This window comes from Chlamydiota bacterium (genome assembly GCA_016178055.1).
Lineage (GTDB): Bacteria > Auribacterota > JACPWU01 > JACPWU01 > JACPWU01 > JACOUC01.
Map to the genome: position 1 here is coordinate 1 of JACOUC010000015.1, position 55,421 is coordinate 55,421.

Genomic DNA, 55,421 nt, shown 5'->3' on the forward strand with positions numbered 1-55,421 from the left:
GAAAAAGGCAATCTCTCCTCAGAAGAATTTGATCAATGGGAAAAATCAGTTCCCCATTTAAAACCGGTGATTCAATCCCTAAGGGAAAAACATAAGGGCGTTCGGAATTCAGGTTTCGATCCAGAATTGATGAATCATTTAGAGGAGATTCATCAGCTTTTGAATTCAGGAGGAACAATTCAAAAGCTCACCCGAGCTTATTTAAAAGAATCTTTGGGTGAGGGCTATGAAGAGTTTCAAACTTTACTTAAAAAATATGTTGGAAGTGATAAGAAAAATGTAAAAAAAGGTCCGATGAATTTTTTAGGTTACAGAACTCTTCAGCTGATGGGTGAGATGGTTGGGGTAAGGCCCATGGTGCAAGATGGACATGGAGAGGGATCAAGTGTAGGAGTAGTGTCACGACCTGCCGAATTTTCTAATTCCGGGAATTCCGGGGACACGAATTCCGGGGACACAATACTTAATTCAGATGAAGGAGATCAAGCCAGCCCCAGTAAAAATAATGGTTCTGATAATTCTCAACTTGTTCTCCCCCTCTGGAACTGGGTTTTTGCCGGGGTTCTGCGGCTTGGTGGAATGGAGAAAGATAAGGCCCAGGCCAAGGCAGATGAGGTTTTAAAGAAGCGCTGGGTGAGGGTGGGGGTAATTCCAGCGTTGGAGCTTTTAGGTTTGCCGGGGTTTGCGCATTTTTTGGCCCCGGTATTGGGTGTATGGGCCATTCCGTCGGGGGCTTTTATTTTTGCGTTGATTCATTTGATTCATGCACCACCGGGTTCTAAAAAAGAAAAACTAAAGCAATTTGCTGTTCGATTCATCGCTGCAACCCTTATCAGTAGCTTGCTTCCCGTAGCACTTGCTTCTTTTGATCCCGAGAGTTTGAGTTTCTTCGACAAATTTGCTGAATATTTTAAAGGGAGTTCGGGGCAAGATCAATTTTTATGGGGGTATATTGGGCATGCGATTTATAACGTTTTTGCGCCGAAGTCTTATCAATTGGTGTTGGCAAAATCTGGGTCAAAAAAGGAAGGGTCGTCCAAGGCGCAACTTGTACTAAGTCTTGATTCTGCTTGGAAAATTCTAGGAGTAGATGGAGCGGCCCAATTATTTCCACCAGGGGCTTTAGATCAACTGAAAAATCTTCTTCAGAAAGAAAGTCTCTTTTGGCCGGGGATTAGATTTAAAGAAATTGTTTTTGAAGATGAGCCAGGTGATTTTTTAGGTGCGGATGCTTCAGGAAGGATTCGATTGGGACGTGGAGTGTGGGTCTCCCCTTTGCTCCTACGATTTTCACTTTTGAGAGGACTTGAGAGTTTACAGGTGGATCAGGTTCTGATAGACAGGAATTTAGACGAAGAATTGCATCATTGGTTGGATATCCGATCGAAGAATTTAAGAAAAGTTATGGAGTTAAACTCCCCTCTCATTATTATTTATAACGAATTTAAACTTTTTTATAAAACAAATACATTATGTCATTCGACCACGCGGACCTTGGTTGTTTTATGCCGTTGGGCAAGGCTTTTTTCAGAATTAGCCCCAACTCAAGAAGAGAAAGCCCTCTTGCTTGGGCAATTGAAAGATCGATCGTTAGCAACTTATTTAGGAAAATCTATCAATGCATCTTCCGAACTTCAAATTCTTGAAGCTTTTGAGAGCTTACCAGCGAAGGTTGAAGTTCCCAGAATGATTGATCCAAAACTTCTTTTTGGAGATCTGACATCTCTTCCCAGGCCACTTTCTCCCGACCGTTATCAAGAGATTTTGGTTGAACCTGAGAAGTATTTAGGAGTGATGAATAATGACGTTGGGTTTAGAGACGCTCTTGCAAAAAGGGACTCCCTAAATTTGATGTCGATGCGGGAAAAGGGATCATCTTTTTTAAGTTCAGCGAGGCCCGAATGGGATCAGCTTCTTTGTAGCATGGATTTGGTCTTGCAAGTGGAGATAGAAGAAAGAAGAATCCCTCGAACATCTCGAAAAATGATTGAGCGCCTTGGAAATTTAGTTGGAGAGGATATCTTGAGAGCCTTGTCCCAATGGTATGGACCTCAGTATGCAGAGTTTCTTCGCCAATTAGAAAAAGGCCCTGCTTTTTTTGAGTTCCTTGAAACATTGGGATCTCAAGCCAGTCAGCATCTTTTGACAGGGGGGTTGCCTGCCTTGGTATATGAACAATTTTCTCTTCGACCTTGGGAGTTTAAAAAAGGATGGGAGATTCTCGGAACATTGGTAGGACCTGAGGCTCTTCAAGAGATTCTGTTGCAAGATCCATGGGCTGTGATCAATGCAGTGCCTTGTTTCATAGCCAGTAAAATGGAACAGGAAGAAGATGTAGAGGAAGATGAGGGAAACATCCTCGAGCATGTGATTCCATGGATCAAGGAATTTGAAGGATTAACTCAATCTCCTCCAGGAAAAATGGTGGCTTTATTCAGAGAGAATCCGGTGGTTTTTGTAAAAAGAATGCTTGGGTTAAGTCGTTTTATTTTTCCTCCTGAAAAGGAAGAGGGATTGGATGTGGAGACTAGAAGAATAATAGGTAGAAGCTTGCGTTCATTGGAGCCAAGTGTTGAAGAGGGGTTTGGAACATTTGACAAGTTGTTTGAAGCTTTAGATTTCTCCGAGGACAAAGATACTAGAGGCGATGAAGGTGATGAATGGAGTCTGGGTGAAAACGAATCTGCTGCCGAGAGAAGACCTAATCCTACCTCTTTGGAAGAGGCTACTGGCTATCAAGAGATGTATACAGCCTTGTCAAGTCGTCTGGGTGTTGAAACGGTGGAGGCTGTTAGAGTTCAGGATCCTCTGGCCCTGATTGAATGGATGGTATTCCTTAGATCCGAAATCTTTTCCATGGCAAATTTTGATGACCTTTTGGCTGTTTATGGAAGGGATCGTTTGGCGAGACTGGGACGTGCTGAACCCAATTTTTTTCCAAGGCTTTTGATTCTTCTTAGAAATGTTGATCCTGGTTTTTTGGAACGTTTAAGTCCTCCAATTTTCTTCGACGCGATTGCGCGAGATGTTGGGGGCTTTGTGAAAACTTGGCATGTCTGGCTGATGCATTCGGTCCCGGGTAGTCAATTAATAACAAGATATCGGCAAGAGAGAAAAAGTCTCATTGAAATGGGATTAATAGATTTAACTTCTACTCGTTTTGAGTGGATGGAGGAAGAGGATGTCTTCAATAAAACTTTCGATGTCTTTGCAACGCTTTTTCAAGTTTTAGATCATTTACCGTGGATTTCTGATGAGACGCTCCGTAGCCTCTTTCTTGAGGATCCTCAGTTTTTAAATGGATTGATATTGAACATTTTTCAACTGGATGGGGTGAGCTTTAAAATTCTTGCGGATCAAGGAGTGGAGGTTGTAGGCAAATGGGTTGAGGTATCCGGCTCAAGAGTATGGGACAGGTTGTCGGACGCAATGACACAACCCGTGTTGACAGAACTTGTTCAAAACGATTCTCATTCGTTGGTGACATTTCTTGCTTCTCTGAACGCGCAGGGTGAAATATTTCTTAGAGGATTTTCATTTGAAGATGATTTGCGAATGAGTAGAGTTCGAACAGGAGATTCATTTTTTGTGGCTTTGATTGAAGCAGGGTTAGAGCTGCAATATTTGCTCAATCCTTCCCTTATTCGACGGGGAATCGCTTTGGCAAAAAAAGTGTGGGGGGCTAAAAATTTTGATCAGCATGCAGATTGGTTTTTCAGAATCATTCCAGTGGTAAGTCAAAGAGCTTTAGTCATACCTCATCAAACAAGGTTTCAAGGATTAAAAGTTTCCCCGGCGCTTAAACAAGGATTAAAGTCAGATCCAGAAGCAGTTGCAAAAATTCTTGAACAGCCTCAATGGACCGATGGTCTTTATTGGTTAACAGATCTCTTGGGTGCTCAAGATGCTTTAAATATGTTGGCTTCATCTCCAAATGTTTTTTTGAGGTATGTTTATTTGACCCCTTTGGAAAAGGTGGTTTTGAAAGATCATCTTCAAACCCTTTCTTCTTTCTTTCAATGGAATGATGAAGACTTCAGGAGATGCTTTACAGAAGATCCCTTGGGCTTTTACATGCTGACAAATCATTTTGTAACAGTTATGTCTCATGAGAATAAGAAGGTTGAAAAACTTTTTAAACAATGGGATTCCCAAGGCGAGGTTTTGAGGATATTGGCAGGAAAGCATGTGACGACTGCAAGGCTCTTGATAGAGAGTCTTCAAGATGCTTCTAGAGATGAAGATATGCCTCATTTTGTGCAAGAGGGTTTGTTAAAAAAAGCCCAGGGAGAAGTTTCAGGTATGGACTCTGTGAGAAGAGCGCAGATGTTTTCTCAGCTTTCTCTTTCTACTGGTTTTGGTGTGAGAGATGTGGATGTGCTTCAGTTTTGGAATGATTTTCTCAGTCGAGTGAGTCTCCCCATGGATCAGACAGATGCTCAAGTGACTCAGGCCATGAAAGAAGATGAATCGCTGGTAGATAGAATTAGAATTATTTTAAGGACAGTTGATCCTGATCAACCCGAGTTTGGGTTGGCTATGCGTCTTTTAGTTCGGATGCCGGATGTTTTTAGAGTGATTTTTGAAGAGATACCCGCTTCTCGTCAAAATCTCTTGAAAACTCATGCCCTCAATGCTTGTCTTTGGAATGATTTTGATGCTCTTCGATGTTCTCCCTCCAGTCAATGGGGTTTGAATGAGTTGATGATGATGTTTCTATCCGGTCTTTTAGAAGCACGAAAAGGAGTGTCTGAAAGACAGACTATGGAAGGGATCCCTGGATTAAGATTACATTTGAAGAGAGAAAGGAAGGCTTGGAAGCAAGGTCAAGAAAGAACTTCAATGGCTTCTCTATTAACCCAATTGAATGAGTTAGGTATCAATTTGGATGGGGCTCAGTCTTTATATCGGCAAGTAGAACCAGCTTTTCTGGCACATCTTTGTGTCTATACCCTGGATCTTCTTCATCTTTCTGACAATTTGAGAGATGGAATGATGAGCATGTTAGAAGAAGACGAGTTATTTCAGGGCTATCTTATGAATACTTTGCATCAAGGGTTCTTGAGAGGAGAAAGGACGGACTCTTCTTATCGGGAGGCCTTAAGATTGGTCATGCTCAATCCAAAAGTGGCGGTCAAAATTTTGGCGGATGATAGACTTAGAGGATTTACAAATGAACAGGCTCGATTACTTAAAGGAGACTTAGTGAATGCCCTTCTTGAAAATGAATTGAATCGTATTGTGGCAAGCCATGCCGATTTGGTATTGGGGCAAGAAGCTGGAAGAGGCTTGGTCAGTTTGTCTTCTAAACTTGGAAAACTTCCTCCTTTAACTTTGACGATGTTGGCGCAAATGCTTTTTGAAAGAGGTTTACATTTGAGTAGAGAAGAGATTGAGAGAGATTTGGATCCAGTCCTTTACCATACTTGGTATGGAATGATTTTGCCGCGATTGGCTGTTTTGGAGAGAGGGTATCGAGGCTCGAGATCCTTGGACGATGAAAGTGCCAGTTATGTCACTCGAGTAGCGACTGTGGCCATTCGCTACGCATGGAAAGGTGGAGAAAAGGCGAAAGGTCAAGGAAAGCGAGTCATCCACGAATGGAGTTTTCCCGTGCTTGCCGGAGAAATTGCGACTATTCCTTTGGAACAGGGAAAAAGACGGACGTTCAAGCTTTCTATTGCTGGCTCGAAGGGGATAGAGCAAAAAGACTTTCAGTTGGAGGTTAGAGAAGACCATCTTTTGATTTCCTTAACGGGGGAAAGCGCTCTTTTAGAGAATCTTGGTTTAAGAAAAGGGAACCGGTCTTTTCATCTCTCCATCGAGATTCCTCTTCCAGAAACCATTCAATTGGTGATGATCCCATCGGACACTGTGGGTGTTCTCCCTAGTTTATTTCAACTGGGTCGTGTGGGAGATCGACTTTATTTAAGCAAGATTGACCGCAATGTTGCCTTGGCAAATTATTTTGATCAATCCCCTGGAGATAAGGTGTATGTCAGAAAAATTTCGACAGAAGGTAAGCCCGATTTAGAAGTTGTGCGGGAACTGATTCGGACTCAAGTTTCTGAGAGAATGCTGACGAATGAACTCCTTGTTGCGGTTGATACCCTTCAACAAACTCAGGATGCTGATGAGGCCACGTGGGCTTTTCGAACCATTCGTTCTGTTCTTAATGATTTGGGCCCACAGGGGAGTTCAAAGAATGTTGAGGGCCAAGATGTAAGATTTGAAAAACCTTATTTCGACCATGTTTTTGGCTCTCTCCAGAGGATTATAACGCGTTTGGAGGGAGAGGCTTTTACCGAGACTGGACTTGTGGGGCCTCAAGAATTAAAACGTGTTCAAGATGAAATTACTTCATCGTCAACGGTTGAGTGGCTGCGTCAGGAAAAACGAACTTTGGCTGGAACGTTTGAGGAATCTGGCCTTAGATTTTTTTTAGATCGCTATCGGGGCCCGATGGAAAACCGTCGTACGGTGGTCAACCATTTTCTAGAGCAGTTAAGAATTCATCCCAACCCTGCTCGACTTGTTCGAGAATTGTATGAAAAGGGTGACCTCGATTATTTTCTACATGAATTTACGTCATTGCGGGGCCAAGGGCAGCCTAGTTTTCATCGAGGTGTGAATGCGGATGAACATACCTTGCGGGTTTTAGAGGAAATGGATGCTTTAATTGCCTCGGGTCGATTTCAAATTCATGAGCCGGTCTGGCTTCGGCTTCTTGCTTTATTCCATGATGTTGGAAAAGCTAGGCATGGGAGTCGTGGACATTCTAGAAGGAGTATTGAAGCTTTGGAGCAATTTCTTGCCAGCGTGGATGCTCCTGAACCTTTGATTCATCGGCTCACACGTTTGATTGAATTACATCAGTATTTAGGAAACATTGCAGCCTCAGAAGTGCGTAGGATTGCGACACCCGGTCGTCAAAAAGAGTTGAAAGATCCTAAATTTACTGCGAGACAGCAAGAACGTATCAATCAATTGGTTGAGAGTTTGAGACGTGATGGCACACAAGCTCAGGCATTGGAAGATCTTCAACTTCTTTATCTTTTAAACATTGCAGATTCTAGCGCCATTCCTTTTCCAGAAGGAGATACTGGAAACCGCTACACTACCCTTTTTGATGAAAGATTAGCCGATGTTCGGCAAAGGGTTGAAGACGGGATTCGGAATTCTGATAATTCTCAACTTGTTCTCCCCCTCTGGAACTGGGTTTTAGAAGGGGTTCTTCGTTTTGGCGGAATGGAGGAAAATAGAGCCAAGGTTAAAGTAGATGAGGTTTTAAAGAAGCGCTGGGTGAGGGTGGGGGTGATTCCAGCGTTAGAGCTTTTCGGCTTGCCGGGGTTTGCACGTCTTTTGGCGCTGGTATTGGGTGTGTGGGCGATTCCGGCGGGGTCTTTCATTTTTGCGTTGATTCATTTGATTCATGCGCCACCTCAGCCCTGGCAAGAACATCTGAAACAATTTTTGGTGCGTTTTATCGCTGCAACCCTTATCAGCAGTTTACTCCCTATGACACTTGCTTTTTTTGATTCCGAGAGTTTGAGTTTCTTCGAAAAATTTGCTGAATATTTTAAAGGAAGTTCGTGGTGGGATCAGGTTACATGGGGTTATGTCGGACATGTCGTCTACAATATGATAGATTTTCTAATCTTATTTGCGGTGAAGATGATGGAATCGGTCTTGTCTCCAGACCCAGAATCCAATAAACCAAACGAAAATCAGCATTCCACCCAACAGAATGTAAAAACCAGTCATGCGTTCTCCTCCAAATTCAGCTTTGTCGCAATAAGGTACACGCTAATAAAGAAAATGAGCCCTATCACAAAGGGCAACACCTTAAAGCCTCCAGTTCCTACAAACTGGCCAATCATAAGCGATGCTGCAACAATATTACCAAGACTATACAGTGCACTTGCCAATCCTTTACGCTGGTTTCTATCCAAGATCATCTCCCCCGTTATTCTCAAATTAAGGGTAGCACCACTTGCTATGCTTGTCAATGTTGATGCCAGAGCGACTCGAACCCTAAATCAACTTGTTTTTGCGCGAGAGACTTATGAGTTACAGGTTTTTAAATGGGTAAGAAAAATTCTAGGAGACATGATTCGAGTCTTTTCAACTTGGCCGAGTACGCGTAGCACGTTGGGTCTGTCGGACAGCGGCGATCTCGGCGTTGATTTCTTTCATCGTGAAGCGACGGCGCCCTTTCAGTTTTCGATCAATCGATTTGAAAAGCTCATTCCATCGAGTTTGAATATTTACTCCTCTTGGATTCGACATTTCAGTAAAGATGTCCTTGTCACGGGTACCAGGGATAGAGCGAACTACAACGTACCCACGGCTCTTCAGGAAGGACGCGGAGTCTCCAGAGATGTTTTCATCGAGCAAGAAGGAGGTTTGGAAGGTCAATCAATCACCACCGAAAAGAACGAACTCTCTATTTTTCAATTGCTCGGAGGCCAGGTGAAGAGCAGCACGAATATGATCGGGCGTCAATTGAGGAAAATATTTTTCACTGATAATTTCTTGATTCAAAACACCCGCCTCCAAAAGCTCGAGAATTTGCCAAACCATAATGCGGGTTCCCTTGAAGCAGGGTTTTCCATGACAAATATTTGGATCTACAGAAATAAATTGATCGATCAAGTTTTTCATCTCATCAAATCCTTTGCATCGCTATTGTCTCATGCTCTCAGGGGTAGGTCAAGTTTAAGTGGTCGTATCACACAATTATTGCGTGCCAGTGATGGGTTTGCAGGACCCGTTGATGTCATTGCCCATTTTGATGCTCAAAATAGACCGGATCTAGCATATCCACAAGAAGAAATGGCTCAGGTAAATACACTCTTGAGAGGCAACCCCATCACAATAACAGTTACGAATAAGCAGTTTAGCGTTCCTGATTCTGATGAGAAAAAAGCGCTCTATCGATTTTTGGGAATTGAAGCGGATCAAGAGCAAGAGTTTCTAAAGAAATGGGCTGAGTTTATTCAAGCAAGGGCTCAAGATTTAGGATTTGAAGAAACGACTTTGAAGAATGGCGCTTACATATTTTATTTTGGGGATGAAGAGCATCCCATAGAGGGCTATGGCTTCAGATCCCCTTACGGCAACTGTGTGGGCGATGGAAAATTTTTTGTTAATCTAAAACATTTCACCAACATTCCTCAAGAATATCGCATCGCCGACTGGATTTATGGCACTTCGCATGAGGCGATGCATGAGATCAGTGGGAGGGGAGATGAGTTGCATCGTATTCTTACGCCTCAGGATGTACGGATTCTGAGAACGGGGCAAATAGGGGGAGCGGTGCTCACCGAAGCTGTGATTCAATTTAGAAAAGCTTTCCTAGAAACTTTGGCGCCAGGGCCGATTTTGGAGACTGAGGAACGAAGCTCGTCCTTGCAAGTAGAGACGGCCTTTCCTTTTTTTCGCTTCAATAAGCCTGTTTTTCATGTTTTTGAAGACAATGTAATCTTGGCTCTTCAGGTGAATCCAGAGGCTTTTGACGATCTTGGGAAGAGTCGGGTATTTTTTAATCGTGTTGGAAATCAGATTTATTTGAATGGGGCTTTGCCTTCTCGTTGGGGAGATGTTGGTGAGGTGAGAAAGGATATGACCCATCTTACACATGAATTTGAACGAGCTTATCCGGAATACGAAGTTCTTGCCTGTCTTCCCAATGGGAATCTGGGCTACAACGATTGGTTTGTGGGAATAGTGAATGGAAAGGTGTATCGAGGGGCTTTTGAACCAATAGAATCGCGTGTTTATGACATGTTGGTGATAAAAAAAGATGGGCAAACAGCTGTCATGTCCTTGACCTTCCGGAATGTGGAAGGCAGGCTTTGCGTTTTTGAAGCAAATCGAAATGTTACGGATGAAATTCAATCGGCCACCTATGGACAGAGAATTGTAAAGGATGGTCAGGTGAATGTTGAGGGAATTTTAGATCAATTTGAGGATTTAAGACACCTTCTAAGGCTTCCTTTTTTTAAGTTGGATCCAAAGAAATTTCCAGGGGGGATGCTGACCTTTGGTTTTGGAGATGGACATGGCGAGCTCTATCAAAATAATAAAGAGAAGGCGAAAGAGGCTTTCAGAGGTCAGCCTGTGACGCTAGATTTGACGCCACTTACCGATGTCGATATTTCTTCTGAAGAGCGAGATCGGATTTTTACTCAGTGGGGATATCGACGGGTGAACTCTGCGGAAGATCTTCAACTGGGTGAGTATGCGATTGATGAACAATCTCATACGATTCGTATTAAATTCTTAATGGGGGTTCATCCTCATAGTGTGATAGGGAGAACAAAAGAAGGAAAAATTTTTACGGCTGCAGTTCATGGTGAAACCCATTATACAGGGACCACAATTTCAGATTTGGCTCAAGAATTGATTCAACGCGGTGCTCAAGATGCTTTTTTGTGGGCCAATGGCAAAGATGCTGTGGTGCAGCAGATTCAAGAAGGAAAGACAGTAGAGGCTACAGGGGCTAGGGCGAGTGCTGTAGAAGTATTGCTGATCGTTCGAAAACTTGAATCTCGAAATATTTTTAGAAGGGATTCTGTTGAGGGAGTAAGGAGGGCATTCGAACAGGCATTGGCTTCACTTTCTTCTCAATATATCAATCCCTCCTTACCCATTAAATTGTTGCTGATTTACAAAATGGCAAGGATGATTGAGAAGGGTCAACTTTCAGAAGGCGACTTACCACTTTCCATTCCTAGCATGTATCGGAAAACAATGGAATATCTTAAAAAAATGAGAGTCCCCAATAGAGTTGAGCAAATGGTGATTACCGAGGCCGTTCAAATTGTAAGGTTGTTTTTTCAAAAACAGGGTTGGCTTTTTAGAGACTTCTCAGAAAATATAGTTTTTTTTGCACCTGTGTCAGGAGAACCCCGAAGAGCAGCTCATTTTACTCTAGCTTCTACTATTTCTATCCCAGACAATCTGGCTCCAAATATGACTCAACATGTGGTTGTACATGAGGCATTCCATCATCTGGGAGGGGGATTCCCTATTGAGTGGTTAAATGAAGGCATGACAGATTATCTGGCGTTGAAGGCTCAAATGGAAGGGAATTCAGAGATTTCATTTTCTTCTAAGAAGGATCGCAGCGTTTTATGGAATTTTTTTAAAGAATATGTAAAGCATGGTCCTGTTTCAAAATTTCTTTTTCAGAAAATAGTTCGAATGAAACCGGGTGAAACTTGGGATGTATATTTTCACCTGGTATCACTGGTGGAGTATCTCCTAGATGAAATTCTACCTGTTTATGGAAAAGGAGCGCGTGAGATCTTTATTCAAGCTTATGTTAGCGGCAACTGGCCTTTGGTGGTATCGCTTTTAGGTGAAGATGCAATTGAGTTGTTTGAATTTTTGGATCTTCAGTATCAGCGAGTGGAAGGCCCTTATCAGCGAACGGAAGTCTCTTCTGGAAGCCCGTTATCTTTTCTGATGATCGGAAAAGCTACTCTGAGCTTCATGAAAGAAATCAAGCGAAAAGAGAATTCATTAGGTGATCTCACAGGTTATGTGAGTCGTTTTGAGGGAAGAGACACCGATCTTTTGAGAAATTTGGTTGAGACTTTAGAGGTTTATCGGGCTTCATTAAAATTGGACGGAATGAGTTTATCCGATGCTGAATTTGATACCCTCATTCAAGATGTGGGGCACGATTTGGCTGAAGTACGTAATTCCGGGGACACAATACTTAATTCAGATGAAAGAGATCAGGCTGGGCCCAGTGAAAATAATGGTTCTAATGATTCTCAACTCGTTCTTCCCCTCTGGAACTGGGTTCTGGCAGGAGTTCTTCGGCTTGGCGGAATGGAGAAAAAAAGGGCCAAGGTTAAAGCAAATGATATTTTAAAGAAGCGCTGGGTGAGGATGTGGGTGATTCCAGGGTTAGAGCTTTTAGGTTTGCCCGGGTTTGCACACTTTTTGGCCCCGGTATTGGGTGTGTGGGCGATTCCGGCGGGAGCTTTGCTTTTTACGTTGCTCCATTTGATTCATGCGCCACCTCAGCCCTGGCAAGAACATCTGAAACAATTTTTGGTTCGTTTTACTGCTGCGACCCTCATCAGTAGTTTACTCCCTATAGCGCTTGCTTCTTTTGATCCCGGGAGTTTGAGTTTCTTCGAAAAATTTGCTGAATATTTTAAAGGGAGTTCAGGGTGGGATCAGGCTTTGTGGGCGTATGTGGGGCACGTGATTTATAATAGTATGGGATTAAGCGATCCAATAGCTCGTTCAGGGGGACCAAACCGTGATTTTGGGGACACGCAAGAAGTCTTTATCGGCGCTGGCCAGGTGGCGGTGCCTGACCTCGGCCAAAACGGCAACGGAAGTGACGCCCTTGATTTCTCCCTCACTCAGTCTTTGGAAGAAGGACGTGCAAGAAATCTCACCCCTCAAAAAGTGTTCGAGGAAAATATTGGCGTCAATGAAGAGGGTTCCCCCACTGGGGAAATCGTTCAAGGAGGGCATTTAGGACTCGAGCAGGGAGTCGTTGTAAATGAGGACTTGCGCGGTTCTCTTGGGAACGTGAAACATCCCGCGCGTCCGACTGACAGGGTCGTTGGACTTTACGACCAAAGTGACTTCAGTGTGCTCCCTCCAAGGAAGTTTTCCCAAGGGGCGCAGGATTCCATGTTCATAGATGGCTCTAATGGCAGCGCTGGACATAACTCATCCTCCATTCAAGGACCACTATACCATTTTGGGAAAAAAGGGTCAAATATCTTGGCTGCTGCGATCGCTTCTAATGTGGCCCATTTCGATGCTCAGAATAGGCTCGACTTAGAATATCCTTCTCAAGAAATGGATCAGATCAATACATTAATGGATCAGATCAATACGTTGCTGAATGGCGGTCCCATCACAATAACAGTGAAGAATGGGCAGTTTAACGTTCCAGATTCTGATGAGAAAAAAGTGCTTTATCAACTTTTAAGGATTGAAGCTGGCGCTCCTCAAGAAGCTGAATTTTTAAAGAAATGGGCTGAGTTTATTCAAGCAAGGGCTCAAGACCTTCAAAGAAGAGACGCAAACCTTCATCTCGAAACAGAGACTCTCCAAAATGGAGCTTACACCTTTTATTTTGGGGACGAAGAACATCATAAACTAGGGGTTGACTTCAGCTCACCCTATGGAAACTGCGTAGGCGATGGAAAATTTTTTGTAAATCTAAAACATCTCACCAACATTCCTCAAGAATATCGCATCGCCGACTGGATTTATGGCACTTCGCATGAGGCGATGCATGAGATCAGTGGAATAGGAGATGAGTTGCATCAGGATCTCACGGTTCAGGATGCTCATATTCTAAGGACAGGGAAGGTTGGAGAACGCGGGCTGCTGCTTACAGAAGCGCCAAATCAATTTAGAGAAGCGTTTTTGAAGACTTTGACGGTTGACTCCCCCTTGGTTGTTAAAGTGGGGGAAAAAGATGTTAGGAAAAGAAGATTTTTTGTTCCCGATCGTTTAGACGAATTGCTGTCTTTAGATTTGAGGACGGCAAAGAGAAACAGAATGAAGAGTGCTTTGTTTAAACGTCTTAAAGATACTCGTATGACCCTTGTTTATTCTCAAGGGAAAACAACTATTAGCCCAGAAGGGATCTATTTTTATCTATTGAGAGAGCTCGTGGGCGGTGAAGAGGATGAGTTTTTAGAATTGCTTACTGATTGCATTGGTTTTTATCTGGCTAAAATTAGCGGCGAAGAATTTCTAGAACTTCAGGATAGTCCTTACACCGTTCGATTGAAGGATGTGGAAGGAGAGAATGAACCTTTGATGGGAAGAGATGCAGATGGGGATTTCATAAACTTGAATGCTCTTTTGAGTTTGAAAAGCAATAAACACCGAAGCGTTATTTTACTGGCCAGTTTGAGTCGGGCTTTTTTTATAAGAAGGGTACTTGTGGAATCTGGAAAATTGACTCAATTATCGTTGAAAGAAGGAAGTACCGGGTCCTTTGACTGGATCATTCAGGAACGTCAATACGACCGTATCGAGCTGATAGAGGCATTGAGGTCTTCATTTAATGGAGAGATGCTTGTAGAACTGGGAGAGAAGCATTTCAAACAAGTCGAACGAGACTCGGTTTCGGTTCAATTGGCGAGATCTTTTCTTACTGATGATACGGCTGTAGGACATGATGCTTTGAGAGTTGTCAGTAATGAGGATTTGATACGATTCTTGAGTCAAGTTGATTCTGTTATTACAGCATTTAGAAATATGGACAAGACGCCTGAAGAGATTTTGGATTTGGAACGTGTTATCCTGCGTATGGAGCGACTTAAATGGATTGGGCAGAAACTTTTTGAAGCTCAGCGTTCTGAAGAGTTTGGTCAATTCTTTGTCGGTTCTTTTGAAAAATTTGTTGGTTCTTTTCAAAGTCTTCTTGACGAAAATAATCCAAGAGAGCTCAATCACATGTTAGCCATGGTAAACCTCGGCAGGTGTTTGCGTTATCTTGAGGAAGACCTCAACAATATTAGGGCGGGTTTCCTCACTATTCCAGATCGTTTAGGGCGATTGGATGGATACATCAAAAAAGGTTCGACTCGGGCTAAGACTTCCTTTTACTTGCGGGGACTTCCCATTCTTTTGGAGGCAGGAGAGCTTTCTCGAGAAGATAGAGGGAAAATTGATGGGGCTTCGGACATTATTTGTAAAACGGGTTGGCTTAATCAAAATCAAGATAAAATCAATATTCCGGAGTCACTCGTTCTGTTGGAAAGGGAACGAGAAGAGGGATATACAATGAAAGAAGAAGTTCCTCTCTTTCAGGCTCGATCTTCTCTTGGGGTTACTAGTCTAATCATCACAACGATTGCATCTATTGATTCAAAAGATTGTTTAAATAAACTTATTCCTCTTTATCATTTGGATAAGTTCGAAGGTTTCGATTCTATTAGGATTCGAAGGATTGATTTGGATTTTAATCTTACTTATATCCAGAGTAAAATGCTGGCTTTATCTAACGAAATAGAATCTTTTTATTTAGATGAATTTGATAAATCTAGAAAAAAAATTAGAAGAGTAGACCGCCTTGTGAAGAAGTATTTATCAGATTCCGAAGCTGTTCAGGTTCAGGCATGGTTGGCAGAAGAGCGAGCAAGATGGAAAGATCTGCGACAGAAACTCAAAAAGAGCCTTTCAAATAAAGGTGAACAAGCCCATTTCGATGCTCAGAACAAGCCAGACTTAAAATACCCAGAGAACGAAAGGCCTCAAATAGATGCACTGCTAGGCAATTCCATTACGATGACAGTAACGGATGGCCAGTTTGTAATTCCTGATTCACCTTATCCAAGCAAGAAAGATGCCCTTTACAAGATATTGGGAATTAAAGCGGGGACGGATGAGGAACGAGAATTTCTGAAAAAGTGGGCCGCGTTCATCCGAGCAAGGGCTCAAGCCCTTCGATTTGAAACAGAGACTCTACTGGATGGAACTTACACCTTTTATTTTGGGGACGAAGAACATCATAAACTAGGGGTTGACTTCAGCTCACCCTATGGAAACTGCGTAGGCGATGGAAAATTTTTTGTAAATCTAAAACATCTCACCAACATTCTTCAAAAATATCGCATCGCCGACTGGATTTATGGCACTTCGCATGAGGCGATGCATGAGATCAGTGGAATAGGAGATGAGTTGCATGACAAACTTAGAGTTCAGGATGCAATTATTTTGATGACGGGGGGAATAGGGGAAGCAACACTCACAGAAACCCCATCTCAGTTTGAAGTAAATTTTATTAAGACACTTAATCCGAATTCATATTGGCTCAGAATCTTTCCAGAGAAAAAATCTGAGATTACAAGAGACTCAAAAGTAAGGGATGTTGTTCTGAGGATTGGTTTTAGCGGCCGGGTTTTAAGTGCTTTGTCAGGACTTACTATTGAGACATTGAGTGATTTTGCTCAAATGGATGAATCGGATTTCAAGGGTAGAAATTTTGGTGTTGAATCGATGAATAATCTTAAGCTTGTCCTTGCCCGATATGGGATTCGTTTAGCAGGTCAGGAGAGAGGAAGAAGACAAACCATTCAAAGAGCGCAAGGTGGCACAGCTCGTGCGGCAAGATCGAGTAGGATTCCTAGCAGGAAAAGGTCCAAGAGTCGTCTTTCAAAATTACTTGAAAAAATGAGAGATCAAAACTTAAGTTCTGGGGAAAGGAATCAGTGGGGGTATTTAGATTTAAGAAATCCAGAATTAGATTTATTTGAAAAGATTTTAAAAAAATATCCTGGATTTCCCACAATGAATGAACTTCCTCCGTTACTAAGATTTTATCGATTATCTTGGCTCTTACTAGAAAGAAGAAATAACTACGGCCCTATCTTGACGTTGGATCACAGTTGCCTCAAAGTAAGACTTGGTTCAGAAGATTTTAGATTTGATTTAAATCCTCCTGCTTTGGCTTTGGCAAGAAGGGGAGAGACTGACAAGCGGTATCTTGCTATGGCGTTAGTTTGTCAATTTGCGGACCATGCATTGTCTAGAGGTTCAGATCTTAGGCCTAGGTTAATTGAGGCGATGGAGCTGTTTCATTTTGATGCGTGGTTTCGCGATAGGAATGGGCGTTATCTCGTTTATTGGCTTGAAAATAGAAAATCGATGCCTGAGGTTTTGAGGGAACTTGTTAAAGAATTAGAAGTTTATCGTGAAGAAAAATCATTGTCCTACGATTCTTGGAAAGTACTTCTTATGGCAGTTGGAATATTTTTGGCAGAAGAACGGCTAGGAAATATTCAGAGTCTAGCCTCAGAACTTAGGATGATACATGGCTTTGTCCAAGCCAATGTCCTTGGCGAGGTTGAAGAAATAGAGCGTTTGGCGGGGGAGACTTTTACAAGTGGAGAAGGGATTGTCATTCATGTTCGAACGGGAGAGGCACGGCCTTTGGGTGGAGATGAAGTGGATATAGCAGAGCATTTGCTTGTATTGGATTCTTCGGTGAAAAAGGCTCTGACGACTTCAGACGTAGATGCAAGTGTGAAGGTTGCTACCTCTGGTCTTTCAGCCAAAGAGAAAATGAAATGGGGTTTGGGAGCGGCGCTTTCTGTGAAGCGGCTCTGGGATTTGAAGGGGAAATGGCGAGATGCAATACGGGCTAGAGTCTTAGGCTTAAAGACCCCTTTAAAATTTGCTCTTGATGTACAGTTGCTTTTAGATCCTGAACGGACTCCAGACGTTTTGGCGACCGTAAGACATTTAAGAAGAATAGGGAAAAATATTGAGGTGCGTTTTTTTGATTCAAGGGGAGATGTGAATTTTCAAGAGTTAGAAAGATTGTATGGCTTAAATCAAGAACATGATTTTTGGACTGTGAATTCTCCGGATATTGCTGGAAGCCTTGTTTCAGTGATGGGAGTAAAGCCAGACGAAATTCGTGTCATCGGCACGCAAGAGAATTGGTCTCGTTATGGTGGTGCGTTACGTGAAAAGGGAATTTTGGCTGTTCGGGGAGGCAAAGATTTTGAAATTGAGCAATTGGTCTTAACCATCCTTTATGCGGGACCTGAAGATGAAACAGAACTTCGCAAGGTGATGAGAGAAACTTTAGGTTTGAGTGAAGAAGAGATTGAAGAGCTTTTGCCGGGTCATAATCCTATCCCTCCCGCTCACCCTCTCAGGGCTGAGCGAAGGGCTTTGAAGGATATTGAAGATCATGCACACGCCACTGTGCTTCTTGAACACAGCATGTGATTCCGGAAAATGTAACGTAATTGTTTTTCGGTAAAAGTTTTATTGAACATTTTTCTGAATTCTGATATTCTGAATTCAGAAAAAATGGAGGTCTGTTATGTTGCCGGCACAATCTTTTGTTGCTGAGGTGAAATCCAGAGGGCAGTTGACGATTCCCAAGAAGATTAGGGATCAGGGCTACTTGGAAGAAGGGCAAGTGGTTTCGATTATTCCCTTGGGAGATGCCTTTTTAGTGAGCCCTAAGATGTTGGAGTTAGACGAAGCTCGAAGAGAATTGAGACGATTGCTAAAATCTTCTGGACGAAGTCTTGAAGAATTATTAGAAGGTTTGAAAGAGACCCGAGAAACCCTCTATCAGGAACGGTATGGCCGGAAAAGACATTAAAATTTTTTTGGATTCCAATGTCATTTTGTCGGGTCTTTTCTCTGAAAGGGGTGCTCCACGACTGATTCTTGATCTATTGTCCTTGGGGCTTCCCCGTTTTCAAGGGTTGACAGGGCGCTATAACTTGATAGAAATTGAAAGAAATATCAAAAAGAAAATGCCTCAGGTGTGGACTTTCTATGAGAAGTTTTTTCTTAAACTGAATTTTAAAATTGTTCCGATCCCCTCTTTGGAAGAGATAAAGGCTTTTCAAGGTCATATTGCCGAAAAGGATGTTCCCGTCCTGGCTTCCGCTTTCAGAGGGAAAGCGGATTTTCTCGTGACGGGAGATCGTAAGGATTTTCAGGGTCTTAAAGGGAAGGATTATCCATTCAAAATTGTATCCCCTTCAGAGTTTTTAGGAGAAGTCTTACATCTTCTTCAAGGTTAATAAATATTTTTGGGGGACTTGTCAATGTGTGTTCCTCTGTGTTGAAGAGATGGGTGATCGTGATGGCAAAATCAAATTCACTCCCCTCTCAGGGCTGAACGAAGTGCCTTGAAGGATATTGAAGATCACGCACACGCCACTGTGCTTCTTGAACACAGCATGTGAGAAATTTACTCTAAATCTCCTCGAAGAAAGTTTTCCAAGGCAAAACTTCGATAGAATCAAGGTGATAGGCCCTTGGAGTGAGGCTAACGCAAAGGGTTCTATCAAAAGGGTGATCTTGCATCAAACTTTTCAAACCTCTCAACTGAGATGTTTGGGGAATTGAGCTGGCTTTGATTTCAATAGCCCATTTTTTCCCATCCGCCCATTCGAGGATGATGTCGATTTCAGCTCCATCTGATGTTCTTAGGAAGCTCAACCGGACTTCTCGCTCGCGATATTCCAAGAGTCGCCTCATCTCGGTTACAATCCAATGTTCAAAGGCATAACCATAGGGAGGTGTTCCTGAAATGAGAGAGACGGAGAGTTCATTTCTCAAGGCCGTTACAATGCCGCGATCAAAGAAATAGAATTTAGGATGTAAAACCAATTTCTTTCGAGGAGAAGGTGTGTAGGGGTAGAGAAAAAATCCAATCAGGGTGTCTTCTAAAATCTGAAAATATTCCTTAATCGTTTTTGAATGGACACCCACCTCTCTTGCAATAGAATTAAAATTGAGGAGATTTCCGTTTTCAAACGCGGCCAATTCCAGAAACCGCGCAAAGGCCGGAATGTTTCGAGTCAGGGCTTCTTGTTGAATCTCTTCTTTTAGATAAGTTTCCGCATAACTTTTAAGCAAACGCTTCCGCTCTCTCGGATTTTCTTCGAGGACAATTTTTGGGAGGCTTCCGTATTGAAGGACTTCCTCAAGATGAAATGCTTCTGCCAATTCTTCATGGGTAAGGGGATGTAAATGGAGAGTCAAGGCCCGTCCACCCAGAAGATTGACCCCTGAGCGGCGAAGTTTTCGGGCGCTTGAACCTGTTAAAATAAATTGGACATTTTTTGAACTTTCCAAAACCAAATGGACTTCATTCAAAAGCTCTGGAAGGCGCTGGATCTCATCAATGACCACCTGAACTTTTTCTTTTTTAAGCGCTGAAATTTCTTTCGAGAGGAGGGAAATATCTTTGCTATATCTTATAAATTCAGATTGTGAAAGAAGATTAATCATAAGATCTGGAGAAAGGGTATTTTTTAGTAAATAAGTTTTCCCAACTTGGCGGGGTCCAAGGAGAAAGAGAGAATACTTGTAATGAGATAAGTCCAAAGTTCGGTTCATTCTAACTCAATTATACCCGTAATTTTTGTAATTAACACCAAAAAATACGTGTTTTTTTTGACTCATATATTTGTTTTTTGATCTATTTTTACGTTTAACAATTGAACTTTTTTCTGAATTCTGATATTCTGAATTCAGAAAAATGGAGGTCTTTCATGTTGCCAGCACAATCTTTTGTTGCTGAAGTGAAGTCCAGAGGGCAGTTGACTATTCCCAAGAAGATTCGGGATCAGGGCTACTTGGAAGAAGGGCAAGTGGTTTCGATTATTCCCTTGGGAGATGCCTTTTTAGTGAGCCCTAAGATGTTAGAGCTGAATGAAGCTCGAAGGGAATTAAGACGATTGCTGAAATCCTCTGGACGAAGTCTCGAAGAGTTATTGGAGGGTTTGAAAGAGACCCGAGAAACCCTCTATCAGGAACGGTATGGCCGGAAAAGACATTAGAATTTTCTTGGATTCCAATGTTATTTTATCGGGTCTTTTCTCTGAAAAGGGTGCTCCACGACTGATTCTTGATCTATTGTCCTTGGGACTTCCCCGTTTTCAAGGTTTGACAGGTCGCTATAACTTGATAGAAATTGAAAGAAATATCAAAAAGAAAATGCTTCAGGTGTGGACTTCCTATGAGAATTTTTTTCTTAAACTAAATTTTAAGATTGTTCCGATGCCCTCTTTGGACGAGATAAAGGCTTTTCAAGGTCATATTGCCGAAAAAGATGTCCCCGTGCTGGCTTCTGCTTTCAGAGGGAAAGCAGATTTTCTGGTGACGGGAGATCGTAAGGATTTTCAAGCTCTTAAAGGGAAGGATTATTCATTCAAAATTGTATCCCCTTCAGAGTTTTTGGGAGAAGTCTTACATCTTCTTCAAGATTAATAAATATTCTTGGGGTCTGAGTGACAGGATGAACAATCCATTTCAGCAGGGGACCAAACCGTTAATACGACAACAGAAGCGACACCTTTGATTTCTCCCTCACTCAGCTTTTGGAAGAAGGAAGTGCAAGAAATCTCACCTTTCAAACCTTTCCCCTCCTTACAAAGGAGGGGCAAAAACCAATACAAAGTTGGACCTAACTTTTAGTTAGGTTCAACTCAACTGCAAGGCCTATTTTGTCATCAAACCCTTGCTGGGCCTGATTCTCTGGCAAGAATGTTCAAACTTTCACGCTGGTTTTAAGAAGTGAAGTACAATGTTTTCCATCTTATCAAGTCCTCAGGAGATTAGACGTAGGAAAAACCCAAGGTTTTTTCAATCCCCTCAATCCGTCGATTTGTGGACGATTGCTTTTAACCCGGATTTCTCATCAGATTTCTTGAGCTCGACCGCCCGAGTCCGCTTTGGAGGCGAGGTTGCACGACCGAGGCCGTGTGAGGCGTACTTTACAGTACGTTGAGCAGGGCTGACCGAGTTTGTACGAAGAGACGAGGCAAAATTGGCGCTCTGAGTAGAAATGTGATGAGAAATTCTGGTTAATCCTAAAAGTGCCCAAAAATTTTGACACTATGCAAAATTAAATAATTCCTTCTTGACATCTTGATTTTATTATATAGAATTCAAATATAAAATCTTATGTCGTGTCTTCAAGAGTGGGAGAATACCCACTCTTTTTAGTTTCTGGGAAAATAATAAGTGCCTTAGTTCTATTTATTCGTTTGGTTATGTTTTTTTAAGATTTTGATTATGAATGGGTTGTGTAAAAAAGAAGCTTGAGGTGAGTGATATGAATGGCGAGTTGTTAAATGTATTAGATTTTTTGGAGCGAGAGAAGGGGATTAAAAGAGAGATTCTTATTAAAGCAGTTGAATCCTCCCTTCTCTCAGCTTCTCGGAAAGGTCTGGGGGCTCAGAAAAACACGGTCGTTATTGTCGATCCTAAGACAGGTGATATCAAGGCCGTTAATAAGATGTTGGTGGTTGAAAAAGTTGTTAATTCAAAAGAAGAATTATCCTTGGAACAAGCGAAGCAGTATAAAAATAATCCCAAAATTGGAGATGAAATCGATATCGAAATTACTCCAAAGAATTTTGGAAGAATTGCAGCTCAAATTGCCAAGCAAGTCATTATCCAGAAAATCAGAGAAGCTGAGAAAGATATTCTTTTTAACGAATATAAAGAACGTACGGGTGATTTAGTTACGGGAATTGTCAGGCGCTATGAGCGTCGCAATGTCGTTGTGGATTTGGGTAAATGTGAAGCGATTCTTCCAGTGCGCGAGCAATGTCCCACTGAAAAATATCCCATAGGCTCTCGCGTGAGGGCGTATGTGATGGAGGTTAAAGATAATCCCAAAACGCTGGAAGTCATTCTTTCTAGAACCCATGCAGGTTTATTGAAGAATCTTTTTGAGTTGGAGATTCCAGAAATTTCGGATGGAATTGTTGAGATTAAAGCCGTTGCTCGAGAAGCGGGTTTTCGTTCAAAGGTGGCTGTCCATTCCTCTTCGGAAAAAATTGATCCTGTGGGAGCCTGCGTCGGAATGCGTGGGGAGAGAATTAAAAATATTGTACGAGAACTGAATGGTGAAAAGATTGATATTGTTCTTTGGAATCCGGATCACGCTGTTTTTGTAGGAAATGCCATCAGTCCTGCGAAACTAAAGAAGGTTTATGTCTCTGAACCTGGGAAAAAAGTCGAAATTTTAGTTGAACCTGATCAACTTTCTCTTGCGATTGGCAGGAAAGGGCAGAATGCCAGACTGTGTGCAAAACTAACAGGGTATCACATTGATATTTTGGCGGATCGTGTAACCCCTATCGAAGGAGCACCGAAAGAGAAACCCGAGGTTGTGTTTTCGGCCGGGGAACGTGCGGAAGAGGCTCCCTCAGGACTCAGTCTTTCTGAGGTTCAGGGATTGGAAGAAGGGATTTTAAAAAGTTTAAGACAAACAGGCTATCGAACCGTAGAGGAAGTTTTACGTTTGCCTCCTGTTGAACTTTCAAAAGTGGTTGGATTAGATGAGGCTCAAGCCATAAGAGTTTTGGAGTGGGCGAAAAAGTTATTAGAAGATCGCAATACCAAGGTCATAAAATGAGAGTTCATGAGCTGGCCAAAGAGCTAGCGATTTCAAGCAAGGTTTTGATTGAGGATTTAAAGGTGCTGGGTTTTGAAGCTAAAAACCATATGAGCGCTTTGGATCCAAAAATCGTTGAAAAAATTCGTGCTAGAAAAAAAGAAATTCACGTGGATGTTTCTTCTAAAGAAAAAACTTCTTCGGATGTGAAGAAAAATGGAGTTTTCAAATCTGAAGAATCCATTCAACCTTCCGAGACCCTAAAAAACGCTGAAAAAAAAGCAACAGATTCTGAGAAGCCTATTTTAGAAAGCCCTCTTTCAGAGCCTTCTTCTGATAAAAAAAATCTTGAGATTGCCCTTCCCATGACGGTCAGGGATTTCGCTGGGAAAGTAGGAGTTTCGCCCAATGTGGTGATTTCAAAGTTGATTGAATTAGGAGAAATGCTGGGGCTCAATCAATTTTTGACAGATCAAGATATGGTGAGTCTTTTAGCAGGCGAATATGGTTTTAAAATTCAGTTTGTCTCTGGTGGCGAGAGGGCTTCTTCTCAAGGATCGAAGGATGAAGAAGTCGAAAAGCCGGTTCATCTAACGCCTCGCCCTCCTGTGGTTACCTTTATGGGGCATGTGGATCATGGAAAAACATCGCTTTTGGATCAAATTCGTAAGACAAAGTTGGCTGAGAGAGAGTCAGGGGGTATTACACAACATATGGGCGCCTATCAAGTTGATCTTAAGCGAGGGGGAATTACCTTCTTAGATACTCCAGGTCACGAGGCTTTTACTTTGATGCGGGCTCGAGGGGCTCAGGTGACCGACATTGTTGTCTTGGTTATTGCGGCGGATGATGGAATGATGCCTCAAACATTAGAGGCGCTTGATCATTGTCGGGCTGCGGGCGTTCCCATTATCGTTGCGATTAATAAAATGGATCGGCCGGGTGTCACTTCAGATAAGGTAAAAAGGCAATTGTCGGAAAAGAATTTGCTTCCTGAGGATTGGGGAGGACAGACTATCGTCTGCGAGGTTTCAGCAAAAACAGGTGCGGGAATTGATCATCTTCTTGAAATGATTTTACTTCAGGCTGAAATCATGGAGCTTAAAGCCGATTCAACTTTAAAGGCAAGAGGCATTGTGATTGAATCAGAATTATCGAAAGAGAGAGGGGCAACGGCTACCCTTTTGGTGCGTCAGGGAACTTTTAAGGTAGGGGATGCCGTGATTTGTGGCGCAGTTTCGGGTCGAATTAAGGCTCTCTATGATGATCAAGGAAAATTGATCGAGAAGGCAGGACCTTCAACCCCTGTTGAGCTATTGGGCCTCTCGGAAGTTCCAGAAATTGGGATTGAACTTAAAGTGGCTAAGAATGAAAAAATCGCTCGCCAACTTGCAGAGAAGAAAAAAGAAGAATTAAATGCAGGGGCTTTCATTTCTCCCAAGAAGGTGACACTGGAGGATATTTTTCAACAGATTTCAGAGAAAAGACTTAAAGAGTTACGTCTTATTCTTAAGGCAGATGTTCAGGGCTCTTTGGAGGCGTTACATTCGTGTTTGGCAAACTTAAAGAGTGAGCAGGTAGAATTAAAATTTATTCATGATGGGGTGGGGGAGATTACGGAAAATGATGTCATGCTGGCCAGTGCTTCGGGAGCGATTATCATTGGATTCCATGTCAAGATCTCTGTTAAAACACGGGATCTTGCCAAAAAAGAAGGGGTTGATATTCGTCTTTATTCAATTATTTATGAGATTGCAGATCACGTGAAGAAGGCTCTAGAAGGCTTGTTGGAGCCCATTGAGAGTGAGGTTGTGGTGGGGCATGCGCTTGTTCGACAAGTTTTTGATCTTTCAAAATATGGTAAAATTGCTGGCTGCGGCATTACGGACGGGAAGGTGTTGAGATCTTCCAAAGTTCGGGTGATTCGCAACAATGACACTGTTTTCGAAGGCATGATTCAATCCCTCAAGAGGTTTAAGGACGAGGTTAAGGAAGTCCGCGAAGGTTCAGAATGTGGAATTCGTTTAAACAGTTTTGAAGAGATTCAAGAAGGGGATACCTTAGAATTTTTTGATATCGAAAAAACTGCCCAGAAATTGTAATGAATTGCTAATCCTGCCTTTCTTTCTTCCCTAAAATTATTTTTGACAAGATGGATAAGAAATAAGCTGTATTTTAATGATGGAGATTTTTTAACAATGAAACATCGGATTCCCCGTGTCAATGAGCTGATTCGACGTGAAATCAGTGATATGCTGCAAAAGGATTTTTACGATGCCCCAAATCAAATGGTCACCGTGACCGAGGTTCGAACTTCTAAGGACTTACGCAATGCCAAAGTTTTTGTGAGTGTTTATGAAGTGGATTCCAAGAAAGAATCCATCATGAGTAAGATTCGGAAAAAAGCATTGGCCATTCAGAGGGAATTGGGAGCTCGTATTCGTTTAAGATATACACCGGCACTTCATTTTGAATTGGATGAAACAGGGGAGCAAGTAGATCATCTTGATCAGATTTTTAAAAAGTTGAATATGTAAAAATGGTTACCCGTTACCGGTTACCTGTTAAGGGTCACCACTCACCAGTCATAAGGAATTTTTTTATTGACCGTCGACTCGTGACCGGTGACGGGAGACAGGTAACGGGAGACAGGTGACAGGAGGTTTTGTGGATGGTATTTTAGTCGTCGATAAACCGGGTGGTATGACCTCTCATGACGTCGTTCTTCTAGTGAGGAGAAAATTCCAGGAGAAGAAGGTAGGACATACTGGAATCTTAGATCCCATGGCTACGGGTGTATTAATTTTAGTTTTAGGAAAAGAAACAAAAAGAGCCAACATTTTAATTGATCAAGACAAAGAGTATCAGGGGATTTTACGTTTAGGCATGGAAACAAGTACGCAAGACCGGGAGGGGAAAGTCCTTTCCACGCGAGATCCTTCAGGATTAAAACCCGACCGTGTGATTGAAGTTTTACATTCTTTTAAAGGTGAAATCGAGCAAATCCCGCCCATGGTTTCCTCAAGAAGATACCAAGGCCAGCGTCTTTATGAGCTTGCTCGCAAAGGGATTGAAGTGGAACGCCTGCCAAAATCGGTTTGGATTCATGATTTGAAGATTGATTGGATTCATCTCCCCTTTGTGTCCTTTCGTTTAACCTGTTCCAAGGGGACTTATGTGAGGACTTTGTGCCATGATGTTGGAAATAGATTAGAGGTGGGTGGCCATTTATATGCTCTTCAAAGATTAAAGTCAGGCCCTTTTACAATGGAACAAACCGTTGGATGGAATGAGCTTAATCAAATGAGTCGAGAGGATGTAAGGGCTCGTCTCTTAAATTTTGATTCAATGAGGAAACAAGGGATTTTATCTCTAGGAAAAAGGGATATTGAAGAAAATGATTTTCTCGATGAACCTTCTTGGTTGAGATAAAAATACAGTTCAACCCCGTCATTCAACCCCATCATTCGATAGGGCGGACGGGGCAAGAGTTCAAAGATTTAAGTGCTTAAAGATAAAAGATAAAGGTTTAAAGGGTTTTATGCGTGTGATAGAGGGATTAAATAATTCTAAAGAGATTAAACAACCTTGTTTGGTGACCTTAGGTAATTTTGATGGAGTTCATCTAGGTCATCAACGCATTGTTCAGGAGTTGGTTAAGAGGGCTCGTCAATCAAAGGCTTCATCGGTTTTGGTCACGTTTAATCCTCATCCCAGAAAAGTCTTAGATCCTCATACGCCTCTTCAGATGATTACTTCTTTAGAAGAGAAAATTCGTTTGGTTGGAAAACTTGACGTTGATCAAATGGTCATTATTCCTTTTGATCTGGGCTTTTCCAGAATTAGTGCGGAATCATTTGTTCGAGATATTCTTTTTCCTTCCTTGAAATTTTTAGAACTAATTGTAGGTCGAAATTTCTCTTTTGGAAGAGGTCGCCAGGGGAATGTTGATCTTTTAAAACGGTTGAGTGTAGAATTAGGATACAAAATTGATTTTGTTGAGCCTGTTCAGGCTGGAGAAAAGGTCGTTTCGAGCAGTTTAATTCGTCAATTGATTCATCACGGAAATTTTAAGGAAATACCCAAGTTTTTGGGGAGGCCCTATTCTCTTTTTGGAAGAGTGGTCAAAGGCCAAAAAATGGGAAAAAAGCTTGGCTTTCCAACCGCCAATTTGGATGTGGGAGCGTTTATTCTACCTCCTCGTGGAGTCTATGCCGTTCGGACTAAGGTTTTAGGAGAGAAGGTCTTAGGCCTTGCAAATATTGGAGTTCGGCCGACCTTTACGCAAGATAAAGTTTTGACTTTTGAAGTTCATCTTTTAGATTTTGATAAGGATATTTATGGAGAGGATTTGGAAGTTACTTTTCTAGAATATATTCGAGATGAGCGGTTCTTTCAAAATCAAGATCAATTGTGTCAGCAAATTGAAAAAGATATTGAGGGATTGAAGAGAAAAGTTTCTTCATGCTAACGGAATAGCATGTGCTATAATGGGGCTCGTTTAATTTAAAATCCAAAAATCAAGATGCAAAATGACATATTAAAATCCAAAATTTCTGATGCTAGTGCAGGGGAGGCATTTTAAGTTTTACATTGTCATTTTGATTTTTGCGTTTTCATAGTCAAGTTAAGGAGAGAGGATATGTCGTTAGAAAAGAGTAAAAAGGAAGAAATTAAACAAACTTATCGAGTTCATGAGAAGGATTCGGGCTCTCCAGAGGTTCAAGTTGCCTTGTTGACCGAAAGGATTAATGGCCTGACCAAACATCTTCAAGGACATGTGAAAGATCATAGTTCTCGCAGAGGTCTTTTAAAGATGGTAGGTCACAGGAGACGTCTTTTGGATTATCTCAACAAGCAAGATACGGATCGCTATCAAAGTCTGGTAGGGAAGCTTAATTTAAGAAAATAATAACATTGTATCCATGTGCTCATGTATCTATGTATCAATTTACCAATATGTTAAAGCCAATACATTGGAAAATTGACACATTGGTGCACATGCACGTGGATGCGTCTTTAAATGAAAGGTGAAGGATTAAAGGCATGATACAAAAAGAAGAAACAACCATAGGAAATAAAAAGATTATCATTGAATCAGGGAAAATGGCAAAACAGGCTGATGGAGCTGTAACCGTCCAATTGGGGGAAACCGTCGTTTTGGTGACTGCAGTTGCGAGTTCTAGTGTGAGAGAAGGTACAGATTTTTTCCCACTCACGGTTGATTATCGAGAGAGATTGGCGGCAGCTGGAAAATTTCCAGGAGGCTATATTAAAAGAGAGGGGCGTCAGACTGAAAAAGAGATTTTGACCGCTCGTTTGACAGATCGTCCTTTAAGACCTCTTTTCCCGGATGGTTTTTTAAATGAGGTTCAGATCATGGCTCAGGTTTTGTCCGCAGATGATGACAATGATCCAGATATTTTGTCAATCATTGGGGCTTCCGCAGCGCTTCACCTTTCTGATATTCCTTTTTCAGGTCCGGTCGGGGCTGTTCGAGTGGGACTTAAAAAGGGTCATTGGATCATCAATCCCACTTATTCAGAACTTAAAGAAAGTGAATTGGATTTAGTGGTGGCTGGAACTGAAAAGGCTATTTTAATGGTTGAAGGATCTGCTCACGAGATTTCTGAAAGTCAGATGGTTGAGGCTCTTCAAGCGGGACATGCTGAAATTAAGAAGCTCGTTCGCTTACAGAATACTTTGAGAAAAAACGGGGGTAAGGCGAAACAAGAGTTCTCTCTTTTTCAAGTGGATCCAGCTGTATTAGAGGCTATGAAAAAATATTTGAGTGGGAAAATCGAAGGGGGATTGGTGGTCCCCGAAAAAGGGAAGAGAGAAGAGACCTTGGCTCATCTTTATGATGAAGTGAAAGAGGTCTTGACGGCTCAATTTCCTGAGACGCCAGAGCTGATGTTCAAAGAGGCCTTTGCTCAAATAGAGAAGTCCAAAGTTCGTCGCATGATTGTAGAAAAAGGAATTCGTAACGACGGAAGAAACTCCAAAAACATTCGCCCGATTGCCTGTGAAGTGGGCCTTCTTCCACGAACCCATGGTTCAGCTTTATTTACCCGAGGGGAAACTCAAGCGCTTGCAGTAGCAACACTAGGAACTCCAGACGATGCTCAGAAAATGGAGGGTTTTGAAGGAGAAACTTCAAAATCCTTTATGCTTCATTATAATTTTCCTCCCTTCAGTGTGGGTGAAGTGAAACCTGTTCGAGGTCCCGGCCGACGAGAGATTGGGCATGGAGCCTTGGCTGAGCGTTCTCTTTTGGCAGTGCTCCCTCCAGCATCTGATTTTCCTTACACCATTCGTATTATCTCCGATGTTTTAGAATCCAATGGCTCAAGCTCTATGGCAACGGTTTGCGGTGGAACACTTTCTTTGATGGATGCAGGAGTTCCCATTACAGCGCCGGTAGCGGGGGTTGCCATGGGACTTATTCTTGAACCTGATAAGTCTGTCGTTTTGACTGATATTCTGGGTTCAGAAGATCATTTGGGGGATATGGATTTTAAGGTGGCAGGAACTCGCAAAGGAATTACCGGATTTCAAATGGATTTAAAAATTGAAGGGCTTGAAGAACCTATTTTAAAGCAGGCCTTGGAAGAAGCTAGAATAGCTCGCTTTCATGTTTTAGAAATGATGGCAAAAGCAATCTCTCAGCCTCGAGGGAGTATTTCTGAACATGCTCCAAGGATTGTAGCGATTAAGATTAATCCTGAGAAGATTGGGCTTTTGATTGGTCCAGGTGGGAAGACCATCAAGAAGATTATTGAAGAGACCCAGACAGAGATTAATATTGAAGATGATGGAACGGTTTCCATTGCTTCTTCAAAGAGTGAGCGGGTAAAGCTTGCCATTGAAAAGATTGAAGGCTTGACGGCAGATGTTGAGATTGGAAAAATCTATAAAGGGCGTGTAAAAAATATTCTGGATTTTGGAGCCTTTGTGGAAGTTTTACCTGGCAAAGAAGGTTTGGTTCATATCTCTCAACTTGCCGATCATCGGGTGCAAAAGGTAGAGGATATTTTGAAGGTTGGCGATACCGTGATGGTAAAAGTGACCGAGATCGATGAGCGAGGCCGAATTAATCTGAGCCGAAAGGCTGCTCTGGCTGAATCTTGATTGCGTGAAACCTCTGAAAAAGGCCCATCTACTGCGTTTGCCCGCTGCGCTTCTTTGTGCGGCGTACAGAAAAAAGTACGCCTCCTCCCTCGCTCGCAGGCGCCTTGCATATGGGACCTTTTTGAGAGGTTTCCATACATAATATGCGTAAAAATGCGTAAAAAAAATTTACGGTTGAAAAAAACTCCATCAGGACGCTGGGGCGAGGTTCTTGGAATTCTTTTGATGGGGATGAGTGCCTTTGTCTTTTTAGGCCTTATTTCTTATACTCCTTTGGATATTTCTTTCCATACGGCTCACCCGCATGATCCTCCTTATAATTATGTCGGGTTGATGGGAGCTTGGTTTTCTTTCTTCGCCTTTTTTATTTTGGGACTTGCCGCTTTTCTCATTCCCCTTTTGATGGGTGTGATGGGCTTCCAAGGTTTTTGGAGGCCTTTGGCCCGAAAGTGGTGGGTGAGTTTTTCATGGATGCTCATTGCCCTGATCAGTGGTTCGTGCCTTCTTGAATTGCAGGCTCAAGTGTATCTTTATTCATCCGCGAGGCATTTTGGATTAGCCCAGATGAGTCCTGGGGGAATATTAGGACAGTGGATTTTAAGGAGGGCCTTGATCAAATGGATTGGAAAAGAAGGTTCTTATATTCTGCTTTATTCTCTTTTTCTGGCCGCCGTGGTGTTCTTGTTAGAGCTCAAACTTTCTGAAATTGGACGAGGAGTGTGGACTCATGTCTCAAATTTCTTTTTAAAGTGGCCTCAGAAAATACTTAAATTTTTAGCTTTTTTGAAGAATCGAGCCCTTGCTTTTAGAACCTCTCAAAATCTTAAACGAAATGAGATTCCTGTGATTAGAATTGGAAGAAGGGTTATTCCATCTAAGAAGGAGACTGAGGAAGAAAATAAAACCATTTTGAGCCTTGAGAGGAGAAAAACTCCTGTCGAAGAGAAGAAAGTTGAAAAGGAAAAACCCAAATCAGGGGAAGAAAAGATTCAGTTGGAACTTATTTCTTCTTGCGGTTATCAGTTGCCACCGCTCAAGCTTTTAGAGGATGGAGTCGCTCCAGTCTCTCAGGAAATAGGGACGGAAGATCTTGAACGCAATGCAGAGATTTTGAAAACAACATTGGCAGAATTTGGCGTTGAAGTCGATGTAGTTGATATTACAAAGGGTCCTGTTATTACGCGTTACGAGCTTCAGCCGGCTCCTGGGGTGAAGGTTCAAAAAATTACCGCTCTTTCAAATGACATTGCTTTAGCCATGAAGGCGACCAGTGTACGCATGGTGGCCCCCATCCCTGGAAAGGCTGCCGTTGGGGTTGAAGTCCCCAATTCGACAAGCACCATGGTGACGTTAAAGGAGCTGTTGACGTCGGAAGAATTTAGAAGTGCTCGTAAGAAAATTCCTTTGGCTCTGGGAAAGGATGTTTCAGGGCTGCCGATTGTTGCTGATTTATCTGAAATGCCCCATCTTTTAATCGCAGGGGCCACAGGATCTGGAAAGAGTATTTGTCTGGGCTCCATCATTTTAAATATTCTTTTTTATGCGACGCCAGATCATGTAAGGTTTTTGATGATTGATCCCAAGATGATTGAACTTTCTGTTTTTAATCAAATCCCTCACTTGGTGATTCCCGTGATTACCGAACCTCGTAAAGCGGCTGCAGGTTTAGGTTGGCTGGTGACTGAAATGGAACGTCGTTATAAAGTTTTTGCAGAGATGGGCGTTCGAAACATTGAGGGCTTTAATGAACGGGTTCGAAAAGAAGAAGTCATTCTTCAAGCTCAAGACACCCCCCTTCAACCCTTCCCTTATATTGTTGTGGTGATAGATGAACTGGCGGATCTTATGACGGTGGTCTCTCATGAAGTTGAAAATAGCATTGCTCGACTCGCTCAACTCTCTAGGGCGGTGGGGATTCATTTAATTCTAGCAACTCAAAGGCCTTCGGTGGATGTGATTACAGGGGTGATTAAGGCTAATTTCCCTGCACGGATCTCTTTCCAAGTTTCGTCCAGAGTAGATTCCAGAACCGTGTTGGATACCATTGGTGCGGATAAACTTTTAGGAAAAGGGGATATGCTTTTTATGCCGCCGGGTTCGTCAAAATTAATTCGAGCACAAGGAGCCTATCTGCGGGATGCTGAAATTAAAAGGGTATTGGAATTCATCAAGGCCCAGAATGTTCCTTCTTCTCCTGAGCCTACTGCAGAGGAAATTATTGAAAAGGCGCAAAGTTCCAATATGGATCTTAATTTACTCGATGATGAAAGTCTTCTTGAAGAAGCCATTCAAATCATTCGTCTGACCCAGCAGGCTTCTGTCTCTATTTTACAGAGGAAGTTGAGAATTGGGTATAGTCGGGCAGCTCGAATCATGGATCTTTTAGAGGAAAGAGGAATTGTAGGACCTTATAAGGGGAGTAAGGCAAGAGATATATTGATCGATGCTGAGGTTGGGGAATGAGAATTGAAACCTCTCAAAAAGGCCCATCTGCTGCGTTGGCTGCTTCGCTCAGTCGTGCGACGTACGGAAAAATGTACGTCTCCTCCAACGCTCGCAGCGCTCTTCCCTCTGGGACCTTTTTGAGAGGTTTCCAATCATTCAAGGTTTCAAATTATACAAGATAATGGATAAAGGGTAAGTTTTTTAAAGGAGTTATTATGGATGCTTTGGGGCAAAAGTTAAGGGAAGCGAGAGAGGGGAAGGGCCTTTCCATTGAGGAGGTCGCTCGGATGACGAAGATTCCTGACAAAATCATCGAGGCGATTGAACAGAGCTACTACGAAGAGCTCCCGGCCCCTATTTATGTGAAGGGCTTTTTAAAACTTTATGCCCGCTATGTAGGCCTTGAACCTAATGAAGTGATTCAAGATTATCAAAGACTGCAAGGAAGAGAGACAAAACAGGTTCTGATCCTTGAAGGAGAAAAGGTCAAAGGGCCGTCCTTTTTTAAAGTAGCCATGGGTTCCTTATTTCAACTTTATAGATTAACTTTAACTTTTCTTAAAAAAATTTCAAAGACGGTTTGGCTTGGGGTTGGAGGAGGGGTTTTATTGATCAGTTTATTAATGATTTTAATCGGATGGCTTCATTCTAAGCCTCTTAAAACAGAGCCTTCTCCCAGCGACGTTCTTTTAGAAAAATATTCCTCGACGAGTTTAATCACTTCTCCAGTCATTCAAACGGATTCACTCAATACGGGTCAAGAGGCTTCTCTTGTAGGCAAAGATAAACTTTCTGTAGTCAATCCTGTTTCTGATGTTACCTCCTCGTCAGATTTGGTGTTGGTGGCAGAGGCAAAGGAGCGTGTCTGGATTCGGGTTCGTGGCGATGATCAACGTATTTTTGAGGGGATATTAAAAAAGGGGTCAAGAGAGACCTGGCATGCTCATCAATTTTTTAGTTTAAAAATTGGTAAACCTGAAGCAATCCATTTAACCTTGAATGGAAAAGATTTGGAACCTCTTAAAGGAAGTCGAAAGATTAAGGAGGTTCGAGTCAATAAGAATGGATGGGTAAAATAATGATGGAACAAATTAAAGTTGGTTTAGTGAGTTTGGGATGCCCTAAGGCGCTTGTCGATTCTGAGGTCATGGCTGGGGTTCTTAAAACTCATGGCATAAGCCTTTGTCGTGAGGCCCAGGAGGCAGATGTGATTGTCATCAACACCTGCGGGTTTCTTCAGGCCTCGACCCAAGAATCCATGGATACCATTGGAGTCATGAAGCGTTTAAAAAAAGAGGGAAAATGTCGAGGCTTGGTTGTGGCTGGATGTCTTGTAGAAAGATATCCTGAGCGAATCATGAAGGAGCATCCAGAAGTGGATGCTATTTTGGGGACGTCTCATTTTGAAGAAGTAGCTATGGCAGTGGAAAAGGTTTTAAAAGGGGAACGCTATCGTGCCCTTTCCCGTCAAAAAAATCTTTTAAGCCATCGAAGCCCCATTGACCGATTGACTCCCAAGCATTTTGCCTATGTAAAGATCGCTGAGGGGTGTGATCACCCCTGCCGCTTTTGCGTCATTCCTCGGATTAAAGGCCGGCATCAAAGTCGTAGCATAGAAGATATTGAAATGGAAGTTCAAACCTTAGCTCATCGGGGGACCAAGGAGATTGTGCTTGTTGCCCAAGATTCCACAGATTATGGTCGGGATATTTATCAAGAACAGCGCTTACCGCAGCTTTTAAGAAGGCTTTGTAAAATTGAAGGGATTGAGTGGATTCGAATTCTTTATGCATATCCCTCTTATGTTTCTAAAGAGCTGGTGAGTGTGATGGCCTTGGAGCCTAAAATTTGCAAATATTTAGATATTCCCCTTCAGCACGCAGATGATGAAATGTTGAAGGCGATGGCACGGATGGGAAGTCAAAAGGAATACCGTGATTTAATTCGTTTGATGAGAAAGGAAATTGACGGGTTGGCCCTAAGAACAACTTTTATTGTTGGATTTCCTGGCGAGACCGAAGAGCGTTTTCAAAATTTATTAGATTTTATGAAGGAAATCCGATTTGAAAGGCTAGGCGTCTTTGAATTTTCAAGAGAGCCCGGGACCTATGCTGACAAGTTAGAGGATCAAGTTCCACAAGAGTTGAAGGAGACCCGAAAAGATAGAGCCATGAAGCTTCAACAGGAAATTTCTAAAGGTTTCACAAAAGAATGGGTTGGTAAATCTTTAAGTGTTCTTTGTGACCAGAGGGGACAGGATCCACGTTTCATGGAGGCACGGGCCTATTTTGATACTCCAGAAATTGACGGCGCTGTTTTTGTTTACGATGATCAGAAAATCCTTCAACCCGGAGATCAATGTTCTGTGAAGGTAATCGAGGCCTTGGAATATGATTTGGTGGGAGAAATGAACAATAATGGAAATTCAAAAATCAAATATCAAAAATCAAAATGACAATGCAAAACTTAAAATATCTCCCTTTCAATAGCATTAGAAATTTTGGATTTTAGTATGTCATTTTGATTTTTGACTTTTGAATTTTGGATTAACAATTGTTATAAGGTTATTCTCTCATGCGTTCTTGTGTCTTAAAGCTATTGATAACGGGCCTTATTGTATATTTCCTCTATCAGAAGATTTTCTTTTTCCGTCTCATCGCTTCTGGTCTTTTCGTGATCGCTTGTTTTTTTTGTCCGAGGGCCAGAACTATCATTAATCGGGGTCATGATCGTGAAAAGATATTTTTGTTTTTGGGGAATAAAATTTTAATTTCCTCCGTCTTAATTGTGCTCGCTGATTTAAAGGTTGTTCATGTGGCTATTATTGCTTGGGTGATTGGTATTGAATTTCTTCTTTCAGGGGTTGATTTGCTTAAGCGATCCTTGTATCAGGAATCTTCACAATCCCTTTTCTTTTACAAAAAGAGTTTTCTTGAGATTTTTCTCCTCTTTTTTTTATTAATGATATTTGCCTTTCAGAGTTCTTTATCGGTCTTTTTTTATCAATTTGTTCAAATGGGAATCAGTTTGGTTTGGGTTTTTCTTGCAGCCTTTTTTATGATTTCTTCTCTTGTCTCGAAGAGGTTTCAAGCGCTGCTTAAAGAGGCGTAAGAAAGATCATCGTATGAAGAAAAAACTTGTCCTTCTTTTTTCCTCCTTTTTTTACATCGGGTTTTCTCCTATCGCTCCTGGAACGGTTGGAACTTTAGGTGGAGTGGGTCTTTATTTATTGTTTCGCTTTCTCCATATTGGAAGGTGTGAAGAAATTCTTTTCCTGTTGATTCTCTTACCTATAGGAATTTGGATTTCTGGTCTTGCAGAGGAAATTTTAAAAGAAAAAGATCCAGGTCCTGTGGTGATCGATGAAGTCATTGGTTTTTTAGTGACGATGCTTTGGATTCCTTTTTCCTGGTTTTCCCTTATTGCAGGTTTCCTTTTAAATCGTTTTTTTGATATTTGGAAACCCTTTCCAGTTCGTCATCTTCAAAATTTAAGAAAAGGGTGGGGCATTGTCTTGGATGATATTCTTTCGAGTTTTTATGCCCATTGTTTTCTTCGATTTTTCTTATTTTTGTTAAAAATAAAATTATCATAACATTCGTTATATAAATAACTTATATTAATAATTTTTTTTATAAATTCCTTTGACATAGGAAAGGTAAAAAGCTACGATGGGATCACTTTCGAGGTGAGGTTTTTCTATGCCAGAGCAAAAGGTATCCACAAAGAAGCGGATGTCATCCTCCAAAAACGTTCTTTTTCCTGAAGAAAAACCTTTCTTATCTCCCAGTGATCGTCTTGAGCAAATTTTAAATTCTCCCGTCAATGCTTTAAACCTTGCTTTAAAGGGAACTCGATTAGAGGGGTGTATTCAAGAATTAATGGAGCATCTGGATGAAGTGGGAATATGTCTTAAACCCTATTTTTATCTGAGCGATGGGTACGGGACGTGTGAGGGGACTGCTAACATTGGTCTAGCTTTTTGGGATGTCGATCAGACTTTGGCTACTATTGGGGCAAGATTTCTGGGTGAGCTCTATCATCTCTGGGATATTCGGATGGTTTTAAGACATGAAATGGGGCATGCCTTTTGTTATTCATACAAGCTCTATCGGTCAAAAGAATTTAGAGAGGTTTTTAAGGTTAGAGGACATTTTTTTAATACTTACCCGATAAATGATTGTTATAAACGTAATCCCCAAAGTACAGATTTTGTAAATCCCTGTGGTGATTGTTACGCCCAAAAACATCCGGACGATGATTTTGCTGAGACTTTTGCGACATTGCTTGACCCTAGAACAAATTGGAGAAGGGTTTACCGGAACCGAAAGGGGGCATTCCATAAGCTTTTTTTTGTGGAGTCTTTAATTAAAAAATGGGGTAAAAAACCTGTTCTTGTAAAAAATGATCTTTCTAAGATTTATGGTCCCGTAGAAGAGATTTCCTCTTCGGTTAGGACATTTTTTGCAGGGAAGAGGGCGGATAGGAATTAAACGCAAGACTTCAATTTGAAAACTATACTTTAAAAAATAGCATGGCTTCCCTTTTGTCGATCTAATTCAAAACCAAGATGTTTAGCGATTCGAGTTAAATCCTTAGCTTTTAACTGAGGAAGATAAGGGCTCATGCGGCAATATGAATAGGTTTAATAATAACATCTTCAGAAGGGATTGGATCATGATGTTCTTTTAGACTTTCAATATAGAGCTTAATAGCTTCCTCGATGTTTTTGATAATTTCCTCATAAGTTTCTCCCTGAGAATGACATCCTTTGAGGGCTGGACAGAAGGCGTGGTACCCTCCCTCCTCCTCATGCTCAATGATAACTGTATCAGGGTTTTTTATAGAATTCTGAATGTAACATCGTGGGCGTAATACCGCGTAAAATGCCCACATGTCAACAGATTTAATTTTAAGCGTCCGATTTTTTCTTCTCTTTTGCGTATTTTAAACTGAGCTCTTTCCTGAGTCGGGCATCTTCAAAATTTCTTTTTTCTTCTTCTGTTTCAAGAATCAGTTGGGGGACTGTTTGAGGCTTCCCTTGGGAGTCGATGGCGACCATGGTAAAATAACAGGTGTTGGTGTGGGTTCGGATTTTAGTGATCAAATCTTCCGCGTCAATATTGATTCCAACTTCCATGGAGGTATTTCCTACGTAGCGAATCGTTGCATCAAAGGTGACCAGTTGTCCAATTCGAACGGGGGATTCAAAACTGACTCGATCAACCGAAGCGGTAACACAAATAGATTGCGCATGTCGGCAGGCGCATACATAAGCTACTTTATCTGCAATGCTTAAAATGACTCCGCCATGGACAGACCCAAGGTGATTGGCATCATTCGGCATCATGAGCTGGGACATGAGGGTTCTGGATTCTGATATCCGTTTAGTTTTTATTGATAAACTCCTTAATTTTGATTTTTGACTTTTGATTTTTGGTTTTCATTTTCCCCTTCCGGATCTACTTTTTTTAGGAAAGTATGGATTCCACATTCTAATTTTCCTTTACCAACCCATCGGCCGGACCTTTCATGAGAGCCTTCACCTACCGATTGAGTGCAAGGTTCACAGCCAATGCTGGGATACCCTTGATCATGAAGAGGATGATAAGGGACTTTGTGCTGATAAAGATAATTCCAAACTTCTTTTTTGGTCCAGTTCGCCAAAGGGTTGATTTTAATCAGTCCGCCTTCATATTCTTCTAAAATATGGGTATTCACTCGTGTGGGTGATTGATCTCGTCTGAGAGCACTAATCCAGGCCCGTAACCCTTTGATCGCTCGCTGCATGGGTTCAACCTTATTCATATGGCAGCAGCGGTCTGGATCATCATGATAGGGATGGGGACTAATGGTTTTGAAAAGTTCTTCTTTAGAAATAAGCGCTTGATATTCGATAATATTGACCCCGTACTTTTGAATAACCTTTTCTTTAAATTCCAAGGTTTCTTTAAAATGAAAACCGGTATTAAGAAAAATAATTTTCATTTTTGGATTGATTGTGCTGATCATGTGAATCAGAACCATCCCACTGGCACCAAAACCTGTGCTCATGGCAATATCAGGCCAAAACTCTTTTAGGGCCCATTCGAGAATTTCTCGAGGACCTGAGTGATTAAATCCTATCGATTTTTCTGAATACTTTTTCTCCATAACGTTTATTATAGTACAACTATGAAAATATCAAAAATCAAAATGACAAATCAAAATTAAAATGTTTCTATGATAAAATGAAACCTCTAGAAAGTAGAGGTAGGCGTTAATTATTTTTAAACTTTGCATTGTCATTTTGATTTTTGGACTTTGATTTTCGATTTTCGATAAGAGAGGTGTGCGATGTTTTTACTGATTGAAAAGGGTGGACTGATGATGATCCCCATTATGGTGGGGTCGATTTTTGGTTTTGGGATTGTGATTGAGAGACTTATTCATTTACATCGAAGTCAGATTGATGTTGAAAAGTTTATGTCGGGTATTCGTAATATTCTAAAAAAGGGAAATGTGATTGAGGCTATTTCAATTTGTGAAAATACGCCGGGGCCTGTGGCTTCCCTTCTTAAGGAGGGCATTCTTAAACATGATCGAGACAAAAAAGAAATTAAAGAGGCGATTCAGGAGGCAAGACAACATGAAATTCCCCTTTTAGAACGAAACCTCAATATTCTTAAAGTTATTGCTCATGTTGAGCCTCTGTTAGGGCTTTTGGGGATGGTCGTTGGATTTATTCAATGCTTGATGAGGATAGATCAATTTCACAAACAGGTTTATTTAAGCAATATTGCAGGTGAAATGTCAGAGGCCTTAATAGCGATGGCTGCGGGTCTTGCGGTGGCTATTCCTATTTATGTTGCCTATCATTATCTTGTTGCACGGGTTCGTGGGATTGGGGTGGATATGGAAAAAGCGGCGAATCAACTTGTGAAAATTTTGCATAATGAGGATGTCAATTAAGGTCAAAATGATTTTGAAAGCTCGAGAGTTTATCATTGGGTTTTTACTGTCTATCAGTTTTCATATATTAGGCCTATCCCTTTTTAAAATTGATTTAACAACAGGTTTTTTTATTTATCTTGTTTTAACCCTGACAGGAGTTTTTATTCCTTGGATTTTTTTTGAATACTGTAAGAAGGTAAAACACATTAATCCTTTGGAAAAAGTAATATTTCGCTGTATAATCTGCGCTCATTCCTACTTGATTGCGAAGGATGAGACACTAACAAAATGTCCGATGTGTGGAAGTCTGAGTGATGTGTAATGGTTTAGTCCCTGGAACCGAGGCGGTTTCTGACGGGGACGCTCGTCCCGACCAGCGATCGGGACGAGCTCGGCGAAGTTGTTCACTCACCTCGACTATTCGTCGAGGTACCATGCTCGTGAACGACTTCAACGCCCCATCAAAAACCGCCTCGGTTCCCTCAAGGGAGTGGGGTAGCTAAACTGTTACAACGACGTATAAAAATTTGAATGAAGAGGAAACGTTTTTATGGGGGAATGGATTGGGATTGGACGTAAGGCACGGCGCTGCTATGGGTTTGATGAAATTGCCCTTGCGCCGGGTGAGGTAACTTTAAATCCAAATGAAGTTAATCCTTCTTGGCAACTTGGAGGGATAAAATATGATGTTCCTATCATTGCAGCGGCGATGGATGGGGTTGTCAATTGTAGTTTTGCAATCAAAATGGGAAAATTGGGAGGAATAGCTGTTTTGAATCTGGAAGGGATTCAGACGCGATATGAAAATCCAGATGCGGTTTTAGATGAGATTGCGAAAGCAACCCCTGCACGAGCAACTCAGTTGGTTCAGGAAATCTATCTTGCACCCATTAAAGAGGAATTGGTCGGAAAACGCATCGAAGAAATTAAAAAAGGGGGAGCTCCTGCGGTTGTTTCCTCGATTCCCCAAAGGGCAGAACGTTTTTGTGAATTGGCTGAAGCGGCAGGGGTCGATGCCTTTGTTGTTCAATCGACGGTGACGACGGTTCAGCATGTTTCCAAAGAATATAAAACACTGGATTTTGCAAAATTTTGTAAAAAAGCAAAGGTTCCCATTATTGTTGGAAATACTGTTTCCTACAAAACATCATTAAGCCTCATGGAGACAGGGATTCAGGGACTTTTGGTGGGAATAGGACCTGGAGCGGCTTGTACGACGCGAGGAGTTTTGGGCCTTGGGGTCCCCCAAGCGACAGCCATTGTTGATTGTGCTGCGGCCAGAGATTTTTATTTTAAACAACAGGCCCGGTATGTCCCGATTATTGCTGATGGCGGAATGAGTGTGGGTGGGGATATCTGTAAAGCCATTGCCTGTGGAGCTGATGCGGTCATGGTTGGAAGTGCCTTTGCCAAGGCAATTGAAGCGCCGGGTCGAGGGTTTCACTGGGGGATGGCAACTCCTCATGCCAATCTTCCTCGAGGAACACGGATTCAAGTAGGAACGAGTGGAAGTCTAGAGCAAATTCTTTATGGGCCTGCTCAAATGGATGACGGCTCGCAAAATTTGATCGGTGCCCTTAGGACGTGTATGGGAAATCTAGGCGCTAAAAATATCCGAGAGATGCAATTGGCCGAAATTATTATTGCCCCGGCCATTCAGACGGAGGGTAAAATATTTCAGAAGGCTCAAAGAGTAGGAATGGGGAAATAAAAAATTCAAAATTTAAAAATCAAAATGCAAAATGAAGGAGTTTATTTATTAGATTCTTCCTCCGTATTTGTTTTTGAATTTTTACCAGGTTAGATATGAATGAATCCTCCTTCGAAAAAGAATTTATTGCCATTATTGATTTTGGTTCCCAGTATACCCAATTGATTGCTCGCAGGATCAGGGAAAATGCTGTGTTTTCTAGAATTTTCCCTTGCCAAACTCCAATCGATGAAATTCTTAAAAAGAAACCCAAAGGCATTATTCTCTCTGGGGGGCCTCGAAGTGTTTATGAAGAAAATGCTCCTCAGTGTAATCCTTCTTTATTCCAAAAAGGAATTCCTATTTTAGGTATTTGTTATGGAATGCAATTGATGGCTCAATCCCTTGGAGGAAGGGTTATTCCATCAGGGAAGAGGGAATATGGAAAGGCTGAACTTTGGGTAGACGCCCAAGATCGTCTCTTGGAGGGATTGACGGACCGATCGATTGTGTGGATGAGTCATGGGGATCAGGTGACTCAACTTGGAAATGGTTTCAAAATTCTTGCGCATACGTCTAATACTTCCATTGCGGCGATAGGGGATTTTGGAAAAAATATTTTCGGATTACAGTTCCATCCGGAGGTGGTTCACACCCAAGAAGGAGCTCGAATCATTCAGAATTTTCTTTTTGAAATTTGCCAGTGTTCCAAATCATGGACTATGATTTCTTTTATTAGAGCTGCGGTTCAAGATTTAAGAAACAGGATTGGAGAAGAGAAAGTTATCTGTGGCTTAAGTGGAGGAGTTGATTCTGCTGTCGTTGCAAAATTAATTCATGAAGCTGTGGGAGAAAAGCTTACGTGTATTTTTGTGAATAATGGTCTCTTGCGCTTGGGAGAGGCCGAAAAGGTTGTTAAAACTTTTCGTGATCACTTTCATATTCACTTAGTTTATGCAGATCATACTCAGACCTTTTTAGAGGCTCTAGCGGGTTTGAGTGATCCCGAAATCAAACGCAAACGAATTGGTGAGAAGTTTATTCGTGTTTTTGAAGAAGAGGTTCGAAAATTAGGGAGGATCAAGTTTTTGGCGCAAGGGACGCTCTACCCCGATGTGATTGAAAGTATTTCTCCATTAGGCGGCCCTTCTGCGACCATTAAAAGCCATCACAATGTAGGGGGGCTCCCGAAAGATCTTTCTTTTGAATTGGTTGAACCTCTTCGTGACCTTTTTAAAGATGAGGTTAGAAATCTTGGGAAAGAGCTAGGGATGAGCGAAGAAATTCTGATGCGTCAGCCTTTTCCTGGGCCAGGTCTTGCGATTCGTGTGATCGGAGAAGTGACGGAGCCCCGTTTAGAAGTCTTACGAAAAGCAGATGCGATCGTGGTAGAAGAGATTAAAAAGGCTCATCTTTATCGAAAGATTTGGCAATCCTTTGCCGTTTTACTTCCGGTAAAAACAGTGGGGGTGATGGGGGATGAGCGGACTTATGATCATGTGATTGCATTAAGGGCTGTTCATAGTTTGGATGGAATGACTGCTGATTGGGCCAAGCTCCCTTATGAGTTACTTGAAACTCTTTCCAATCGAATTATCAACGAAGTCAAAGGTGTCAATCGTGTTGTTTATGATATTAGTTCCAAGCCTCCCAGTACGATTGAATGGGAATAGGGGTGAAAAATCAAATATCAAAAATTAAATATCAAAATTAAGGAAGAATTGAATAAATAAACTCCTTCATTTTGCATTTTGATTTTTGAATTTTGATATTTTTTTATGAAGCCAGAATTTGTTCACCTTCATGTTCATTCTGAATACAGTATCCTCGATGGGGCCTGCCGTCATGAGGAGTTGATCCAGCAAGTGAAGGCCTTGGGGATGAATGCAGTCGCACAAACTGATCATGGGAATCTTTTTGGTGCCATTGAATTTTATGAACAGGCTAGAGAAAATGGCATTAAACCCATTATTGGTTGTGAGATTTATGTCAGCCCGGGGAGCCGCTTTGACAAGAAAAGTCACAACATCAAAGAAGCTTCATATCATTTGACTGTTTTAGCTGAAAATGAAGAGGGCTACCAAAATTTGCTTAAGCTTTCAACGATGGCTTATCTCGAAGGTTTTTATTATCGGCCTCGGGTTGATAAAGAAATTCTAGCCAAACATTCTAAAGGGTTAATCGGTCTTTCCGGATGTCTCAAGGGAGAAGCCAACTTTCTTTATACTCAAGGGTTGGAAAAGGAGGGGAGAGAGGCCCTTCATCAATATCAGGATATTTTTGGGAAGGGAAACTTTTATCTAGAACTGATGGATCATGAGATTGCTGATCAAAAAAAGGTGAATCGCTGGCTTCTGGAAGAATCACGAAGACAGAATATTCCTTCAATTGTCACTAACGATTGTCATTACGTTTGGCAAGAAGATCATGATTCCCATGATATTTTATTATGCATTCAAACCGGCAATGTTCTTCAAGATCAAAATCGCTTGCGTTTTCACAATGACCAATTCTTTTTGAAAAGCCCTGAAGAGATGTGGAAGAAATTTGAAGAAGTCCCAGAGGCTCTTAAGGCGACTTGTGCGATTGCCGAGAAATGTCATTTAGAATTTGATTTTCACAAGATGCATCTTCCTCAATTTGTTCCTCCTTTGGGAATGACTCAGTCAGAGTATTTACATCAATTATGTGACAAGGGAATCCAAAGAAGATATGGAAAAGCAACCCAGGAAATTTTTGAGCGAGTAAAATTCGAATTGGCCACCATCGAAACAATGAATTTTGTAAGCTACTTTCTAATCGTGTCGGATTTTATTCACTTCGCTAAAAACAATGACATTCCGGTCGGACCTGGACGAGGTTCTGCAGCGGGCAGTATTGTTGCTTATCTTTTAGAAATTACGGACATTGATCCTTTGAGCTATGGACTCATTTTTGAAAGGTTTCTGAATCCGAGTCGAATCAGCATGCCCGATATTGATATTGATTTTTGTGATGAGCGCCGAAGCGAAGTGATTAATTACGTGGCTCAAAAGTATGGGGCCCAAAATGTGGCGCAGATCATTACCTTTGGAACGATGGGAGCCAAGGCCGTCATCCGTGATGTGGGGCGTGTCATGGGGCGTCCTTATCCCGAAGTGGATCGAATTGCAAAACTCATTCCCTTTGGACCCAAAATTACTTTGAAAGATGCTCTAGCAATAGAGCCTGAATTTAAAAAAAGATATGAGGAAGAAGCAGAGGTCCGAGAAATCATTGATCAGGCCTTTCGACTGGAGGGAATGGTTCGAAATGTATCTATCCATGCGGCTGGGATTGTCATTTCTGAAAGACCTCTCACGGAATTTGTTCCCCTTTATAAAGGGACTAATGGGGATGTGACCACTCAATATCCCATGGAGGCCATTGAAAAAATAGGTCTTCTTAAAATGGATTTTTTAGGTTTAAAAACCCTGACGGTGATTCATGATACGCTTAAAATTATTGAGAGAACTCAAAACAAGATCATCGATGTCAATGCCATTCCTCTCGATGATCCTAAAACTTTTACCCTTTTAAACCAGGCGAATACAGTGGGAGTTTTTCAGCTTGAATCCGGAGGGATGAGGGATTTGGCCAAGCGCATGGGAATGGACCGTTTAGAGGATTTGATTGCTTTGATTGCCCTTTATCGACCCGGTCCCATGCACATGGTTGAGGATTTCATTGCCCGTAAGCACGGTAAAGTGAAGGTTCAATATGATCATCCCCTGCTTGAACAAATTTTAAAAGATACGTACGGAATTATGCTCTATCAAGAGCAAGTCATGACGGTTGCCAAAGTCATGGCCAATTTTACATTGGCTCAAGCCGATAATTTACGAAAGATTATGGGTAAAAAGATTGAGCATCAAATGAAAGAGCAAAAAAATATTTTTATTGAAGGAGCCCTTGCGAATAAAATCCAAAAAAATATTGCTGAAAGGGTCTTTGATTTAATGGCCTATTTTGCTGGCTATGGATTTAATAAATCGCACAGTGCTGCTTACGCGGTCATTGCTTATCGAACGGCGTACCTAAAGGCCAATGATCCTGTGGAGTATATGACGGCTCTTCTTTCAACGGAAATGAGCAATACGGATAAGCTGGTGAGATACATTAATGAGTGCCGCGACATGGGGATTCATATTGAGCCGCCCGATGTGAATGAAAGTTTTCAGAAATTTACCGTTGTGGGAAAAAATATTCGATTTGGACTTGCTGCGATCAAAAATATTGGGGAGGCCGTTGTTCAATTGATTATTTTGGAGAGAGAAAAAAATGGGAAATTTTTATCTTTCCATGATTTTTTAGACCGAATTGATTCCAAGGTTTCCAATCGAAAGGTACTTGAGAGTTTGATTAAATGTGGCGCATTTGATTCTTTTAAGGTAAGGCGCAGTCAATTGATGGCCGTGCTGGACCTTTCGCTTGAAGTGAGTCTGCGGACACGGCAAGATCAAATCAAAGGCCAATCAAACTTGTTTGAGTTTTTTAATGAACCCCCATTCAAAGGGCAGTCGATTCCTTTTCCTGATCTTCCAGAATGGGAGGAAGACAAAATTCTAACCTTTGAAAAAGAACTTTTAGGTTTTTATGTGACGGGGCATCCGTTAACGCGTTTTACAAATCTTCTCAAACTTTTTCGAACCCATACCTCGGTCACACTTTCGGAGTGTAAGGATGGTGATGAAATTATGATGGGAGGAATTTTAAGTAAGGTGCAATTAAAGACTACAAAGCGAGGGGATCGGATGGCCATCCTCTTTTTTGAGGATTTAGAAGGAATGACGGAGATGGTCGTTTATCCAAAAGTTTTTGAAAAAATTCGTTCTCTCGTTCAGGAAGACCAGATTTGTTTTATTGAAGGTAAAGTAGAATTAAGAGATGATACTCCCAAAGTGGTGGTCAATGAAATGACTCACTTAAATGAAGCGCTGAAAGTTTACATAAAATCAATTGACATTCAAATGAAGGCGGGTGAAATAAAATCAGAAGATTTAGATCAGCTTTATAAAGAGCTTTTAGGAGAGAAGGGGGATTGCCCCGTCACGATTCAGTTTTTATTTCCGGAAGGAAGCAAGATCACGATGGCAACCTCTCCCAAATTTAAGATTAAACCTTCCCTCGAAGTCATTCAGCGTTTGAAGGAGATGTTTGGCGATCATGCAGTTGTTGTAAAAAAATTTTGAACTGTATTGTGAATGGAGGTAGTTTTATGATTGAACGATACTCAACTCCAGAAATGGTCAATCATTGGAGTGAAGAAAAAAAATTAGCTTTATGGCTTAAAATTGAACTTTTGGCTTTAGAATCAATGGTGAAATTAGGAAAAGTTCCAAAATCTGATTTTGAAAAGATCAAAAAAGGGGCCCATTTTCATCTTAAACGCGTTAGTGAGATTGAAAAGAGTGTTGAGCATGATGTGATTGCATTCTTAACAAATCTTTCTGAAAATATCGGTTCTTCAGCCCGCTTTATTCATTTTGGGCTTACTTCTTCAGATGTTCTTGATACCTCCTTGGCTGTTTTAATGGTTGATGCAATGGATATTCTGATCAAGGACTTTGACGTGTTAGTCCAGGTGATGAAGGAGAAGGCCGTTCAATATAAGCATACCTTGATGATGGGGCGTTCTCATGGAGTTCATGCGGAACCCACCACACTCGGTTTAAAATTAGCCCTTTTTCTAGATGAGCTTTATCGAAATAGGGAGCGATTAACCTCTGCAAAAAAAATCATCGGTTTTGGAAAAATTTCAGGAGCGGTTGGAACCCACGCCCATGTAGATCTTCAGGTTGAGGAATATGTATGTAAAAAATTAAATTTAATGCCTGCGCCCGTGAGCAGTCAGATTATTCAACGAGATCGACATGCCCAGTATATCAGTGCCCTTGCAATTTTCGGCTCTTCTTTAGAAAAATTTGCTCTTGAAATTCGTAATTTGCAAAGAACCGAGATTCAAGAGATCGAAGAGGGATTTGGAAAGGAACAAAAAGGGTCCTCTGCGATGCCGCACAAGCGTAATCCCATTACCTGTGAGAGAATTTGTGGTCTGGCGAGGGTTTTAAGAGGCTATGCAGTGGCTGCCATGGAAAATGTGGCTCTCTGGCATGAGCGTGATATGACTCACTCTTCTGTTGAACGAATTATCATTCCAGATGCAACGACGCTCATTCACACTATGATTCGCCTTACAGTACGTGTTTTCCAAAATATGGTTGTCTATCCTCAAAATATGATGAGAAATATAGGGTTAACTCAAGGAGCTGTTTTTTCTCAGCGCTTGCTTTTGGAGCTGATTCAAAAAGGGAAGACACGGGAAGAAGCCTATCGAATCGTGCAGAGGGTGTCTTTAAAGGCGTGGGATGAAAAGAAAAATCTCAAAGAATCCCTTTTGGGCGATAAAGAATTTTTAAAACTGATCGATTCAAAAAGGATCGAAGCATGTTTTGACTTAAAGTATCATCTCAAACATGTGGATGATGTATTTAAGCGATTGGGACTATAAAGGAAAATGATCATGCTAAAACGTCTTTTTATTAAAAATATTGCCTTGATTGAAGAATTGGAAGTTGAGTGGGGAAAGGGTTTTAATGCCCTTACAGGGGAAACAGGGGCTGGGAAATCCATCACGGTAGGCGCCTTGCTTTTAATTTTGGGAGAGAAGGCCTCCTCGGATTGGGTGAGGGAAGGGGAGACCCGTGGTTGGGTCGAAGCCTCTTTCGAGGTTTCAAATGACTCAGAAATTTGGGGTCTTTTATCCGAACAAGGGTTAGAGACCGATTCAGGAGAGTTGGTGATCCGCCGCGAGGTGTCCTCGGATGGAAAATCAAGGGCGTTTGTCAGCGGATCTCAAGTGAATATCTCCTTTTTAAAGAGTATGGGAGAGTGTTTAATTGATCTTCATGGTCAGCACGCACATCAGTCCCTTTTAAAGCCTCATCGTCAGATGGAGTTTGTGGATCTTTTGGGAAATTTAATGGATCAACGTAAAAAGATGAAGGAAAGTTACACGCGTCTTCAAAATCTTTTAGAACAAAAAAAAGGTCTTGAAATGATTTTTCAGGATAGAGAAAAACAATTAGATTTTTTGCGGTATCAGGAAAAAGAAATAAAGGCCTTAAATTATCAACCGAGTGAGGAGGTTGCTTTAGAGGACGAGGCAAAAATTCTTTCTCATCACGAAAGAATTAAAGCTTTGGTTCAAAGTTTAGAAAATACCTTATCCGAATCAAATCCTTCATTACGGGATCTTTTTTCAAAATTGGTTTTGGACCTTAAAGCGATTGCCGAGTTTGATTCTTCTTTGATTCCAGAAATATCTTCTCTTGAAAATTTACATTATGCCGTCGATGGGATTCAAAGCCTGATTCGGGAAAAATTTCGAGTCATGGATTATGATCCTGAGCGGTTAGAGTTTATTGAGGAAAGACTTCTTGAAATTCAAAGGCTAAAAAAGAAGTATGGGGATGATTTAGAAAAAATTCTTTTGGAAATTCAGGAGAAACTTTCTTCGCTTGAAAGGGGAGAAGAAAAATTGGAAGAAATTTCAGCGGCTTATAAAAATGAAGAAAAATTCTATTATGAAAATGCAGATCGTCTCACGCAGCAAAGAAAGCATCAGAGCCAAAAACTTGCTCTCGGGATGGTGAAAGAGCTGGAAGTTTTAGGGATGAAGGCGGCGAGGTTTGAAGTGAGGGTAGAAGAGTCACGGATGATTGGCCCTGCCGGGAAAGATGAAATTTGTTTTTATATTTCGACCAATGCTGGAGAGTCTCCTAAACCTCTGGGTGAGATTGCATCAGGCGGAGAGCTTTCTCGAGTGATGCTGGCCATGAAGGCATTGTTAAGTGAAAAGTCCTTCGTTCCCGTTTTGGTTTTTGATGAAATTGATGCCAATTTAGGAGGGACGAGTGCCCATCAAGTTGCGCACAAATTAAAGGATCTTTCTCGAAATCATCAAGTCATTGCCATTACCCATTTGGCTCAAATTGCTGCCTGTGCAGATCAGCATTACGGTGTTGAGAAGGTTCAGTCTTCAAAGAGAGTGACCATTCAAATTCGTTCTTTAAATGCTCAAGATCGAGCCCGTGAGATTGCACGAATGTTGGGAGGAAATCAAACTTCTAAGATTGCCTTAACACATGCTCAAGAGCTCTTAAGTGTAGGGAAAAAGTAGTTAACGCTTCACTCTTTGTGAAGGTCTGATAGTATGGTTGAAACGATGATGGAAATTAATGCATCTATGTTCTCATAACTCCCCCCAACCCCTCTTATCTTAAGAGGGGGGAACCCTCCCCTTATATAAGGGGAGTTGGAGGGGTTATTTTCATCCACTGAGTGTCAAATGACTAAAGCTGAGCCATTTAGATTTTAAATTTCAAGGAGTTCATATGATCAAGGCAAAAATTGAAGTGACGCTTAAAAAAGGGGTTTCAGACCCGCAGGGGCTGACGGTTCAACATGCCCTAAAGACTTTGCAATATTCGGGTATTCATGAAGTAAGGGTTGGAAAATATGTAGAGGTTTTTTTGGAGGCTCAGAATCCCGAAGAGGCAAAACCCAAAATCCAGTCCATTTGTGAAAAATTGTTGGTGAATCCGATCATTGAACAATATCGGTATGAACTTGAGCTTTGTTAACGAAAATTAAAGGTAATAGTTTAGTCCCGGGAACTGAGACGGTTTCTGACGGGGCGCTCGGGCCGCCCACCGGCGGCCTGTCGCTCGACGGAGTCGCCCGCTCGGGCCGACTATTCGTCGGCCCACCGGGTCGCGGACGTCTCCAACGCCCGACAGAAACCGCCTCAGTTCCCTCGAGGGAGAATAGACTAAACTGTTGCAATTAGAGCGGGTAAAGTTTCAGAAATTGGTCAGCAGTATAAATTGGAATCCCTTGAAATTCTTTTAAAGTGAATAGATCGTGGTCTCCTGAAACGATACAATTTGCTTTTGCGGTTATTGCGCATTCAAGAATGCGGTTGTCCGGTGGGTCGTTTGAAATAACAGAGATTTTTTCTGTGGGGGAGACCATTTCACCTACCGAGATGAGTTCCGTCAATATGATTTCTGTTGCTTCTTCGGGATATTGAAACTTATTTCCTTCAAGCACACCCCGGAGTTCTTGAATGAGAGGATGAGAAACGGCGATTGAGATTTTTCCCTTAATGGCCATTTCTAAAATCTTTTTTGGTTTTCCACCAAAAACGATGGCAGAGATGAGAATATTAGTATCTAAAACAACTTTAATGATACTCAATGTGAGGATTTTCTCTTTTCACGAAATTGTTTGATCGCCATTTCAATGTCCGATTCCTTTAGCTTTAAAGATCCCACTTGTTTTTTGCCAAAGGCAAAAATGGTTTTCCATTTGTTCTTTCGATCAATATAGGCTCGTGAAGCTTCACGTATTAATTCTGATCGGGTACGAGACTCATTCCGAGCCATTTTATCAATGAGAGAAAGAAGGTGATTTTGAAAAGAAATATTAACAGTTTTTGTCTTCATAAGGCCTCATGTTTAAGTCCAAATTCATTATATACAAAGTTTGTATATTAATAAATAGAAAAATAATCATCCCACCACCTGCTGTACCACCAAAGTGGATCCGACTCTCTCCCACCTCTCGTACTGCCAAAAGCAGGTCCGCCTTGGGTGGACTGGTCCAAAGGGTCAACAGCAGGTGGTGGGGTCATTCCTTTAGTTGAATTTTATGATGTTCGATGCTAGCATGAAGCTCGTTTTTTGAACTTCATGACAGGTGACTTCATGACAGGTGGTGGGATGAAATTTGCCGTTGTGGTTTTTCCAGGCTCGAATTGTGATGCAGACTGTTTTCATGTGATAAGTGAGGTCCTGCATGAAGAAGTTGAATATGTCTGGCATCAGGAGACCGATGTTTCAAAATTTGATTGCGTCATTCTTCCAGGCGGATTTTCCTATGGAGATTATTTAAGGACGGGTGCCATTGCCCGTTTTTCTCCCGTGATGAATGCTGTTCTTCAGTTTGCAAAAAAAGGTGGGCTTGTCCTAGGAATTTGCAATGGATTTCAAATTCTACTAGAGGCCGGGCTTCTTCCAGGTGCGATGCTTCGTAATAATTCTTTAAAATTTATTTGTAAATATATCCATATCCGCTCTGAAAATGTGAATACTCCTTTTAGCAATCAATGTAAAGTAGGTGAGTCTCTTAGAATTCCTATTGCCCATGGAGAAGGAAATTATTTTGTTGATGAAGCGACCCTTCAGAAAATGAAGCAAAAGGGTCAAATTGTTTTTAAGTATTGTGATGAGGCGGGGCATGTTACTCAAGAGTCTAATCCGAATGGATCTCTTGAAAATATTGCGGGGATTACGAATGAAGAAGGAAATGTGCTTGGAATGATGCCCCATCCAGAGCGAGCTTCGGAGCTTGTTTTAGGATCCATTGACGGGAAAAAAATATTTGAATCAGTGCTTCAGGGAATGGCTAAACATTTATGACAAAACTAACCGCCCTTACTCCACAAATGATTACGCAGCATGGATTAACCCTTGAAGAATACGAGCGTGTAAAAATGCTTCTGGGGCGAGAGCCGAATTTTTTAGAATTGGGTCTTTTCTCGGTAATGTGGAGTGAACATTGTGGTTATAAAAATTCCAAACTGGAGCTCAAAAAACTTCCAACTCAAGGAAAGAAAATTCTCATTAAAGCAGGTGATGAAAATGCAGGGGCTATTGACATTGGAGATGGATGGTGTCTTGTTTTTAAAATGGAAAGCCATAACCATCCTTCTGCGATTGAGCCTTTTCAGGGCGCCGCAACGGGAGTGGGAGGGATTATTCGAGATATTTTTACCATGGGGGCTCGTCCAATTGCGCTCATGGATTCTCTGAGATTTGGGAGACTAGACGAACCCAAGTCACGGGCCCTTCTCAATGGAGTCGTTTCAGGAATTGCTCATTATGGAAATTGTATTGGAATTCCGACAGTAGGAGGTGAGGTCTATTTTGAAGAATGTTATTTAACCAACCCTCTGGTGAATGTTTTTTGTTTGGGCCTTGCCCGTCATTCTGAGCTTGTGAAAGGGAAAGCGGTCGGTATTGGAAATCCTGTGTTTTATGTGGGGGCTGCTACAGGGCGGGATGGAATTCACGGGGCTACGTTTGCCTCAGATGAATTAACCGAAACTTCTCATGAGGATCGACCCAGTGTTCAGACGGCGGACCCTTTTATGGAAAAACTTTTGGTGGAGGCTTGTCTGGAACTTTTTAAAAAACCTGAATGTGTCATTGGGGTCCAGGACATGGGAGCTGCAGGACTTACTTGTTCAACGTGTGAAACGGCCTCTCGTGGCAATTCTGGAATTGAAATTGATGTGTCGCTTGTCCCTCAAAGAGAAACCGGAATGAATCCTTATGAAATTATGCTTTCTGAATCTCAGGAGCGCATGCTGGTGATTGTCCGAAAGGGGCATGAAAAAGAGGTTTTAAAGATTTTTGATAAATGGGGACTTCATGCAGCCCAGATCGGTCATGTGACGGATACAGGTCATATGGTGGTAAAGGAAAAAGGTGTCGTTGTTGCAGATGTTCCTTCTAAGGCCTTAACGGATGAGGCTCCTCTTTATGCAAGAGAGGCCCGAAGGCCGGCTTATCTTGATGAAATTAATCACTTAAGTGATGCAGGTCCTGAATTCGAAAATTATAGTGAGACCCTCATTCAACTTTTAGGGGAGCCAACGCTCGCAAGCAAGCGCTGGATTTATGAACAGTACGACCACATGGTCATGACCAATACAGCTCTCCCTCCAGGATCCGATGCGGCTGTCTTTCGTTTGAAAGAGGCTGGAAAATGGATCGCCATGACCAGTGATTGCAATGGGCGGTATTGCTATTTGAATCCTTATCAGGGGGCGATGATGGCAGTTGCAGAGGCCGCTCGTAATTTAGTGGTTTCAGGGGCTCGACCTTTAGGCCTGACCGATTGTTTGAATTTTGGAAATCCGCTAAAGCCTGAAAATTTTTGGCAGCTTCGACAAGGCATTGAGGGTATTCGGGATGCCTGTCTTAAATTTGCAATTCCTGTGACCGGTGGAAATGTTAGTCTTTACAATGAAAGTCCACAAGGTGCAGTTTATCCTACTCCAACCATTGGAATGGTGGGGCTTATTGAAGAAGAAAAACAGATTACGACTGCCTTCTTTAAGAATGAGGGCGATTTTATTTTTTTAACTGGAGGGTTTGGGAAAGGTTTAGGAGGAAGTGAATATTTGTGGAGAATTCGAAAGAATCATAAAGGTCCTCTCCCTTTTTTTGATATTGAAAAAGAGATGAGACTTCAAGATTTTATCAGTGAGGCTATTCGAAAAGGATGGGTGAAAAGTGCCCATGACTGCTCGGAGGGGGGATTAGCGGTTGCCCTTTCAGAATCCGCTATTGGAGGAGGAAAGGGGATTTCCTGTCAATGGGATGCTTCTCAAAATTTAAGAAGGGACGAAATGCTTTTTGGTGAATCTCCTTCGCGGGTGGTCCTCTCCATCGATCGTCAAAATCAAGAAGCCATTTCAAAACTTGCAAGTGATTTTGATGTTGAGCTTTCAAAATTGGGAGAAGTTAAAAGTAAGGGCTTTCAAATATCTATTTCAAATTTTAAGGTCATAGATACGACTTTAGAAAAAATCGAGAAACCATGGAGAACCTCAATTGAATCATGGATGAATCCATAAACGAAGAAATTCAAGAAGAGAATTTGCGTCCGAAAGATGCTTGCGGTGTTTTCGGCGTTTTTGGTAATGACAATGCTTCTCATTTAACTTATTTGGGTCTTTATGCTCTTCAGCATCGGGGTCAAGAATCGGCGGGGATTGTTGCAAGCGATGGAAAAACCCTTAAGGTTCATAAGGGCATGGGACTGGTCGGAGAGGTCTTTGGTGAGAAGACGTTAAAGGCCCTTACGGGCTCGATTGCCATTGGCCATGTTCGCTATTCGACCACAGGTTCCAGCCTCATTGAAAATGCCCAGCCACTTCTCGTGAGCTGTTCCAAAGGGGATATTGCGATTGGGCATAATGGAAATTTGGTAAATGCTCGAGAACTTCGTGAAGAGCTTGAACGGAAGGGATCTATTTTTCAGACAACCGTTGATAGTGAAATTTTTCTTCATTTAATTGCAAGATCTTCTCTCCCCTCTCGAGAAGAAGCTCTCATTGATGCCATCAAAAAAGTGCGAGGGGCTTATACCTTGGTCATTTTATGGGAAGACGAAATTATCGGGGTTCGAGATCCCAATGGGTTTAGACCTTTGTGTCTGGGAGAAAAGGACGGGGCTTATATTTTGGCCTCTGAGACCTGTGCGCTTGACTTGATTGGAGCCCGTTTTGTTCGAGATATTGAGCCAGGGGAAATTGTTTTCATTGGGAAAAATATTTTGCGATCGATTAAACCCTTTGGCGAAAATCTTAAAACCTCCTTTTGCATTTTTGAAAATATTTATTTTTCCCGTCCGGACAGTTGGATAATGGGCCATAGCGTTCACTCCATTCGTAAACAACTTGGAGTGGAACTTGCTCGTGAACATGCTGTCGAGGCTGATGTTGTGATTCCTGTCCCTGACTCTGGAAATTCTGCTGCTTTGGGATATTCTCAAGAATCTGGAATCCCGCTTGAAGTGGGTTTTATTCGAAACCATTATGTAGGCCGAACTTTCTTGCAACCCAGTCAATTTGTACGTGATTTGGGGGTAACGATTAAATTAAATCCCATTAGAGAAGTCATTCAAGGAAAAAGAATTATTGTGATCGATGACTCTATTGTTCGTGGAACGACCAGCCGCTCCCGCGTCAGAATCTTGAGAGAATCAGGAGCGAAGGAAGTTCATGTAAGAATCAGCTGCCCTCCCCACGTAAGCCCCTGCTACTATGGGATCGATTTTCCCTCTTCGGAGGAATTGATCGCCTCCTCTCATAATCTCGATGAAATTCGAAATTATCTTGAGGCGGATAGTCTGGGCTATCTGAGTCTGGAAGGAATGCTGAGAGCGATGCAGCATCTTAAAATTGGATTTTGCACCGCCTGCTACACCCGCGACTATCCCGTCCCCGTTTCTGAAGGGACCAACAAATCCGTCATGGAACACAAGCGAAAGAGAATTATTTTATAGGAATAGGGGACGTGAGCTAATGCGAATTTTGGGTCAAACCGACAAAATTTGGTAGATAGGTGACAAAAATTGTAAGGCGAATGACAAAAATTGTCAGCGGGTGACCAAAATTTGGTAAGGTAAGATTGATATTTGAAGTGGAAAAGCAAGAAATTGAGCTTGGGAAGAGTCTTA

Annotated in this window: 34 protein-coding genes; 28 read left to right on the plus strand and 6 right to left on the minus strand. The window is 41.7% G+C overall.

All coding sequences use genetic code 11. The annotated features are described in order from the left end of the window. From HYS07_01965 to HYS07_01975, 3 genes are all read left to right on the plus strand, one after another. Positions 1-17,739: phosphodiester glycosidase family protein (locus tag HYS07_01965; protein ID MBI1869940.1), on the plus strand; the 17,739-nt coding region annotated here is incomplete at its 5' end. A gap of 97 nt (positions 17,740-17,836) precedes the next feature. Then, positions 17,837-18,124, plus strand: coding sequence for an AbrB/MazE/SpoVT family DNA-binding domain-containing protein (locus HYS07_01970; protein ID MBI1869941.1), 288 nt, complete (start codon positions 17,837-17,839; stop codon positions 18,122-18,124). Further along, positions 18,105-18,554, plus strand: a complete 450-nt coding sequence (locus HYS07_01975; protein MBI1869942.1) for a PIN domain-containing protein — start codon at positions 18,105-18,107, stop codon at positions 18,552-18,554. Before HYS07_01970 ends, HYS07_01975 begins: the two co-directional genes overlap by 20 nt. 175 nt (positions 18,555-18,729) lie before the next feature. Here the strand turns inward: HYS07_01975 and HYS07_01980 are convergent, their stop codons facing one another. Next, positions 18,730-19,878 (minus strand): ATP-binding protein, encoded by a 1,149-nt coding sequence (locus HYS07_01980; GenBank protein ID MBI1869943.1) that lies wholly within the window; start codon positions 19,876-19,878, stop codon positions 18,730-18,732. Between the two features lie 155 nt (positions 19,879-20,033). On the opposite strand from HYS07_01980, the gene HYS07_01985 reads away from it, so the two are divergent. From HYS07_01985 to HYS07_02055, 15 genes are all read left to right on the plus strand, one after another. Then, positions 20,034-20,321, plus strand: coding sequence for an AbrB/MazE/SpoVT family DNA-binding domain-containing protein (locus tag HYS07_01985; protein ID MBI1869944.1), 288 nt, complete (start codon positions 20,034-20,036; stop codon positions 20,319-20,321). Then, positions 20,302-20,751, plus strand: a complete 450-nt coding sequence (locus HYS07_01990) for a PIN domain-containing protein (protein ID MBI1869945.1) — start codon at positions 20,302-20,304, stop codon at positions 20,749-20,751. Before HYS07_01985 ends, HYS07_01990 begins: the two co-directional genes overlap by 20 nt. Positions 20,752-21,598: 847 nt before the next feature. Next, the gene (gene nusA / locus HYS07_01995; protein ID MBI1869946.1) at positions 21,599-22,909 is read left to right on the plus strand and encodes a transcription termination/antitermination protein NusA; all 1,311 of its coding nucleotides are present in this window, start codon (positions 21,599-21,601) and stop codon (positions 22,907-22,909) included. Continuing rightward, entirely contained in the window at positions 22,906-24,990 is a 2,085-nt protein-coding gene (infB, locus tag HYS07_02000) for a translation initiation factor IF-2 (GenBank protein MBI1869947.1), read from the plus strand. The genes nusA and infB overlap by 4 nt, the downstream gene beginning before the upstream one ends. A gap of 96 nt (positions 24,991-25,086) precedes the next feature. Beyond that, complete coding sequence (rbfA, locus tag HYS07_02005; protein MBI1869948.1) at positions 25,087-25,425, plus strand: 30S ribosome-binding factor RbfA; 339 nt, start codon at positions 25,087-25,089, stop codon at positions 25,423-25,425. A 130-nt stretch (positions 25,426-25,555) separates the two neighbouring features. Then, on the plus strand, positions 25,556-26,320 hold the full coding sequence (gene truB, locus HYS07_02010; protein MBI1869949.1) for a tRNA pseudouridine(55) synthase TruB: 765 nt from the start codon (positions 25,556-25,558) through the stop codon (positions 26,318-26,320). A gap of 109 nt (positions 26,321-26,429) precedes the next feature. Continuing rightward, positions 26,430-27,359: a bifunctional riboflavin kinase/FAD synthetase gene (locus HYS07_02015; GenBank protein MBI1869950.1), complete on the plus strand. Its 930-nt coding sequence runs from the start codon at positions 26,430-26,432 to the stop codon at positions 27,357-27,359. Positions 27,360-27,530: 171 nt separating this feature from the next. Continuing rightward, positions 27,531-27,800: a 30S ribosomal protein S15 gene (rpsO, locus tag HYS07_02020; GenBank protein MBI1869951.1), complete on the plus strand. Its 270-nt coding sequence runs from the start codon at positions 27,531-27,533 to the stop codon at positions 27,798-27,800. A 134-nt stretch (positions 27,801-27,934) separates the two neighbouring features. Then, a complete protein-coding gene (gene pnp, locus HYS07_02025) occupies positions 27,935-30,019 on the plus strand; it encodes a polyribonucleotide nucleotidyltransferase (GenBank protein ID MBI1869952.1) in 2,085 nt (694 codons plus the stop codon). A 153-nt stretch (positions 30,020-30,172) separates the two neighbouring features. Continuing rightward, a complete protein-coding gene (locus HYS07_02030; GenBank protein ID MBI1869953.1) occupies positions 30,173-32,482 on the plus strand; it encodes a DNA translocase FtsK in 2,310 nt (769 codons plus the stop codon). 197 nt (positions 32,483-32,679) lie between these two features. Continuing rightward, positions 32,680-33,543: a helix-turn-helix domain-containing protein gene (locus tag HYS07_02035; protein ID MBI1869954.1), complete on the plus strand. Its 864-nt coding sequence runs from the start codon at positions 32,680-32,682 to the stop codon at positions 33,541-33,543. Continuing rightward, positions 33,543-34,919, plus strand: coding sequence for a 30S ribosomal protein S12 methylthiotransferase RimO (rimO, locus tag HYS07_02040; protein MBI1869955.1), 1,377 nt, complete (start codon positions 33,543-33,545; stop codon positions 34,917-34,919). The genes HYS07_02035 and rimO overlap by 1 nt, the downstream gene beginning before the upstream one ends. Positions 34,920-35,215: 296 nt before the next feature. Beyond that, complete coding sequence (locus tag HYS07_02045) at positions 35,216-35,575, plus strand: hypothetical protein (protein MBI1869956.1); 360 nt, start codon at positions 35,216-35,218, stop codon at positions 35,573-35,575. 13 nt (positions 35,576-35,588) lie between these two features. Next, the gene (locus HYS07_02050; GenBank protein MBI1869957.1) at positions 35,589-36,059 is read left to right on the plus strand and encodes a phosphatidylglycerophosphatase A; all 471 of its coding nucleotides are present in this window, start codon (positions 35,589-35,591) and stop codon (positions 36,057-36,059) included. A 106-nt stretch (positions 36,060-36,165) separates the two neighbouring features. Then, positions 36,166-36,957: a hypothetical protein gene (locus HYS07_02055; GenBank protein MBI1869958.1), complete on the plus strand. Its 792-nt coding sequence runs from the start codon at positions 36,166-36,168 to the stop codon at positions 36,955-36,957. A 130-nt stretch (positions 36,958-37,087) separates the two neighbouring features. Here HYS07_02055 and HYS07_02060 read toward each other — a convergent pair whose 3' ends face one another. Genes HYS07_02060 through HYS07_02070 form a run of 3 tightly spaced genes read right to left on the minus strand, consistent with a single transcriptional unit; the run spans position 37,088 to position 38,617 of the window. Beyond that, positions 37,088-37,360 carry a type II toxin-antitoxin system HicB family antitoxin gene (locus tag HYS07_02060; protein MBI1869959.1) on the minus strand — a complete coding sequence of 91 codons (273 nt, stop codon included), beginning with the start codon at positions 37,358-37,360 and terminating at the stop codon, positions 37,088-37,090. 16 nt (positions 37,361-37,376) lie between these two features. Next, a complete protein-coding gene (locus HYS07_02065; GenBank protein MBI1869960.1) occupies positions 37,377-37,826 on the minus strand; it encodes an acyl-CoA thioesterase in 450 nt (149 codons plus the stop codon). A 47-nt stretch (positions 37,827-37,873) separates the two neighbouring features. Next, positions 37,874-38,617, minus strand: a complete 744-nt coding sequence (locus HYS07_02070; protein ID MBI1869961.1) for a phosphoadenylyl-sulfate reductase — start codon at positions 38,615-38,617, stop codon at positions 37,874-37,876. 183 nt (positions 38,618-38,800) lie between these two features. Between HYS07_02070 and HYS07_02075 the strand changes: the two genes are divergently transcribed. The 7 genes from HYS07_02075 (at position 38,801) to purS (ending at position 49,750) form a co-directional block, all read left to right on the plus strand. Then, positions 38,801-39,415, plus strand: coding sequence for a MotA/TolQ/ExbB proton channel family protein (locus tag HYS07_02075; GenBank protein MBI1869962.1), 615 nt, complete (start codon positions 38,801-38,803; stop codon positions 39,413-39,415). A 532-nt stretch (positions 39,416-39,947) separates the two neighbouring features. Continuing rightward, positions 39,948-41,108 carry a GuaB3 family IMP dehydrogenase-related protein gene (locus HYS07_02080; protein MBI1869963.1) on the plus strand — a complete coding sequence of 387 codons (1,161 nt, stop codon included), beginning with the start codon at positions 39,948-39,950 and terminating at the stop codon, positions 41,106-41,108. A gap of 95 nt (positions 41,109-41,203) precedes the next feature. Beyond that, complete coding sequence (gene guaA, locus HYS07_02085; GenBank protein ID MBI1869964.1) at positions 41,204-42,760, plus strand: glutamine-hydrolyzing GMP synthase; 1,557 nt, start codon at positions 41,204-41,206, stop codon at positions 42,758-42,760. A gap of 105 nt (positions 42,761-42,865) precedes the next feature. Beyond that, positions 42,866-46,297 carry a DNA polymerase III subunit alpha gene (locus HYS07_02090; protein MBI1869965.1) on the plus strand — a complete coding sequence of 1,144 codons (3,432 nt, stop codon included), beginning with the start codon at positions 42,866-42,868 and terminating at the stop codon, positions 46,295-46,297. A gap of 26 nt (positions 46,298-46,323) precedes the next feature. Then, the gene (locus HYS07_02095) at positions 46,324-47,616 is read left to right on the plus strand and encodes an adenylosuccinate lyase (GenBank protein ID MBI1869966.1); all 1,293 of its coding nucleotides are present in this window, start codon (positions 46,324-46,326) and stop codon (positions 47,614-47,616) included. 12 nt (positions 47,617-47,628) lie between these two features. Then, on the plus strand, positions 47,629-49,287 hold the full coding sequence (recN, locus tag HYS07_02100; GenBank protein ID MBI1869967.1) for a DNA repair protein RecN: 1,659 nt from the start codon (positions 47,629-47,631) through the stop codon (positions 49,285-49,287). Between the two features lie 214 nt (positions 49,288-49,501). Next, positions 49,502-49,750 (plus strand): phosphoribosylformylglycinamidine synthase subunit PurS, encoded by a 249-nt coding sequence (purS, locus tag HYS07_02105; GenBank protein MBI1869968.1) that lies wholly within the window; start codon positions 49,502-49,504, stop codon positions 49,748-49,750. A 202-nt stretch (positions 49,751-49,952) separates the two neighbouring features. Here purS and HYS07_02110 read toward each other — a convergent pair whose 3' ends face one another. Both HYS07_02110 and HYS07_02115 read right to left on the minus strand, forming a co-directional pair. After that, entirely contained in the window at positions 49,953-50,366 is a 414-nt protein-coding gene (locus HYS07_02110; protein MBI1869969.1) for a putative toxin-antitoxin system toxin component, PIN family, read from the minus strand. After that, positions 50,363-50,614, minus strand: a complete 252-nt coding sequence (locus HYS07_02115; protein MBI1869970.1) for a ribbon-helix-helix protein, CopG family — start codon at positions 50,612-50,614, stop codon at positions 50,363-50,365. Before HYS07_02115 ends, HYS07_02110 begins: the two co-directional genes overlap by 4 nt. 276 nt (positions 50,615-50,890) lie before the next feature. Between HYS07_02115 and purQ the strand changes: the two genes are divergently transcribed. The 3 genes from purQ to HYS07_02130 are packed head-to-tail and all read left to right on the plus strand — an operon-like array spanning position 50,891 to position 55,247. Continuing rightward, positions 50,891-51,589, plus strand: coding sequence for a phosphoribosylformylglycinamidine synthase subunit PurQ (gene purQ / locus HYS07_02120; protein ID MBI1869971.1), 699 nt, complete (start codon positions 50,891-50,893; stop codon positions 51,587-51,589). Beyond that, positions 51,586-53,814, plus strand: a complete 2,229-nt coding sequence (purL, locus tag HYS07_02125) for a phosphoribosylformylglycinamidine synthase subunit PurL (protein MBI1869972.1) — start codon at positions 51,586-51,588, stop codon at positions 53,812-53,814. The genes purQ and purL overlap by 4 nt, the downstream gene beginning before the upstream one ends. Then, positions 53,799-55,247, plus strand: a complete 1,449-nt coding sequence (locus HYS07_02130; protein ID MBI1869973.1) for an amidophosphoribosyltransferase — start codon at positions 53,799-53,801, stop codon at positions 55,245-55,247. The genes purL and HYS07_02130 overlap by 16 nt, the downstream gene beginning before the upstream one ends. The last annotated feature ends 174 nt before the right edge of the window (positions 55,248-55,421 follow it).

Excerpts from the sequence above, each read along its gene's own strand:
- HYS07_01970 (MBI1869941.1), top strand. The coding sequence starts at position 17,837 with ATGTTGCCGGCACAATCTTTTGTTGCTGAGGTGAAATCCAGAGGGCAG.
- HYS07_01975 (MBI1869942.1), top strand. The coding sequence starts at position 18,105 with ATGGCCGGAAAAGACATTAAAATTTTTTTGGATTCCAATGTCATTTTG.
- HYS07_01980 (MBI1869943.1), bottom strand. The coding sequence starts at position 19,878 with ATGAACCGAACTTTGGACTTATCTCATTACAAGTATTCTCTCTTTCTC.
- HYS07_01985 (MBI1869944.1), top strand. The coding sequence starts at position 20,034 with ATGTTGCCAGCACAATCTTTTGTTGCTGAAGTGAAGTCCAGAGGGCAG.
- HYS07_01990 (MBI1869945.1), top strand. The coding sequence starts at position 20,302 with ATGGCCGGAAAAGACATTAGAATTTTCTTGGATTCCAATGTTATTTTA.
- nusA (MBI1869946.1), top strand. The coding sequence starts at position 21,599 with ATGAATGGCGAGTTGTTAAATGTATTAGATTTTTTGGAGCGAGAGAAG.
- infB (MBI1869947.1), top strand. The coding sequence starts at position 22,906 with ATGAGAGTTCATGAGCTGGCCAAAGAGCTAGCGATTTCAAGCAAGGTT.
- rbfA (MBI1869948.1), top strand. The coding sequence starts at position 25,087 with ATGAAACATCGGATTCCCCGTGTCAATGAGCTGATTCGACGTGAAATC.
- HYS07_02015 (MBI1869950.1), top strand. The coding sequence starts at position 26,430 with ATGCGTGTGATAGAGGGATTAAATAATTCTAAAGAGATTAAACAACCT.
- rpsO (MBI1869951.1), top strand. The coding sequence starts at position 27,531 with ATGTCGTTAGAAAAGAGTAAAAAGGAAGAAATTAAACAAACTTATCGA.
- pnp (MBI1869952.1), top strand. The coding sequence starts at position 27,935 with ATGATACAAAAAGAAGAAACAACCATAGGAAATAAAAAGATTATCATT.
- HYS07_02030 (MBI1869953.1), top strand. The coding sequence starts at position 30,173 with ATGCGTAAAAAAAATTTACGGTTGAAAAAAACTCCATCAGGACGCTGG.
- HYS07_02035 (MBI1869954.1), top strand. The coding sequence starts at position 32,680 with ATGGATGCTTTGGGGCAAAAGTTAAGGGAAGCGAGAGAGGGGAAGGGC.
- rimO (MBI1869955.1), top strand. The coding sequence starts at position 33,543 with ATGATGGAACAAATTAAAGTTGGTTTAGTGAGTTTGGGATGCCCTAAG.
- HYS07_02050 (MBI1869957.1), top strand. The coding sequence starts at position 35,589 with ATGAAGAAAAAACTTGTCCTTCTTTTTTCCTCCTTTTTTTACATCGGG.
- HYS07_02055 (MBI1869958.1), top strand. The coding sequence starts at position 36,166 with ATGCCAGAGCAAAAGGTATCCACAAAGAAGCGGATGTCATCCTCCAAA.
- HYS07_02060 (MBI1869959.1), bottom strand. The coding sequence starts at position 37,360 with ATGTGGGCATTTTACGCGGTATTACGCCCACGATGTTACATTCAGAAT.
- HYS07_02065 (MBI1869960.1), bottom strand. The coding sequence starts at position 37,826 with ATGTCCCAGCTCATGATGCCGAATGATGCCAATCACCTTGGGTCTGTC.
- HYS07_02070 (MBI1869961.1), bottom strand. The coding sequence starts at position 38,617 with ATGGAGAAAAAGTATTCAGAAAAATCGATAGGATTTAATCACTCAGGT.
- HYS07_02075 (MBI1869962.1), top strand. The coding sequence starts at position 38,801 with ATGTTTTTACTGATTGAAAAGGGTGGACTGATGATGATCCCCATTATG.
- HYS07_02080 (MBI1869963.1), top strand. The coding sequence starts at position 39,948 with ATGGGGGAATGGATTGGGATTGGACGTAAGGCACGGCGCTGCTATGGG.
- guaA (MBI1869964.1), top strand. The coding sequence starts at position 41,204 with ATGAATGAATCCTCCTTCGAAAAAGAATTTATTGCCATTATTGATTTT.
- HYS07_02090 (MBI1869965.1), top strand. The coding sequence starts at position 42,866 with ATGAAGCCAGAATTTGTTCACCTTCATGTTCATTCTGAATACAGTATC.
- HYS07_02095 (MBI1869966.1), top strand. The coding sequence starts at position 46,324 with ATGATTGAACGATACTCAACTCCAGAAATGGTCAATCATTGGAGTGAA.
- recN (MBI1869967.1), top strand. The coding sequence starts at position 47,629 with ATGCTAAAACGTCTTTTTATTAAAAATATTGCCTTGATTGAAGAATTG.
- purS (MBI1869968.1), top strand. The coding sequence starts at position 49,502 with ATGATCAAGGCAAAAATTGAAGTGACGCTTAAAAAAGGGGTTTCAGAC.
- HYS07_02115 (MBI1869970.1), bottom strand. The coding sequence starts at position 50,614 with ATGAAGACAAAAACTGTTAATATTTCTTTTCAAAATCACCTTCTTTCT.
- purQ (MBI1869971.1), top strand. The coding sequence starts at position 50,891 with ATGAAATTTGCCGTTGTGGTTTTTCCAGGCTCGAATTGTGATGCAGAC.
- purL (MBI1869972.1), top strand. The coding sequence starts at position 51,586 with ATGACAAAACTAACCGCCCTTACTCCACAAATGATTACGCAGCATGGA.
- HYS07_02130 (MBI1869973.1), top strand. The coding sequence starts at position 53,799 with ATGGATGAATCCATAAACGAAGAAATTCAAGAAGAGAATTTGCGTCCG.